The 46565-nt window shown below is 74.0% G+C and carries 42 protein-coding genes and 1 rRNA gene; 21 read left to right on the top strand and 22 right to left on the bottom strand.

What is annotated here, in order from left to right:
- Positions 1–229: 229 nt before the first annotated feature.
- From GMA12_RS16605 to GMA12_RS16595, 3 genes are all read right to left on the bottom strand, one after another.
- The gene (locus tag GMA12_RS16605; protein ID WP_240898918.1) at positions 230–1396 is read right to left on the bottom strand and encodes a sensor histidine kinase; all 1167 of its coding nucleotides are present in this window, start codon (positions 1394–1396) and stop codon (positions 230–232) included.
- The gene (locus GMA12_RS16600) at positions 1393–2130 is read right to left on the bottom strand and encodes a response regulator (protein ID WP_156270609.1); all 738 of its coding nucleotides are present in this window, start codon (positions 2128–2130) and stop codon (positions 1393–1395) included. The genes GMA12_RS16605 and GMA12_RS16600 overlap by 4 nt, the downstream gene beginning before the upstream one ends.
- 233 nt (positions 2131–2363) lie before the next feature.
- Entirely contained in the window at positions 2364–3554 is a 1191-nt protein-coding gene (locus GMA12_RS16595; RefSeq protein WP_162459984.1) for a M14 family zinc carboxypeptidase, read from the bottom strand.
- A 274-nt stretch (positions 3555–3828) separates the two neighbouring features.
- Between GMA12_RS16595 and GMA12_RS16590 the strand changes: the two genes are divergently transcribed.
- The 5 genes from GMA12_RS16590 to GMA12_RS16570 all read left to right on the top strand — a co-directional run bounded on the left by GMA12_RS16590 (position 3829) and on the right by GMA12_RS16570 (position 12492).
- Positions 3829–4461 (top strand): TetR/AcrR family transcriptional regulator, encoded by a 633-nt coding sequence (locus tag GMA12_RS16590; RefSeq protein WP_156270608.1) that lies wholly within the window; start codon positions 3829–3831, stop codon positions 4459–4461.
- Between the two features lie 86 nt (positions 4462–4547).
- Entirely contained in the window at positions 4548–7112 is a 2565-nt protein-coding gene (locus GMA12_RS16585) for an MMPL family transporter (protein ID WP_156270607.1), read from the top strand.
- Between the two features lie 74 nt (positions 7113–7186).
- Entirely contained in the window at positions 7187–8383 is a 1197-nt protein-coding gene (serA, locus tag GMA12_RS16580) for a phosphoglycerate dehydrogenase (RefSeq protein WP_062737079.1), read from the top strand.
- A gap of 58 nt (positions 8384–8441) precedes the next feature.
- Positions 8442–11453, top strand: a complete 3012-nt coding sequence (locus GMA12_RS16575) for a glycosyl hydrolase family 65 domain-containing protein (RefSeq protein WP_156270606.1) — start codon at positions 8442–8444, stop codon at positions 11451–11453.
- Between the two features lie 151 nt (positions 11454–11604).
- A complete protein-coding gene (locus GMA12_RS16570; protein WP_156270605.1) occupies positions 11605–12492 on the top strand; it encodes an endonuclease/exonuclease/phosphatase family protein in 888 nt (295 codons plus the stop codon).
- A 3-nt stretch (positions 12493–12495) separates the two neighbouring features.
- Here the strand turns inward: GMA12_RS16570 and GMA12_RS16565 are convergent, their stop codons facing one another.
- From GMA12_RS16565 to GMA12_RS16550, 4 genes are all read right to left on the bottom strand, one after another.
- Positions 12496–13734, bottom strand: a complete 1239-nt coding sequence (locus tag GMA12_RS16565; RefSeq protein WP_156270604.1) for a CapA family protein — start codon at positions 13732–13734, stop codon at positions 12496–12498.
- A gap of 52 nt (positions 13735–13786) precedes the next feature.
- Positions 13787–14512, bottom strand: a complete 726-nt coding sequence (locus tag GMA12_RS16560) for a DUF1028 domain-containing protein (protein WP_162459983.1) — start codon at positions 14510–14512, stop codon at positions 13787–13789.
- A 625-nt stretch (positions 14513–15137) separates the two neighbouring features.
- On the bottom strand, positions 15138–15905 hold the full coding sequence (locus GMA12_RS16555; RefSeq protein ID WP_156270603.1) for an endonuclease/exonuclease/phosphatase family protein: 768 nt from the start codon (positions 15903–15905) through the stop codon (positions 15138–15140).
- A gap of 107 nt (positions 15906–16012) precedes the next feature.
- The gene (locus GMA12_RS16550) at positions 16013–16576 is read right to left on the bottom strand and encodes a Dps family protein (RefSeq protein WP_156270602.1); all 564 of its coding nucleotides are present in this window, start codon (positions 16574–16576) and stop codon (positions 16013–16015) included.
- Between the two features lie 209 nt (positions 16577–16785).
- Between GMA12_RS16550 and GMA12_RS16545 the strand changes: the two genes are divergently transcribed.
- The 5 genes from GMA12_RS16545 to GMA12_RS16525 all read left to right on the top strand — a co-directional run bounded on the left by GMA12_RS16545 (position 16786) and on the right by GMA12_RS16525 (position 22074).
- Positions 16786–17001 (top strand): hypothetical protein, encoded by a 216-nt coding sequence (locus tag GMA12_RS16545; RefSeq protein WP_156270601.1) that lies wholly within the window; start codon positions 16786–16788, stop codon positions 16999–17001.
- Positions 17002–17048: 47 nt separating this feature from the next.
- A complete protein-coding gene (locus GMA12_RS16540) occupies positions 17049–17597 on the top strand; it encodes a hypothetical protein (protein ID WP_156270600.1) in 549 nt (182 codons plus the stop codon).
- 78 nt (positions 17598–17675) lie between these two features.
- Positions 17676–19718, top strand: coding sequence for an NADPH-dependent 2,4-dienoyl-CoA reductase (locus tag GMA12_RS16535; protein ID WP_156270599.1), 2043 nt, complete (start codon positions 17676–17678; stop codon positions 19716–19718).
- 135 nt (positions 19719–19853) lie between these two features.
- Positions 19854–21485, top strand: coding sequence for an amidohydrolase (locus GMA12_RS16530; protein WP_156270598.1), 1632 nt, complete (start codon positions 19854–19856; stop codon positions 21483–21485).
- A gap of 19 nt (positions 21486–21504) precedes the next feature.
- Entirely contained in the window at positions 21505–22074 is a 570-nt protein-coding gene (locus GMA12_RS16525; RefSeq protein WP_370831921.1) for a GNAT family N-acetyltransferase, read from the top strand.
- Positions 22075–22079: 5 nt separating this feature from the next.
- On the opposite strand, the gene rraA is transcribed toward GMA12_RS16525, so the two are convergent.
- The 3 genes from rraA to GMA12_RS16510 are packed head-to-tail and all read right to left on the bottom strand — an operon-like array spanning position 22080 to position 24919.
- Positions 22080–22559, bottom strand: a complete 480-nt coding sequence (rraA, locus tag GMA12_RS16520; protein ID WP_156270597.1) for a ribonuclease E activity regulator RraA — start codon at positions 22557–22559, stop codon at positions 22080–22082.
- 40 nt (positions 22560–22599) lie between these two features.
- Entirely contained in the window at positions 22600–24171 is a 1572-nt protein-coding gene (locus GMA12_RS16515; RefSeq protein WP_370831917.1) for an MDR family MFS transporter, read from the bottom strand.
- 4 nt (positions 24172–24175) lie between these two features.
- On the bottom strand, positions 24176–24919 hold the full coding sequence (locus GMA12_RS16510; protein WP_156270596.1) for a PepSY domain-containing protein: 744 nt from the start codon (positions 24917–24919) through the stop codon (positions 24176–24178).
- Positions 24920–25078: 159 nt separating this feature from the next.
- Here GMA12_RS16510 and GMA12_RS16505 point away from each other — a divergent pair, with 159 nt between their 5' ends.
- From GMA12_RS16505 to pknB, 7 genes are read left to right on the top strand one after another with little or no spacing between them, the layout of a single operon-like run.
- On the top strand, positions 25079–25864 hold the full coding sequence (locus tag GMA12_RS16505) for an FHA domain-containing protein (protein WP_156270595.1): 786 nt from the start codon (positions 25079–25081) through the stop codon (positions 25862–25864).
- On the top strand, positions 25865–26380 hold the full coding sequence (locus tag GMA12_RS16500) for an FHA domain-containing protein FhaB/FipA (RefSeq protein WP_156270594.1): 516 nt from the start codon (positions 25865–25867) through the stop codon (positions 26378–26380). It begins immediately after the preceding gene.
- Positions 26381–26383: 3 nt separating this feature from the next.
- Positions 26384–27892: a PP2C family protein-serine/threonine phosphatase gene (locus GMA12_RS16495; protein WP_156270593.1), complete on the top strand. Its 1509-nt coding sequence runs from the start codon at positions 26384–26386 to the stop codon at positions 27890–27892.
- Positions 27889–29598 carry an FtsW/RodA/SpoVE family cell cycle protein gene (locus tag GMA12_RS16490; RefSeq protein WP_156270592.1) on the top strand — a complete coding sequence of 570 codons (1710 nt, stop codon included), beginning with the start codon at positions 27889–27891 and terminating at the stop codon, positions 29596–29598. The genes GMA12_RS16495 and GMA12_RS16490 overlap by 4 nt, the downstream gene beginning before the upstream one ends.
- Positions 29595–31040: a peptidoglycan D,D-transpeptidase FtsI family protein gene (locus tag GMA12_RS16485; protein WP_162459982.1), complete on the top strand. Its 1446-nt coding sequence runs from the start codon at positions 29595–29597 to the stop codon at positions 31038–31040. The genes GMA12_RS16490 and GMA12_RS16485 overlap by 4 nt, the downstream gene beginning before the upstream one ends.
- A complete protein-coding gene (locus GMA12_RS16480; RefSeq protein WP_162459981.1) occupies positions 31037–32824 on the top strand; it encodes a protein kinase domain-containing protein in 1788 nt (595 codons plus the stop codon). The genes GMA12_RS16485 and GMA12_RS16480 overlap by 4 nt, the downstream gene beginning before the upstream one ends.
- Before the next feature lie 3 nt (positions 32825–32827).
- Complete coding sequence (gene pknB, locus GMA12_RS16475) at positions 32828–34888, top strand: Stk1 family PASTA domain-containing Ser/Thr kinase (protein ID WP_162459980.1); 2061 nt, start codon at positions 32828–32830, stop codon at positions 34886–34888.
- 18 nt (positions 34889–34906) lie between these two features.
- Here pknB and GMA12_RS16470 read toward each other — a convergent pair whose 3' ends face one another.
- Positions 34907–35545 carry an anthranilate synthase component II gene (locus GMA12_RS16470; RefSeq protein ID WP_162459979.1) on the bottom strand — a complete coding sequence of 213 codons (639 nt, stop codon included), beginning with the start codon at positions 35543–35545 and terminating at the stop codon, positions 34907–34909.
- A 143-nt stretch (positions 35546–35688) separates the two neighbouring features.
- Between GMA12_RS16470 and GMA12_RS16465 the strand changes: the two genes are divergently transcribed.
- Together GMA12_RS16465 and GMA12_RS16460 are read left to right on the top strand one after the other, a co-directional pair.
- Positions 35689–36090: a cell division protein CrgA gene (locus GMA12_RS16465; RefSeq protein ID WP_186815662.1), complete on the top strand. Its 402-nt coding sequence runs from the start codon at positions 35689–35691 to the stop codon at positions 36088–36090.
- Between the two features lie 88 nt (positions 36091–36178).
- Entirely contained in the window at positions 36179–36376 is a 198-nt protein-coding gene (locus GMA12_RS16460) for a hypothetical protein (protein ID WP_156270591.1), read from the top strand.
- Between the two features lie 91 nt (positions 36377–36467).
- On the opposite strand, the gene GMA12_RS16455 is transcribed toward GMA12_RS16460, so the two are convergent.
- The 4 genes from GMA12_RS16455 to GMA12_RS16440 all read right to left on the bottom strand — a co-directional run bounded on the left by GMA12_RS16455 (position 36468) and on the right by GMA12_RS16440 (position 39350).
- Positions 36468–37064 carry a YceI family protein gene (locus GMA12_RS16455; RefSeq protein ID WP_156270590.1) on the bottom strand — a complete coding sequence of 199 codons (597 nt, stop codon included), beginning with the start codon at positions 37062–37064 and terminating at the stop codon, positions 36468–36470.
- 154 nt (positions 37065–37218) lie between these two features.
- Complete coding sequence (locus GMA12_RS16450; RefSeq protein WP_240898917.1) at positions 37219–37911, bottom strand: flavin reductase family protein; 693 nt, start codon at positions 37909–37911, stop codon at positions 37219–37221.
- Positions 37912–38081: 170 nt separating this feature from the next.
- Entirely contained in the window at positions 38082–38633 is a 552-nt protein-coding gene (locus tag GMA12_RS16445) for a flavin reductase family protein (protein WP_156270589.1), read from the bottom strand.
- 21 nt (positions 38634–38654) lie between these two features.
- Entirely contained in the window at positions 38655–39350 is a 696-nt protein-coding gene (locus GMA12_RS16440; protein WP_156270588.1) for an alpha-ketoglutarate-dependent dioxygenase AlkB family protein, read from the bottom strand.
- 144 nt (positions 39351–39494) lie between these two features.
- Between GMA12_RS16440 and GMA12_RS16435 the strand changes: the two genes are divergently transcribed.
- Together GMA12_RS16435 and GMA12_RS16430 are read left to right on the top strand one after the other, a co-directional pair.
- The gene (locus GMA12_RS16435; RefSeq protein ID WP_162459986.1) at positions 39495–40523 is read left to right on the top strand and encodes an LLM class flavin-dependent oxidoreductase; all 1029 of its coding nucleotides are present in this window, start codon (positions 39495–39497) and stop codon (positions 40521–40523) included.
- Positions 40524–40594: 71 nt separating this feature from the next.
- Positions 40595–41431, top strand: coding sequence for a GDSL-type esterase/lipase family protein (locus tag GMA12_RS16430; protein WP_156270587.1), 837 nt, complete (start codon positions 40595–40597; stop codon positions 41429–41431).
- A gap of 97 nt (positions 41432–41528) precedes the next feature.
- Here GMA12_RS16430 and GMA12_RS16425 read toward each other — a convergent pair whose 3' ends face one another.
- The 7 genes from GMA12_RS16425 to rrf all read right to left on the bottom strand — a co-directional run bounded on the left by GMA12_RS16425 (position 41529) and on the right by rrf (position 46449).
- Positions 41529–42185: a DUF3618 domain-containing protein gene (locus tag GMA12_RS16425; RefSeq protein WP_156270586.1), complete on the bottom strand. Its 657-nt coding sequence runs from the start codon at positions 42183–42185 to the stop codon at positions 41529–41531.
- Complete coding sequence (locus GMA12_RS16420; RefSeq protein ID WP_156270585.1) at positions 42182–42655, bottom strand: phage holin family protein; 474 nt, start codon at positions 42653–42655, stop codon at positions 42182–42184. Before GMA12_RS16420 ends, GMA12_RS16425 begins: the two co-directional genes overlap by 4 nt.
- Positions 42652–43452 carry an ATP synthase subunit B family protein gene (locus GMA12_RS16415; RefSeq protein WP_156270584.1) on the bottom strand — a complete coding sequence of 267 codons (801 nt, stop codon included), beginning with the start codon at positions 43450–43452 and terminating at the stop codon, positions 42652–42654. Before GMA12_RS16415 ends, GMA12_RS16420 begins: the two co-directional genes overlap by 4 nt.
- 137 nt (positions 43453–43589) lie before the next feature.
- A complete protein-coding gene (locus tag GMA12_RS16410; RefSeq protein ID WP_156270583.1) occupies positions 43590–44528 on the bottom strand; it encodes an SDR family oxidoreductase in 939 nt (312 codons plus the stop codon).
- Positions 44529–44662: 134 nt separating this feature from the next.
- The gene (locus GMA12_RS16405; RefSeq protein WP_162459978.1) at positions 44663–45475 is read right to left on the bottom strand and encodes an alpha/beta fold hydrolase; all 813 of its coding nucleotides are present in this window, start codon (positions 45473–45475) and stop codon (positions 44663–44665) included.
- A 97-nt stretch (positions 45476–45572) separates the two neighbouring features.
- Positions 45573–46181: a superoxide dismutase family protein gene (locus tag GMA12_RS16400; protein WP_156270582.1), complete on the bottom strand. Its 609-nt coding sequence runs from the start codon at positions 46179–46181 to the stop codon at positions 45573–45575.
- 151 nt (positions 46182–46332) lie between these two features.
- Positions 46333–46449 (bottom strand): 5S ribosomal RNA (rrf, locus tag GMA12_RS16395).
- Positions 46450–46565 lie beyond the last annotated feature (116 nt).

Here is a 46565-nt window from a genome sequence, read left to right as displayed (position 1 = left end):
CCCTACCAGTGGTTCCTCCTGCACCTGGTGGTGGCCGCACTGTTCGCCCTGGTGTGGCAGACCCTGGTGGGTCAGGGACCGCTGGAGAAGGTCGTGGGCTCGGCGGTGAAGGCCGCCCGCCGGGCGGTGCTGCACGGCGCCCCCGCCCACCGGACCTAGCTCTCCGCCCCGCACGGTGTTCGGGCCCGGCGCGCGCCCGCCGGTCCCGCGGTCCTCGTGCGTGCGCTGCTCAGCTGCCGGAACGGTCGGGCAGGAACAGGCGGAAGCTGGCCCCCTGGCCGGGTCCGGGACTGGCGGCCTCCAGGGTCCCGCCGTGGGCCTCCACGAGGGCCTTGCTGATGGCCAGGCCCAGTCCCGACCCGCTGCGGTCACGGTCGTGCTCGCGCCCCGGGGCAGCGCGGTAGAAGCGCTGGAAGACGTGCGGCAGGTGTTCCGGCGCGATGCCCTCCCCGTCGTCGGCGACGGTGATGCTCAGGGCGTGATCGGTCTGCTCGGTGTGCACGTGGACGTGCCCGCCGGGCCCGGTGTGGCGCAGGGCGTTCTCCAGCAGGTTGGCGAGCACCTGCCCGATCCGCTCCGGATCCAGGAGCACCGGTCCGGGGCCCGGTCCGGTGCTGGAGGTCGTCACGGCCACGTCCTTGGCGGTGGCGGCCGGGTGGATGCCGGCCACTGCCTGGACCACCAGGTGCTGCGGGTCCACCGGGGACGGGTGCAGCCGGGTCATGCCTTCTTCGGCCACGGTGAGTTCCCGGATGTCACGGGCCAGACGCTCCAGGCGGGCGATCTGGGCGGCCAGGATCGCCTGGGTGCGCTCGTCGAGATCCACGACCCCGTCCTCGATGCCCTCCAGATGGCCCTTGAGACTGGCCAGTGGAGTGCGCATCTCATGGGCGAGATCCGCCAGCATCTGCCGGCGGGTGGTGTCGATGGCCGCGAGCCGGGCGGCCATGTCGTTGAAGGAGACGGCCAGGACGTCGAACTCCTTGCCCAGTCCGGTCGTGGGCACCTGCACGTCGTAGTGGCCGTCGGCGACCTGCCGGGCCGCGGAGGTGAAGGCCCGCAGGGAGCGGCCGACGGTGCGGTGGAGGTAGAAGCTGAGCAGCCCGGCGATGTAGAGGGCGGGGATCCCCCCGGTGGCCATCGCGGTGAGCCCGACCTCCCGGAAGGCGTCCTGCAGGTGGACCAGTCCGGTGGCCTCGTCGGCGTGCCCGGCCAGGAGCAGCTCCCGGTAGAACATGGCGGGGCCGATCAGCGCGGCCGTGACGATCACCGTGATCAGCCCGGCGGCCAGCACCGCGGTCTGGGCCAGCATCATCCGCGCGGTCAGGCTGCCCCAGTGCCGCGGCACCCCGGCCGTGACGGGCTGCGCCCCCGTGGTCGGCGCTGCGGTGCTCATCGTCCGCTGCCCATCCGGTAGCCGATCCCGCGCACGGTGTGGATGAAGCGGGGAGCGGTGGCCTCGTCGTGCAGCTTCTTGCGGATCCGCCCGATGTGCACGTCCACCAGGTGCTCGTCCCCGGTCCAGTGGGTGTCCCAGACCAGTTCGACCAGCTGACGGCGGCTGAGCACGGTCTGCGGATTGGCGGCCAGGGCGGCCAGCAGGTCGAACTCGATGCGGGTCAGCGCCACCGGGTGCTCGTCCAGGTGCACCTCGCGCGCCGTCCGGTCGACGACCAGGCTCCCGATCCTGTGCGAGCCCGGCGCGGCCTCCGCCGCTCCGGCGCCGCGCCCGAGGGCGGGGCCGGAGGCGGCCTGGTGGACCCGCCGCATCATCACCTGCACGCGGGCCACCAGCTCGCGGGGACTGAACGGTTTGGTCATGTAGTCGTCAGCTCCCACCGACAGGCCCACGAGCTTGTCCACCTCGTCGTCGCGGGCGGTGAGCATGAGGATGTAGCAGTCCGAGAAGGTGCGCACCTGCCGGCACACCTCGACCCCGTCCATCCCCGGCAGGCCGAGGTCCAGCACCACGACGTGCGGGCCGTGCTCGCGCACGGCCTCCAGCGCCTCGGTGCCGATGTGACGGACCGTGACCTCGAACCCGGCCTTGACCAGGTAGCCCTGGACCAGGTGCGCCAGATCCGTCTCGTCGTCGACGACCAGGACCCGGCCCGCCGGCGTCGTGGACATTGACCTCTCCTTCACAGGAAGTGCATGACCGCTCAGGGCGGCGGCAACGCAGGGCGGGCCCGGACAGGTTCGCCCTCGATGGTCGCCGGTGCTCCCATGACCCTCATCCTCCCGTGGAACGGAACCGTCCACCAGACCCGTCGACGGAGAGCACGGCAGAAGGAGCGGGACACCCGAGAGGCGTCCCGCTCCTTCCCGTTCGCGCCCGAGGGCGCGGGTCCGGCCGGCCGGGCTCAGCCGACCGGGATCACCCCGGCGTAGTCGGTCTGGTAGCCGGTGACCGGGGCGTGCGGGATCTCGTCCCAGCGCTCCGGGTCCTCCTGCTGCACCTCGCCGGTGGCCAGTCCGAGCAGCAGCTCCTGGAGGGCGAGCACGTTCTGCTGCACGCTCTTGCCGCGGGCCTTCTGGCCGAGGCTGCCGTCCGAGGAGTTGCCCGAGGTCTCGAAGAACACCACCGGGTGGGAGTGCCCCTCGGGGTTGAGCCCGCCGTGGTCCAGGCCGAGCATCATCGCCGAGACGACACCGCCCTTGATGTCGATCTCGTAGCTGCCGCCCACCTGGTAGCGGTCGATGTTGATGGAGCCGTACTTCGAGAGCTCGTCGTAGACGTGGACGTTCATCTGCCGGGTGAGCCGGTCGTAGGCCCCGCCCTCGATCCCCGGCAGGGTCGGCCCGCCGGGGGCGAGGGAGATGCCCAGGGACAGCGTGACGTCGTCGCCGGTCCCGTACTGCATCTTGAGGCCCTGGTGGTGGAGGTCCACGCCCCAGGCCGGGTCGACGGTCGTCCAGTACTCGTAGAAGGCGCGGGACTCGTCGGCCGCGAAACCCTCGGCCGTCCAGTCGCGGTTGAGGTCGATGCGCTGCGGCGTCCCGCCCTCCGGCGCGCCGGAGACCTGGTCCCACAGGACGGTGTGCCGGATGTTGGCCTCGGCGCCGTCCGGGTTGTACATGGGGATGATGTGGAAGGTGAACTTCTCGCGCAGCAGCTCGTACTCGGCCGAGCCGTTGCTGCCGAGGTCCTTGAGCAGGGTCAGCAGGGCGTCGGTGCCGTAGGGCTCGTTGCCGTGGATGCGGCCCTGGAGCCACACGTGCTCCTCGCCGGAGCCCACGGTCGCGACCCACAGGTCCCGGCCCTGCTCGGAGGTGCTCACCTCCATCCCGGCCTCCGCCAGGGTGAAGGCGTCCACGCCGTAGCGGCTGGTCCGCTCGAGCTTCTGCAGCTCCCGCACCACGTCGTCGGGGGTCAGGATGCTGGAGATGTTGGTCCGCCCCTCCGTGGAGGGGAAGTTCGCGTCCGCGGCGGCGGGTGCGGCCGCACCGAGGGGCAGGGCGACGGCGAGCGCGAGCGCCGCCGCGGTCCGGCGCCGGCGGCGCGGGCGGTCCGAGGGGCGGGGGGTCGCGAGGTCGTGGTGCTGAGGGATCACGTGCTGGTCCTCCGGGAGTGAGCGGTGCTGCCGGCGCGTCCCTGGGGTGGTCGGCGCCGGCACGGGGTGCTGGTGATGCTAATCACGATCGCACACACCCGTCACCGCCCGGGGCGCAACAGCAGAAGTACTGCTCGGTAGCCCTGTTTCCGCGCGCGGATCGTCCACGGCCGCCGCCCGCGTCCGGGCACCGGGCCCGCCCCCCGACCGTCCGGCCGCCCGGGCGGCGCGCCGACAGTTGCACACCGTGCAACGTTGCACTTAGTGTAAGGACGTGCTGCACTCCGACGACCGCCGGCGCCAGGTCAAGTCCGCCAACCGCCGCGCCATCCTGGACGCCGCCGCCGACCTCGCCGAGGAGCGCGGCCTCGGCCGGTTCACCGTCGAGGACCTCGCCGAGCGTGCCGGCGTCTCGCGGCGGACGATCTTCAACCACTTCGCCTCGGTCGACGACGCCGTCTACGCCCGGTGCAGCGAGCTGCTGGGCGTGATCGTCGACGACTTCGTCGAGCTCGCCGACGCCACCCCGCCGCCCGACGCCCCGAGCACGGGCGCGGTCTTCGAGCAGCTGGCGGACGTCATCGAGCGGACCGACCTGGTCCGGCCCCTCTCGCGCATCGCCCGGCTCGTGGGCACCGGCGAGAACCACCCGGCCACCATCATGTGGGGCCACGAGGTCCTGCAGAACGTCACGGCCCGGTTGACGGACGAGGTGGCCCGGCGCAACCCGCACTCCGACCCCTTCACCGTGGCGCTGCTGGCCAGCTCCCTGATCAACGCCATGGAGGTGGCCTTCACGCAGTGGGCGGCGGAGACCGGCGCGGCCGACACGCCCGGCAGCCGGCTCGTCTGGCAGCGCCTCCTGCGCACCGCGGTGGAGCACCTGCGGCACGGCTTCGCCGGCTGAACCGCCGCAGCGTCCACCCCGCACGCTTTCCCCACCCGTTCCACTCCTCCCCGGCCCCGTCCCGGGACGACCGACAGAGAAGAGCCATGGCCCAATTCCTGTACCGACTCGGGCGCCTCGCCGCCCGCCGCGCCTGGACCGTGATCGCGGCCTGGGCGGCCGTGCTCGTCATCGCCGGCAGCGCCTTCGCCGTGGCCGGCGGCCAGCTGACCACCGCGATCACGATCCCCGGCACCGAGACCCAGCGGCTGTCCGACCGCCTCCAGGACGAGCTGCCCGACGCCGGGCACGGCACCGGGCGCGTCGTCTTCCGCACGGAGTCCGGCAAGCCCTTCACCGCCGAGCAGCGGGAACAGATCGGCACGGCCCTGGTGGCCGCCGGAGACTCCGCCGGGGTCGACGGCGTGCTCGACCCCTTCACCGCCCAGGCGGAGCGCGAGGACCAGCAGCAGCAGCTCGCCGAGGGCCGCGAGCAGCTGGCCGACGGGCAGGACCGGCTCGAGGAGGGACGCGCGCAGCTCGACGACGCCGAGGCCGCCCTCGAGGAGAACCAGGAGAAGCTCGACGCCGCCCGCGAGCAGGCCGAGCGGGCCGACGCCCCGGCCCCGGTGCTCGACGAGCTCGAGAAGCGCCAGGAGGCCCTCGACGACGGGCGCGCGGAGCTGGAGCGCAACCGGGCGGAGCTCGAGGCCGGCGCCGAGGAGCTCGGGGCCCGCGCCCCGGAGGTGGCGCGCGGTGAGCGGCTGCTGGCCCTGGCCGAGGACACCCGCACCGTCTCCGAGGACGGGACCGCGGCGATGGCCGTGGTGACCTTCACCGCCCAGCAGCAGGCGGTGACCGCCGAGGACAAGGAGGCGCTGCAGGCGGCCGTGGACGAGGTGCCGATCGACGGCGTCCAGGTCGAGTACTCGAGCGAGATCGCCCAGGACATCTCCCAGCTCCTCGGTCCCGCCGAGGTGATCGGCGTCCTGATCGCGGCCGTGGTGCTGCTGGTGATGCTCGGCACCCTGGTCGCGGCCGGCCTGCCCATCCTCACGGCCCTGACCGGCGTGGGCATCGGCGCCCTGGCGACCCTGTCCTTCTCCGGGATCGTGCAGATGACCTCGGTGACCCCCATGCTCGGGCTCATGCTGGGGCTGGCCGTGGGCATCGACTACTCGCTGTTCATCCTCAACCGGCACCGCCAGCAGCTGCTGCGGGGCGTGGGGCTGCACGAGTCGATCGGGCTGGCCACCGGCACCTCGGGCAACGCGGTGGTCTTCGCCGGGCTCACCGTGATCATCGCCCTGGCCGCCCTGAACGTCACCGGCATCGGGTTCCTGGGGATGATGGGCACCGCGGCGGCGGTGTGCGTGGCCGTGGCCGTGCTGATCGCCGTCACCCTCACCCCCGCGCTGCTGTCGCTGGCCGGGCACCGGCTGCTCTCGGCCGGGGCCCGGGAGCGGGCCGCCCGCGCCCCCGCGCACCGCGGCGAGCGGCGCGAGGGCGTGGCCACCCGCCGCCCGGTGCTGACGCTGCTGGCCGGGGTCACCGCCCTCGTGCTGGTCGCCCTCCCGGCGGCCTCGATGCGGCTGGGCCTGCCGGACGCCTCCTCGGAGCCGGCCGACTCCACCCAGTACCGGGCCTACCGGATCATCGACGAGAAGTTCGGGGCCGGCGCCAACGGGCCGGTGCTGGTGGTCGCGGACCTGCCCGAGGGCACCGACGCGGCCGAGGCCGCGGACCTGCAGGTGGCCGTCGGCGAGGAGCTCATGGAGCGGGAGCACGTCGTCTCGGTCGTCCCGGCCGGACTCTCCGAGAACCGGCGCACCGCGGTCCTCCAGGTCACCCCCGCCGACGGCCCGGCCGCCGAGTCCACCGAGAACCTCGTCGACGACCTCCGCGCCTTCTCCCCCGCCCTGGAGGAGGAGTACGGCGTCGGCATCGGCGTCACCGGCGTGACCGGCGGCAACATCGACGTCTCGCAGAAGCTCGCCGCCGCGCTGCCGGTCTACCTGGCGGTGGTGCTGGGCCTGTCCCTGCTGCTCATGGTGCTGGTGTTCCGCTCGGTCCTCGTCCCGGTGATCGCCACCGCCGGGTTCATGCTCTCGCTCTTCGCGGCCTTCGGCGCCGTGGTGGCCATCTACCAGTGGGGCTGGCTGGGCGCCGTCTTCGGCGTCCACGACCCGGGTCCGGTGCTCAGCTTCCTGCCCACGCTGCTCGTGGGCGTGCTGTTCGGGCTGGCCATGGACTACCAGCTGTTCCTCGTCTCCGGGATGCGGGAGGCCTACGTCCACGGCCGCTCCGCCCGCGCCGCCGTGCGGGAGGGCCTCGACGCGGGCCGGGCCGTGGTCACGGCCGCGGCGATCATCATGATCTCGGTGTTCACCGGCTTCGTCTTCTCCCACATGGCCATGGTCCGGCCCCTGGGCTTCGGCCTGGCCTTCGGGGTGCTCGTCGACGCCTTCGTGGTGCGGATGACGCTGATCCCCGCGGCCATGCACCTGCTCGGGGACCGGGCGTGGTGGCTCCCCCGCTGGCTGGACCGGGCGCTGCCCGACGTCGACGTCGAGGGCCAGTCCCTGGAGCGCGGCCACGGGACGGCTCCCCAGGAGCCCGCCCCGGCGCGCACGGGTGCCGAGGAGGCCCGGGAGCCCGTCGCCGTGCGGTGACCTGCAGCACACCCGGCGCGGAGGTGACGGCCCACGTCGTCGTCCTCCGCGCCGGAGTCATAGACTGGACCATTGTGAAAGCACTTCTGCTGGAGAACGTCCACCCCGAGGCCGAACGCATCCTCAACGAGAAGGGCATCGAGGTCGAGACCCGCAAGGGCGCCCTCGACACCGAAGAGCTCATCGACGCCCTCGACGGCGTCGAGCTGCTCGGCATCCGGTCGAAGACCCAGGTGACCCGGGAGGTGTTCGACGCCCACCCGGAGCTGCTGTCCGTGGGCGCGTTCTGCATCGGCACCAACCAGATCGACCTCACGGCCGCCACCGAGCACGCCGTGACGTGCTTCAACGCCCCGTACTCCAACACCCGGTCGGTGGTGGAGCTCGCGATCGCCGAGATCATCTCGATGGCCCGGCACCTGACCGACAAGAACCAGGCCATGCACGAGGGCGTGTGGGACAAGTCCGCCACGGGCGCCCACGAGGTCCGCGGCCGCACCCTGGGCATCGTGGGCTACGGCAACATCGGCTCCCAGCTCTCCGTGCTCGCCGAGACGCTCGGCATGCGCGTGTACTACTACGACATCGTGGACCGCCTGCCGCTGGGCAACGCCCAGCGCTGCGACACCCTCGAGGAGCTGCTGGAGCGGGTCGAGACCGTGTCGCTGCACGTGGACGGGCGGGCCGGCAACGACAGCCTGTTCGGCCGCGAGCAGTTCGAGCGGATGCGTCCCCGCTCCCTGTTCCTCAACCTGTGCCGCGGCATGGTGGTGGACTACAACGCCCTGCGGGACGCCCTCGTCAGCGGGCACATCGCCGGCGCCTCCGTGGACGTCTTCCCGAACGAGCCCAAGTCCGCCGGCGACCCGTTCAGCTCGGTGCTGCAGGGCCTGCCCAACGTGATCCTCACCCCGCACATCGGCGGCTCCACGCAGGAGGCGCAGGTGGACATCGGACGGTTCGTGGCGGGCAAGCTCTCGGCCTTCGTGACCTCCGGCTCCACGACCCTGTCGGTGAACATGCCGCAGGTCCAGCTCAACAGCGCCGTCAACGGCACCCGCATGCTCCACCTGCACCGCAACGTGCCGGGCGTGCTCGCGACCGTCAACAGCGTCCTGGGCAGCCACGGGATCAACATCGACCGGCAGCAGCTGTCCACCCGCGGGGACACCGGCTACCTGGTCACGGACGCCGCCAACGGTGTGACCCGTGAGGTGATCGAGCAGATCCTGGCCCTGCCGGAGACCATCCGCCTCAGCACCATCAACTGAAGGCCCGTCAGGCGCACGGCCCCGGTCGCGTGACGGGGGCAGGTGGCACAATGACGGCATGAGCGGTGTCCAGGAGCAGCCCGCCGGCCACGGCAGGAGCACCTACGGGGCGGTCGTGCTCGCCCTCGCTCCCGCGGGGACGGCACCGGGCCCCGCGGACGCCGCCCGCCCGGGCGAGGAGGCCGGCCCGGTCCCGATACGCCCGGGCGCCGGCGCCCTGCACCCCCGTCACCGGGCCGACGCCGCCGCGCTCCTCGCCCGGCTGCGCGCCGAGGGGGTGCTCACCGCCCTGGTCACCGCCCACCCGGAGCTGCCGGCCGACCCGCCGGCGGACATCGTGGTCCCCGCCGGTCCCCCCGCGGACCGGGCCGCGGGGGCGGGCGGCCCGGACCGGCACCCGCCGGCGGCGTCCCTGCTGCTCGCCGCCCGCCGGCTGGCCGTCGAGCCCGAGCACACGGTGGTGGTCAGCGACAGCAGCCGCCTGGTCCGCACCGCGGTGCGCCACGGCTTCGGGCTCGTGGTCGGCCTGGATGGCGCGGCCCGGCGGGGCCCGCTGCTCGCCGCGGGCGCCCACCTCGTGGTGGACAGCCTGGAGGACCTGGACATCCCGGTGCGCACCGGGCCCGGCGACCCCGGCTGGGGCGGCGGCTCGGGCGGGGAGAGCCCGTGGAACCTCACCTACTCGTGCCTGGATCCCCCGCAGGAGGACCTGCGGGAGGCGCTGTGCACCCTCGGCAACGGGTACCAGGCCGTGCGCGGGGCCGCGTGCGAGTTCCGCGCCGACGGCACCCACTACCCCGGCACCTACCTCGCGGGCGTCTACGACCGGCTGCACCAGGAGGTCGAGGGCCGCACGGTGGAGCACGAGGACCTCGTCAACGCCCCCAACTGGCTGCTGCTGCAGTACCGCGTCCAGGACGGGTACTGGTTCGCCCCCACGCCCTCGAACGTGCTGGAGCACCACCAGGACCTGGACCTGCGCACCGGGGTGCTGACCCGCACCCTGCGCTTCCGCGACGAGGCCGGGCGGACCACCCGCGTGACCACCCGCCGGTTCGTCTCCCAGGAGCAGCGCCACCTCGCCGGCCAGGAGAGCGTGTTCGAGGCCGAGGACTGGAGCGGGACGCTGACCGTGCGCAGCCTGGTGGACGGCGACGTCGACAACCACAACGTCGCCGCGGACTCCCCGCTGACCGGACGCCACCTGGAGGAGCCCGCGCTGCTGGACCTGGGCCGCGGCACGGTGCTGGTCGACACCGCCACCGCCCAGTCCGGGATCCGCATCGCCGTGGCCGCCCGCACCCGCGTGCTGCGCCACGGGGCCGAGGACCCGACGCACGCCCGCAGACCCTGCCGCCCGGCCCCCGGCGTGATCGGCCACGAGCTGACCCTGCGGATGAGCCCGGGCGCGCCCCTGCGGGTCGAGAAGGTCGCCGCGCTCGTGACCTCGCGGGACCGCGCCGTCTCCACCCCCGCGCTCGCCGCGGCCACCCTGCTGGAGCGGGCCGGCGGCTTCGACGAGCTGCTGGGCGCCCACGTGGCCGCCTGGCAGGCCCTCTGGTCGGCCTTCGCGGTGGCCACCGACGCCGGCGGACGCCAGGGCCTGGCCGTGAACCTCAACACCTTCCACGTCCTGCAGTCGGTGGCGGCCGCGCACCCGGACCTGGACGCCGGCGTCCCGCCCCGCGGCCTGCACGGCGAGGGCTACCGGGGCCACATCTTCTGGGACGAGATGTTCGTCTACCCCATGCTCACCCTCCGCCGCCCCGAGTGGACCCGGGCGCTGCTGGCCTACCGGTACCGGCGCCTGCCCGAGGCCCGGGCGGCGGCGCGCGCGGCCGGCCACGAGGGCGCCATGTTCCCCTGGCAGAGCGGCAGCGACGGCCGGGAGGAGACGCCACGGGCGCTGTTCAACCCGCGCACGGGCCGGTGGATCCCCGACCACTCCCGGCTCCAGCGCCACGTGGGGCTGGCGATCGCCCACAGCGTGTGGCAGTACTACCAGGCCACCGAGGACACCCGCTTCCTCCTGGAGCAGGGCGCCGAGCTGCTGGTGGAGATCGCCCGGTTCTTCGCGAGCCTGGCCGTGCACGACCCCGAGGACGGCCGGTACGTGATCACCGGGGTGATGGGCCCCGACGAGTTCCACGACGGCCGCCCGGGCGCGCCCGGCGCGGGGCTGCGCAACAACGCCTACACCAACGTCATGACGGCGTGGCTGCTGACCCGGGCCGTGGAGATGGTCGAGCGCCTCGGCCGGGACTACGGCGGGCCCCTGTGGCGGCGACTGGACCTGCACGAGGACGAGCTCGCCCGCTGGGACCGGATCCGCACCCGGCTGCGCGTGCCGTTCCTGGCCGACGGCGTCATCGCGCAGTTCGAGGGCTACGAGGACCTGCCGGAGTTCTCCTGGGCGGACTACCGGGCCCGGTACGGCCGGATCGGGCGGCTGGACCTCATCCTCGACGCCGAGGGGCTGTCCACCAACGACTACCGGCTGGCCAAGCAGGCGGACGTGCTGATGCTCCTGTACCTCTTCTCCGCCGAGGAGCTGCGCGAGCTGCTGGGGCAGCTGGGCTACGACTTCCCCGCGGAGGCGGTCCGGGCCACCGTGGCCTTCTACTGCGACCGCTCCTCGCACGGGTCCACGCTCTCCAACGTGGTGCACGCCTGGGTCGAGGCCCGCCGGGACCGCGGCAGCTCCTGGTCCTTCCTGACCCGCGCCCTGGACAGCGACCTCCTCGACGCCCAGGGGGACACGACCCGGGAGGGCGTCCACCTGGGGGCGATGGCCGGTTCCGTGGACATCCTCACCCGCTGCTACACGGGCCTGGAGATCCGCGACGACATGCTGTGGCTGCACCCGGCCATCCCGCCGGAGCTGCCCCGGGTGTCCTTCTCGATCAGCTACCGGGACCAGCCGATCCAGGTGGAGCTGACCCGCACCCTGCTGCGGCTCTACCTGGCGCCCGGCACCGCGGCGCCCGTGCGGGTCAGCGTGGACGGCCACGTGCACGAGCTGACCGCCGGGCAGATCAGGCAGTTCCCCCTGGAGGTGCACGATGGCTGATCTCGGCACCGCCCGGTGCGGAGCCCCCGCCCCGGACACCGGAATGTCGTTCCCCGGTCACCGCACGTTCCCCCGCGGTCCGGCCGTGAGCGGCCCGCCCAGCCCATTCTGGATCGACGACGCCCCCGACCGCCCCCACCCTGGAGCAGTGATGTCCGCAGAGCCCGTCCTCCTCGACCGCCGCACGACCCCCGGGGCGCTGGACCCCGACGTGCCGCTCATCGGCCCGGCCACGGGCCGGGCGCTGCACGTGATGAGCTACAACATCCGCTTCCACCACGAGCGGACACGGCCCGGGGACCCCGACCACTGGCCCGAGCGCGCCCCCCGGCTGGCGCGGCTGCTGCGGCTGGAGCAGCCGACCCTGCTCGGCGTGCAGGAGGCCCTGTACCACCAGCTGCCGGCGGTGGCGCAGGCCCTGCCCGCCGGCTACGGGATGCTCGGCTACGGCCGCGCCGGCGGGAGCAAGGGCGAGTACTCCGCGATCTTCTACGACGCCCGCCGCCTGGAGGCCCTCGAGTGGGACCAGTTCTGGCTCTCCGACACCCCGGAGCTCATCGGCTCCACCAGCTGGGGCAACGACGTCCCCCGCATCGTGACCTGGGGCCGGTTCCTGGACCGCGGCACCGGCTCCGAGCTCGTGCTCGTCAACACCCACTTCGACCACGATTCGGAGACCGCCCGCGAGCGCAGCGCTGACGCCGTGGTGGAGCTCGTGCACAGCTTCCCCGCGCGCACCCCCATCCTGGTCACCGGGGACTTCAACGCCGACGCCGACGGCTCCGGGCCGTACGCCACGCTCGTGGGCTCGGGGGTGCTGGACGACACCTGGACCACCGCCGAGCAGCGGCTCACCCCGGCGTGGGGCACGTTCCCGGACTACGGGGAGGCCGTGTGCGACGACGAGCGCATCGACTGGGTGCTGGCCACCCCCGGCATCCGGGTGCAGCGCAGCGCGATCAATCCCGCCCGCTTCGCCGGGGGCCACCCCAGCGACCACGCCCCGGTGCAGGTGCTCGTCTCCGTCGGGCCGGACTGAGCGCTACGGCCCGGCGGTGAGGGCCCGCCACGGGCGGGCGCCGTCGGCCGCCGCGCCCATGGACTCCACGGTGGCCGCCGTGCGGGCCAGGGACGCGGCGTCCTCCTCCGGGGAGCGGCACACCTGCTCGGCGGGCAGGGCGCACCACCGGACCGGGTCGAGGGTGAGGATGTGCGGGGTCCACACCGGGTCCCCGGCCACCCACCGCCCGTCCTCGCGGGTGAAGCTCATGCGGACCGTCAGGCCCTCGTTGTTGACCGGCACGCGCGTGGCGTGCTCGGAGAGGCTGTTGCCCAGGCCGTGGGCGATCCAGGTGTCCCCGTGCCGCTCGAGGGGCAGCGCCGAGTGCGTGTGGTGGCCGTAGACGAAGTCGAACTCGCCGCTGTCGGCCAGCGCGTGCGTGACCTCGAGCTGCTGAGGGTCGGGGGCGGAGGAGTACTCCTGCCCGGCGTGCACGGCCGCCAGCACGATCTCGGCGCCCGCCGCCCGGGCCCGGCGGGCCTTCTCGACCATTTCCGGCACGTCCAGCAGGTCCACCCGCCACGGGGCGTCCGGGACGTTGCCGTTGAGACCGTAGGTGCCCGCCACCAGCCCGACGCGCACCCCGCCGGCGTCCAGGACCAGGGGCTCGGCGGCCTCCGCCTCCGTCCGGTACGAGCCGGTCGAGGCGATCCCCGCCCCGTCCAGGACGCCGAGGGTCCGCTCCAGCCCCTCCTCCCCGGCGTCCAGGGCGTGGTTCGTGGCGGTGGTGCACGCGTCGTAGCCGATCCCGGCGAGGGCGGCCACGATCTGCGGCGGCACCTCGAACGCGGGGTAGCCGGAGTACGGCCCCCCGGCCGCGGCCAGCGGGGTCTCCATGTCGCAGATCGCCAGGTCGGCGTCCTGGGTGAACGGGCGCAGGCCCTCCACGAGCGGACCGAAGTCGAGCTCCCCGCCGCCGTCGGCCTCCGCCTGCTCCCACAGCCCCGGGTGCAGCAGGACGTCCCCGGTGACCACGATCTCCACCTGGTCCGGCGCCGCGGCCCCGGAGGGGTCCGCGGCGGAGGGGTTCGCGGCGGAGGACCCGCCCGGGTCGTCCCCCGCCGGGCCGCCCGGTCCGGCGCCCGAGGCGGCGCCCGGGTCGGCACCCGGGTCCTCGGGGGCGGAGCAGCCGGCGAGGCCGGGTCCGGCGCCGAGCAGCGCGGCGAGCAGCGCCGCGGCGGCAGCGCGGCGCCCCGGCCGGTGGAGGAGTCGAGGGGTCATGGACCGAGGGTAGGCCACCGGCGGCCGGGGCACCCGCCGGTGGCCCCGCCGGTCAGGACAGCACCGTGGACCAGAGCTTCTCGTCCTCGGGGCGGTGCGGCACCTCGGTGCTGGGCACCAGCTCGGCGGGCGCCGCGTGGGCCCGGTCCTTGAGCGCCAGCATCTCCACCAGGTCCTCCAGGGGGGTGGCCGAGTTGTCCGCCCGGAGGTCGACGTCGAGCAGCACCGGGTACTGGAACCCCGCGAGGGTGTCGGCCACGACCACGGCGGCGCTCTGCTGGCCGCGGCTGTCCCCGCCGGCGTCCTGGCCCGCGCGCAGGCAGGCCACGAGCGCGTGGGCCAGGTCCATGCTGCTCAGTGCGGGCACGGCGAGGGCCCCGTCCACCGAGGCGCGCATGGCCTCGACGACCTCCGGGCCGGCCAGGAAGTTGCCGACGACCACGAAGTCGGTGCCGGCCACCCCGCCGGCCCAGGGCGTGCACAGGCTCCCGGTCAGGTGCGCGCCGGGGCCCTCGACGGGCAGCGCCGCGACCTGGCGCAGCGCCAGGTCCGGGTCGGCGTCGGCGAGGCCCGCGATCGCCTCCTCGGCCGTGCCGCCGCGGTGCAGGGTGCGCAGCATCTCGTAGCGCAGCCGCCGGTTGGTCCACGCCTGGGAGGCGACCACCCCGGCGGTGGGCACGAGGGCGGGCACGGCGTTGCCCACGGCGAGCGAGCAGCTCGCCGTGGCGGCGCCGAGGAGACGGGAGTCCGCGCTCCTGGCGATCACGGTGTAGGTCACGAGCACCTCCTGGCCGTCGGGACGGCCGTTTCGTCGTTCCGGGTCGTTGTCCCGCCGGCCGGGCGGACCAGGTGCTCCCGGGACGGCGGATGTGGTCGGGGGCCGTCCCGCCTGCACAGGGTGGGAGGACACCGACGACCAGGTGTGCACCGGCAGGGCGGCCGGACCCGGCCTGCCGGAGCCCACGGGGCGGACGGCTCATTCCTACCACCGGGAGGCGGCCCATGGCACGCGGAGCACGGATCGTCGGTCTGGCCGCCGCCGGGTGGCGGAGCTGTTCGAGCTCGTGGGGCCGTCCTGCCGGTTCCTGGACCGGGGCCCCACGAGCTCTCCGGCGGGGAGCGCCGGCGCGTGTCCGCCGCCCGGGCCCTGGCGGACGAGCGGGACCTGATGGTTCTCGAGGAGGTCACCACCTCGCTGGACGTGTCGATACGGGCCCAGACCATGAACCTGCTCAACCGGCTGCAGGCCGAGCTCGGGCTCACCTCCCTGTTCATCGCCCACGACCTCGCCGTGCTGCAGCACATGAGCGACCACGTGCTGGTGATGCACCCGGTGCGGCAGAGGGAGGATGGGGACGTGCAGGACGTCTTCGACGCCGGCACCCCCGGACCTGATCCGGAGTTCAGCCCGCAGTCCCGCCGTCGTGCTCCAGCTCCGCCAGCACCGGGAAGTGGTCCGAGGCCCACACCCCGCCGGGGCGCTCGGCCAGGACCCGGGAGCCCAGGACGCGGACGGGGCCACCGTGCAGGATCCAGTCCAGCCGCGGCGTCCTCGCCCCCGGCCGGCGGTAGCGGTGGAAGGTGCCGGGGGCGTTCGGGGGGAGGGTGTCGCGCAGCCCGCCGGCCACGGCGGCGTCCCACGTCCGGGACCGTCCGGCGGCCGCGTTCCAGTCGCCGAGGAGCAGCAGCGGCCCGTCCCACCCGAGGAGCAGGCCCTGCAGGGCGGCCAGCTGCCGCAGCCGGGCACGCTCCGGCCACGGGTCCAGGTGGGTGGCGACCGCCCGCCAGGCCACCCCGGTGCGCCGGTCCGTGAGGTCCGCGAGGACCGCGGTGCGCGGAAAGACGTCCCCGGCCCCCCGGGAACCGGGGACCTCCGGGGTGCGGGACAGCCACCACTGCCGCCACCGCTCCACCGTGAAGCGGGTGGTGTCCACGGCCAGCAGGCAGCGCTCGCCGCGCCCGCCGGCGTCCCGGCCCGTGCCGAGGAGGACGTGTCCCGGGCCCAGCGCCTCGCGCAGCGGGTGCAGCTGCTCCGGGTGGACCTCCTGGAGGGCGGCCAGGTGCGGCCGGTGGGCGCGCAGCACCGCCTGCACCGCCGGTGCCCGGGTGAACCACGCGTCCGGGGCACCGCGGCGGTACCGCGGCAGGGGGCGGCGGACGTTGAAGGTCATGACCGTGAACGCGCCCCGGCCCCGCGGACCGCGGGGGTCGGCGGGGCCGGGGCGACCGGTGGCTGCCACGGTGGCGGCAGGTTCCGCTGGGCGGACGACGGCGCGGGCTACTGCGCGGCGGACTCGGCCGCGTCCTGCTCCGTGCGGGCACCGCCGTGCTGCAGGACGCCGCCGCTGTTCTCCAGGTGGGCGCGCATGAACCACTGGAAGAGCTCGAGCTCCTTGACCTGGCCGATGAGCATGTCCTCGGTGATGGGATCGAGCTCCCCCACCTTCTGGATGGCGTCCCGGTGGTCCTCGATGATGCCGTTGTAGACGAGGTCCAGGGCCGCGAGGTGCTCCACGGCGGTGGCGCGGTGGACCGAGTAGTCGTCCCACGTGCGGGCCTGCACGAGGTCCCCGGGCAGGCCGCTGGGGCCCACGCCCATCGTCGCCATCCGCTCGGCCAGCTCGTCGACGAAGCCGCGCACGAGCTCGATCTGCGGGTCCAGCATCTCGTGGACGGAGATGAAGTTGGGCCCGACCACGTTCCAGTGGGCGTGCTTGAGGGTCAGCTGGAGGTCGTTGAGCGCGTGCAGGCGCTGCTGCAGGGTGTGGGCGACCTCGTGACCGTTCTCCGTGGACAGGCCGGGCACGGTGTAGGGGGCGGTGCTCTGGTTCGTGGTGGCCATGGGATCGTCTCCTGGTTCCGGCCGCCGCCGGGCGGCGGCCTCGATCGACAACGGTGGGCGTCCCGCCGGAGCGGGCCTTCCCGACCCACTATTCCACGACCCCCGGGGACTGTCAGCACCCTGTTCATTCGCTGAGCGCGATATCCCCCGCCGGCCTCCCGGCTCCGGGGCCCTTGCCAGGGCACCGGAGCCGCTGATGGGATGGGGCCATGACGACCCCCGGCAACCAGCTCCCCGACGACCCGCACCTGGCCGACGACGTCGGCGTGCCCGACACCCCGGCGCGCGACCTCGAGACCGCCCAGGAGCCGCTGGGCCAGACCAACGCCGGCCAGCGCGTCCCGAGCGCGGGCGACGCCGACGACCCCGCCGACCCGGACTTCGGCCCCGGCGCGGACGGCCCCGGGCCCACGGCCGGGGACTGAGCCGCACCGGAGGCGCTCCGCGCGCGGCCGCCGCTACCCTGGAGCCCATGAGCACCCGGGGCACCAGCACGCGCGGCATCACCGAGGCCACGGGCACCCCGTGGGAGACCTGGACGGCCCGGCTCGACGCCCACGGCGCCCGCCGGATGAGCCACGGGCGGATCGCCCAGTACCTGGCGGAGCAGCTCGACGGCGTCGTCGAGAACCCCGGCTGGTGGGCCCAGCAGATCACGGTGGCCTACGAGCAGCACACCGGCGCCCGGCGCCCCGGCCAGGCCGGGGACGGGAGCTGGGCCGTCAGCGCCGGCCGGACCGTGCCCGGCACGCCGGACGAGGTGCTGGCCCGCTGGGACGCCCTCATGGGCGCAGCCCCCGAGGTCGCCGGCGTGGCCCCCGAGGGCCGGCCCGGCACCAGCGCCACCGAGACGTGGCGGTACTGGCGGATGCGCCTGGTCGACGGCTCCCGGGTCGCGGTGCACATCAGGGCCAAGGACGCCGGGCGGTGCACGGTCGGCGTGAGCCACTCCGGGCTGGCCTCCCCCGAGGACGTCGAGCACCGGCGGGCGTTCTGGAAGGAGCGGCTGCACGAGCTCTGAGATCCGCCTCGCGACGACTTGTGGCGTGCATCACTTCTCGCCTACGGTGACCCAGGTACCTGAGACGAGGAGTATCGGATGACTCTGCCCTATCCGCACCTGCTGTCGCCCCTGCAGCTGGGCGGCACGACCCTGCCGAACCGGGTGCTGATGGGCTCGATGCACACCGGCCTCGAGGAGCAGCCGGGCGGGTTCGAGCGTCTCGCGGCGTTCTACGCGGAGCGGGTGCGGGGCGGCGTCGGACTCGTCGTCACGGGCGGCGTCGGCCCCAACCCCGAGGGCGCCACCCGCGCCGGCGGCGCCCTCCTGCGCACCGCCGAGGAGGTGGCGCGGCACCGCCTGGTGACCGAGGCCGTGCACGCCCAGGGCGGGCGGATCGCGCTGCAGATCCTGCACTCCGGCCGCTACGCCAAGGCCCCGGCCGCGGTGGCCCCCAGTCCCCTGCGCGCCCCCATCAGCCCGGTGGTCCCGCACGAGCTCACCGGCGAGGAGATCGATCGGACCATCGAGGACTTCGCCCGCACCGCGTCCCGGGCCCGGGACGCCGGCTACGACGGCGTGGAGATCATGGGCTCCGAGGGCTACCTGATCAACGAGTTCGTCGCCGCCGAGACCAACCACCGCACCGACGAGTGGGGCGGGTGCTGGGCGAACCGGATGCGCCTGCCCGTCGAGATCGTCCGCCGCGTCCGCGAGCGCACGGGCCCGGAGTTCCTCCTGATCTACCGGCTGTCGATGCTGGACCTGGTCCCGGGCGGCTCCACGGTCGAGGAGGTCGTGGAGCTGGCGCGGGCCGTCGAGGCCGCCGGGGCCACGCTGCTCAACACGGGCATCGGCTGGCACGAGGCCCGGATCCCCACCATCGCCACGGTCGTCCCCCGCGGCGGCTTCTCCTGGGTGACCCGCCGGCTGAAGGGCGAGGTCGGGATCCCGCTGGTCGCGGTGAACCGCATCAACACCCCGGAGACGGCGGAGCGGATCCTGGCCGACGGCGACGCCGACATGGTCTCCCTCGCCCGGCCGCTGCTGGCGGACCCGGAGTTCGTGGCCAAGGCCGCGCGGGGCCGCGCCGACGCCATCAACACCTGCATCGCCTGCAACCAGGCCTGCCTGGACCACACCTTCGCCGGGCGCACCGCCTCCTGCCTGGTCAATCCGCGGGCGGGTCACGAGACGCTGCTGCGCCTGGGGCCCACCCGCCGGGCCGAGCGGATCGGCGTGGTGGGGGCGGGCCCGGCCGGGCTCGCCTTCGCGGTCGGCGCCGCGGAGGCCGGCCACGCCGTGACGCTGTTCGAGGCCGAGGAGCACATCGGCGGGCAGTTCTGCATGGCCCTGCGCATCCCCGGCAAGGAGGAGTACGCCGAGACCCTGCGCTACTACGGCGTGCGGCTGGCGGAGCTCGGGGTGGACGTGCGGCTGGGGGCGCCCGCCACGCCCGCGCACCTGGGCGGCTTCGACCGCGTGGTGCTCGCCACCGGCGTGGTGCCGCGCGTGCCCGAGATCGAGGGCGTGGACCACCCCTCGGTCGTGGGCTACCGGGACGTCCTGCAGCACGACGCCCCCGTCGGACGGCGGGTCGCCGTCCTGGGCGCCGGCGGGATCGGCTTCGACGTCGCCGAGTACCTGCTGCACTCCCCCGGCACCGGGACCGACTTCTACCGGGCGTGGGGCGTGGACACCACGCTCACCGCCCGCGGCGGCCTGGTCCCACCCGCACCGCCGCGCCCGGCCCGCGAGGTGACGCTGCTGCAGCGCTCCCCCGGCAAGCCCGGGGCCGGTCTGGGCCGCACCACCGGGTGGATCCACCGGGCCTCGCTCCAGGCCGGGGGCGTGCGCGCCCTCAGCGGCGTGAGCTACCGGCGGATCGACGACGACGGGCTGCACCTCGCCGTCCCCGGCCCCGACGGCGCCGCGCCCGTGGAGCAGGTGCTCGCGGTGGACACCGTGGTGCTGTGCACCGGCCAGGAGCCGCTGCGGCAGCTGCACGACGCGCTGCTGGCCGCCGGCCACGACGCCGGCGCCGTGCCGGTGCACCTCATCGGCGGGGCGGACGTGGCGGCCGAGCTGGACGCCAAGCGGGCGATCCGCCAGGCCACGGAGCTCGTGGCCGCCATCGGCTGAACGGGTCGCCGTCCCGCGGGCGCCGGTGCCGCCGCGATGCCGGGGAGAGTCCGGGGCGGCACCGGGGCTGCGCGCTGCCGTGCGGGACCGGGCCCCGGGTGCCACGATGGGACCAGCCCCGCGGAAAGGACCCCCATGCAGCTCGATCTCCTGCTCGTCAACGCCACGGTCCGCACGATGGACCCCGCCCGGCCGCGGGCGTCGAGCCTGGGGGTGCACGGGGGGCGGATCGTGGTCCTCGACGACCCGGGCGTCCCGGCGGCCGAGACCGTGGACCTGGGCGGGGCCACGGTGCTGCCCGGCTTCGTGGACGCGCACTGCCACACCGCGTGGTTCGGGCTGGGCCTCGCCGAGGTGGACCTGTCCGGGTGCACCTCCCTGGACCGGCTCTACGGGGCCCTGGAGCGGGGCATGGCCGCCAAGCCGCGGGACGAGGAGTGGCTCATGGCCACCGGCTTCTACCCGGCCACCGTGGGCGGGGCGCTGCCCGACATCGACGTCCTGGACCGCATCACCGGCAGCACGCCGCTGTTCGTCCGGCACACGTCCGGCCACGCCGCGGTGGTGAACTCGGAGGCGCTGCGCCGGGCCGGGGTGCTCAGCCCCGGCACCCCGGACCCGGTGGGCGGGCGGGTGGTGCGCGACGACGCCGGGCGGGCCACCGGCCTGGTCGAGGAGACCGCCCAGGCGATGGTCCAGGAGCTGTTCCGCCCGTACCCGCTGGGCAGGATCGTGGCGGCCCTCGATCGCGCCACCGCCCGCTACGCCGCCGAGGGCATCACCACGTTCGCGGAGGCCGGGATCGGCGGCGGCTGGATCGGGCACCACCCGGCCGAGCTGCAGGCCTACCAGCGGGCCCGCGAGGAGGGCGCCCTGCACGCCCGCGCGCAGGTGATGCCCGTGCTGGACGTGCTGCACGAGATCGGTGGGCTCGGGGACGGCTCCGCCCGCGGGCTGGACCTCGGGCTGCGCACCGGGTTCGGCGACGACGAGCTCGTGCTGGGGCCGGTGAAGGTCTTCGTCGACGGCTCGCTGCTCGGGGAGACCGCCGCGGTGACCGAGGCCTTCTGCGGCAGCGGGCACTCCACGGGGTACTTCCAGGAGAACCCCGAGCAGATGGCGGCGGCGATCCGGGAGGCCTACCGGGCGGGCTGGTCGGTGGCCGCCCACGCGATCGGGGACCGGGCCATCGACTTCGCGATCGACGTGATCACCGGGTGTCAGGACGCGCACGGACGCCGTCGCTTCCCGAACCGGATCGAGCACGCGAGCATCACCCGCCCGGACCAGCTCCCGCGGCTCGCCGCCGCCGGGATCTGCGTCACCCCGCAGATCGGCTTCCTGCGCCCCATGGCCGCGCAGTTCCGCCGGCTGCTGGGCCCGCGGCGCACGGACTGGACCTACCGGGGCCGCAGCTTCCTCGACGCGGGCGTGCGGATCGCGGGCAGCTCCGACCGCCCGGTCGCCGACGGCGCCGTGCTGCGCTCCGTGCAGGCCTGGACCGACCGTCTCGACGGGGACGGCCGCCGCTTCGGCCCCGCCGCCGAGCGTCTGGACGTCATGCAGGCGCTGGCCGCCTACACCTCCGAGGCCGCGGCCGCCCTGGGCATGTCCGACCGGATCGGGTCCCTCGCCGTGGGCAAGCAGGCGGACCTGGTGGTGCTCGAGGAGGACCCGGTGGAGGTGCACCGGCGCGGGGAGTCGGTGGAGCACATCGGCGTGCGGGCCACGTGGCGCGGCGGCCGGCCCACCCACCGGGCCGGCTGAGCCGGTAGCCTGCTGCCCCGTGAACGACTCCGTGGACGACCCCGTGAAAGACCCAGTGGCGGGCCCGGTGGCGGGCCCGGGGGCCGACCCCGCGGCCGATGTCCTGACCGGCCCCGTGGCAGCCTCCGCGCCCGGGCGCCCGGGCGTGCCCCCGCCCGTGCGCTGGGCGACGGCGGCCGAGCTGTCCTCCGCCCAGCTGTACGGCCTCCTGCGGCTGCGCACCGACGTGTTCGTCGTGGAACAGGCCTGTCCCTACCCCGAGCTCGACGGCCGGGACCTCGAGCCCGGCTGCCGGCACGGCTGGATCGAGCGGGACGGGCGGGTGCTCTCGACGCTGCGGCTGCTCGTGGAGGACACCCCGGACGGGTCCGCGCTGCTCCGGATCGGCCGCGTGGTCACCGCCGCGGACGCGCGCGGGCGGGGCCTCTCGGCCGCCCTGCTGCGCTCGGCGCTGGCCCGCTGCGGTGCGGCCCCGGTCGTCCTCGACGCCCAGGCGCACCTGGAGGGCTGGTACGGGCGGTTCGGCTTCGTGCGCGCCGGGGAGACGTTCCTCGAGGACGGCATCCCGCACGTGCCCATGCGCCGGTAGGCCGCTCAGCCCTCGACCAGGATCCCGTCCTCGTCCGCCCACACGGTGCGGCCGGGGCGGAAGGTCACGCCCTCGATGACGACCGGCACGTCCTGCTCCCCGACACCGTCCTTGGCGGACTTGCGCGGGTTCGAGCCCAGGGCCTTGACCCCCAGGGGCAGCCCGGCGAGGGCGACCCGGTCGCGGACCGGACCGTTGACGATGACACCGGCCCAGCCGTTGCGCACGGCGGACTCCGCGATCATGTCCCCCATCAGGGCGGTGCCCATCGAGCCGTGCCCGTCCACGACCAGGACCGCCCCGTCCCCCGGGGAGTTGAGCACCGCCTTGACGAGGCCGTTGTCCTGGAAGCAGCGCACCGTGCGCACCGGGCCGGTGAAGGCGCGCACCCCGCCCAGGTCGAGGAACTGGCGCGGGCAGGACATCAGCTGCTCCCCGCGCTCGTCGTAGAGGTCGGCGGTGGTGAACGGGCGCGGATCGGTCATCTGCTGCTCCTCGGCATGCGGTGGCGGTCTCGGGGCCAGCCTAGTCAGCGGCGCCCGGCGGTTCAGCCCCGGCCCGCTCCGCGGAGCGCGCGTCCCGTCCCGCGGCGGTGGGGCCGGTGGCCGTGCCCAGCGGGAGCTCCTCGATCAGCAGGGACAGCACCAGGCACGCCGCGGCCACCGGCAGCCCCCACAGGTACAGCGGGGGCAGGGCCTGGGCGAAGGCCTGGGCCACCGCCTCCTGCGCCGGGGCGGGCAGGGACGCGAGCACCTGCGGGCTCAGCGCGTTGACGTCGAGCCCCGCCCCGGCCGGGGAGAGGACGTCCCCGAGGACGCCGTCGAGCCGGGCGACGAACACCGAGCCGAACACCGCGATCCCGAAGGAGGCGCCGGTCTGCCGGAAGTAGTTCGAGGCGGAGGTCGCGGCCCCCACGTTCGCCGGGGGCACCGCGTTCTGCACGATCAGCACGAGGTTCTGCATGAGGCAGCCGATCCCGAGGCCGATCACGACCATGCCGGTGGCCGTCAGGGCGTAGGGGGTGCTCTCGTCGATCGTGGAGAGCAGCCCGAGGCCCGCGGCCATCACCGCCGAGCCCAGGACCGGCCACAGCCGGTAGCGGCCGGTGCGCGCGATCCGGCGCCCCGTGCCGATGGTGCCGACGAGCATCCCGGCCGTCACGGGGATCATCATCAGCCCGGCCGCCGTGGCCGAGGCGCCCTCCACCATCTGCAGGTAGGTGGGCAGATAGGTGATCGTGGCGAACATGATCACGCCCATTCCGACGGCCGCCGCCGTGGGCACCACGAAGTTGCGCACCCGGAACAGGTGCAGCGGGATGATGGGTTCCGCGGCGCGGCGCTCCACCAGCACGAACAGCCCCGTCAGCACGGCCACCGCCCCGGCCAGCCCCAGGATCGGCGGGCTCGCCCAGGGGTGGACGGTGCCGGCCCAGGTGGTCAGCAGCACGAACGCGACGCTGCCCGCGGCCAGCACCGCGGTCCCGAGCACGTCCAGCCGCACCCGCCCGCGCGGGACGTGCGGCAGGTGCAGGAAGCGCGGGATGAACACGAGCGTGACCAGGCCCAGCGGGAGGTTGATGTAGAACACCCAGCGCCAGCTCACGAGGTCGGTGAGGAACCCGCCCAGCAGCGGCCCGCTCACCGAGGCGAGACCGAAGGCCGCCCCGATCACGCCCATGTACTTCCCGCGCTCGCGCGCCGGGACGAGGTCCGCGATGATCGCCTGCGCCCCGATCAGCAGACCTCCGCCGCCGAGGCCTTGCAGGGCGCGGAACACGACGAGCTGCGTCATGTCCTGGGCGGCGCCGGACAGGACCGAGCCCAGGAGGAAGACCACCACGGCCACGAGGAAGATCCGCTTGCGCCCGTAGAGGTCGCCCAGCTTCCCGTAGACCGGCAGGCCCACCGTGGCCGCCAGCACGTACGCCGTGACCACCCACGAGATCCGGTCCAGCCCGTTGAGGTCCCCGACGATCGCGGGCAGGGCCGTGGCCACGATCGTCTGGTCGAGGGCGGCCAGCAGCACGGCCATCAGCAGGCCGAGGAACGTGAGCCGCAGCTGCCGCTGCTCGGAGCGTCCCGGAGCTCCTGTCACCGGGTCAGCGATCGACCTTGACGACGGAGCCGTTGTCCACGTTGACGTACACGTCCGCCGAGGTCCCGTCGGGGTCGTCGACGTCGACCTCCCACACGGTGGTGCCGTCCTCCGTGTCGAGCTGGGCGCCGTCGAGCGTGCCGTCCACCTCGTCCAGCGCCGTCCGGACGGCGTCCTCCAGCGGCACCTGGACCTGCGCGATCCGCTCGCGGTCCTCCTGGTCCAGCTGGTCGTCGCCCTCCTGCGGGGTGACCTCGGAGCCGTCCGAGGAGACGTCGACCTCCTTCTCCCGGTCGCCGACGGCGAGCTTGACCTCCCAGCCCTCCTCGCCGTCCTTGCGGTCGACCTCGAACACCTGACCTCCCGTCACGGCCTCCTCGGCGGCGACGACCGCGCCCACCACGGCGGCGGCCTCGCCCCCGGCCCCGGCCCCGGGCGAGGAGGTCGAGGTGGCGGTGCCCGACGGGGACGCGCTCTCGTCGCCGGTCGCCGTGCCCGACGGGGTCGCGGAGGCGCTCTCGTCGCCGGTCGCCGTGCCCGACGGGGTCGCGGAGGCGCTCCCGTCGCCGGCCGTTGCGTCCTCGGTGCCCGTGGGCTCCGCGGGGGCGCTGGTCCCGGCTCCGCCCGTGGTCTCCTCCCCGCCACCACCGGCGCCACCACCGGCGCCGCCGTCGCCGCATCCGGCCAGCAGGAGCGCCGAGAGCGCGAGCGCGGTCAGGGACAGGGCCTTTTGATCAGTGTGCTTCATACCAGAATTCTTCCCCCGGCGCAGCGTCCTGGCAAGGGGTCCGCCGCCGCGCCTGCCGCCGTCGACGCGGCTCACAGGCACCACGTCTACTATCCTGAAGAGCGCCTGACCCGAGACCGGGGGCATGCGCACCGCGATCGACGCCAGGAAGGAGGCGGCATGGGATTCCTCGAGAGCCTCGAGAAGAACATCGAGAAGGCCGTCCGCGCCGCCTTCACCACGGGCTCCCGCAAGCGGGTGGAGGCGGTGGAGATCGCCAGCGCCCTGCGCCGCGAGCTCGACCAGGAGGCGTTCACGATCTCCGCCGGGCGGACCATGGCCCCCAACGTGTTCGTCGTGGAGTTCTCCGACGAGGACTTCCCCCGCGCCCAGGACTGGGGCACGCCGCTGGCCGAGGAGCTGTGCGACGTCGTGATCAAGCACGCGCGCAGCCAGGCCTACACGCTGCAGGGAGCGGTGAAGGTCTCCTTCACCCACAATCCCGAGGTCGAGGCCGGCGAGTTCCGGGTGCACTCCTCGGCGCAGCGCACCGCGGAGTCCCCGAACACGCCGGCCACCCCGAGCGGGCACCGGATCGCCCGCGGCCACCGCGACCCGGAGGACGAGCCCACGCAGGCCGCCCCCGTGCAGACCGCGCCCGCGCAGCGCTGGATCCCGGTGCTCGACGTCGAGGGCGAACGGTTCTCCATCAACGCGGACTCGATCGTGCTGGGCCGGTCCGCCGAGGCGGACATCACCGTGGAGGACACCGGGGTGTCCCGCAAGCACCTCGAGATCCGCCGGCAGGGCGAGCACTTCCTGGCGGTGGACCTCGGCTCGACCAACGGTTCCTACGTGGACGGGGAGCGGGTGATCGGCCGCTCCGAGCTGGTCAACGGCTCCGTGATCACCCTGGGACGGACCCGGATCACGTTCCGCCTCCTGACCCCGAAGGGGAACCGCTGAATGTCCGAGCTGACCGTCACCCTCCTCCGCTTCGGGTTCCTGGCCCTGCTCTGGATCTTCATCTTCAGCATCGTGGCCAGCCAGGGCCGTGACCTGGCGGTGGGCGGGAAGCTCCCGGCCGTCCTGGGCCGGTCCCGCGCCGAGCGGCGCGCCGCGGCCGCGGCGCCGGCCCCCGAACCGGCCGTACCGCCCGCCGCCGGCCCCACCACGGGACAGCAGCGCTCCCGCCCGCAGACCCTCGCGGTGCTGGAGGGCCCGCTGCAGGGCCGCAGCTACACCCTGGGCAACGCCCCCGTCCTCCTGGGCCGCTCCCCCGAGGCCACCGTCCCCCTCGGCGACGACTACGCCTCGGGGCGCCACGCCCGGCTCTTCCCCCAGGGCTCCCGCTGGTTCCTCGAGGACCTCGGTTCCACCAACGGCACCTTCGTGGGCCAGCAGCGCCTCTCCCGGGCCGTGCCCCTCGACGCCGGGACCCCGTTCCGGGTGGGCAAGACCGTCCTGGAACTGAGGTCCTGACGCATGGCGATCGCCTTCCGCTACGCCGCGCGCTCCGACGTGGGCAGGGTCCGCTCGAAGAACGACGACTCCGCCTACGCGGGCCGGCACCTCGCGGTGGTCGCCGACGGCATGGGCGGGCACGTGGGCGGGGACGTCGCCTCCGCGTCCGCGGTCATGGACCTCACCTCCCTCGACCGGCCCGACCACCACGGCGACGGCGCCACCGTGCTCGCGGACGAGATCCAGAACGCCAACCAGAACCTGGCCCGCCTGGTCCTGGGCAACCCCCGCCTGGGCGGGATGGGAACCACCGTCACGGCGCTGCTGGCCGACGAGGACGAGATCGTCGTCGCCCACATCGGCGACTCGCGGGCCTACCGGCTGCGGGAGGACGAGTTCCGCCAGGTCACCCGGGACCACACGTTCGTGCAGCGGCTCATCGACGAGGGACGGCTGCGCCCGGAGGAGGCGGAGTCCCACCCGCACAAGAACGTCCTGATGCGCGTGCTCGGGGACGTCGACGCCTCCCCCGAGATCGAGGTGGAGACCGTCCGCCCCGAGATCGGCGAGCGGTGGCTGCTGTGCTCGGACGGGCTCAACGCCGTGGTCCGGCCCGAGACCATCGAGTCCGTGCTGCGCTCCGGGGACGACCTCAACCAGATCGTGGACACCCTCGTGGAGCTGACCCTGGACCGCGGGGCGCCGGACAACGTCACCGTGGTCGTGGTGCAGGTCTTCGCGACCGACGAGGACGCCCCGGTCGCGCCGCAGACCGGCGAGGCGCGCGGGGCGGTCCCGGACCCCGGCTTCGCCCTCACCTCCGACGAGATCACCGGGGACGCGGCTGCCGGACCGGAGGCCGAGGAGTCCTCCGCCGCGGTGCTGCGCCGCGACCTCGCCGCCCGTCCGCACCTGCTGGTGGGCGCCGCCGCCAACGCCACCCAGACCGGGCGCATCCCCACCGTGAGCGACAGCATCCTGCAGCGTCGCGCGACCCTGCTGCAGACCTCCGCGCCGGACACCCTGGCCGATCCCCAGGAGGTCGAGTCTGCGCTGCACCGGGCGGAGGCCGCTGCCCCGTCCGCGCGCCGGCGCCGGGACAGGCGCGCGCTCACCGTCCTCGCCCTGGCCACGGTCGGGCTCCTGCTGGTGGCCGGCGGATGGCTGACCACCACCTGGATCAACTCCCAGTACTACGTGGGCGAGCAGCAGGGCAACGTGGCCATCTACAACGGCGTCTCCCAGTCGCTCGGCCCCGTGAGCCTCAGCGACCTGGAGCGGACCACCGACCTGCGGGTCGAGGACCTGCCCGGCTACACCCAGGAGCGGGTCCGCAACGCCATCCCGGCCGGGAGCCTGGAGGAGGCCGAGCGGATCGTGCAGGAGCTGCGCGAGTCCGCCCCGGACGCCGGCCCCGGCCCGGAGCCGCGCCCCACCGGCACCGTCCGCCGCGCCACCTCCTCGCCCGGCACGGCCCCGGACGCGTCCCCCACGGCGTCGCCCGCCGCGAGCCCTGGAGGTGACCGATGAGCTCCACCGCCGGAACCCGCTCCCCCGAGGAGCTCGCCGAGCCCCGGCAGAAGCCGCGGCGGCTCACCGAGCTGCTGCTGCTGGTCGTGGCCGTGGCCATCGGCGTGGGCGCCAACATCCTCGTGGACCCGGACCAGCTCGGCACCGGGAATCCGCACATCCTGGTCTCCGGACTCGTCCTGGGCATCGGCGGGCTGGTCCTGCACCTGGTGGTCCGTCTGCGGGCCAAGTACGCGGACCCCTACGTGCTGCCCATCGTGGTGGCCCTCAACGGCCTCGGCATCGCCATGATCCACCGTATCGACCTCACCACGGACCAGTCCGCGGCGCAGTCCCAGGTGCTGTGGACCGCGCTGGCGATGACCGCCGCCGGCCTGGTGCTCTGGTTCCTCAAGGACCACCGGGTGCTGCGCCGGATCACCTACATCTCCCTGGTGCTCAGCGGCCTGCTCCTGCTCCTGCCCCTGCTGCCGGGACTCGGTGTGGAGCTCAACGGCGCGCGGATCTGGATCTCCGTGGGCGGGCGCACCTTCCAGCCGGGCGAGGTCGCGAAGATCACCCTGGCCGTCTTCTTCGCCGGGTATCTCTCGACCAACCGCGACCTCATCCTCCTGGCCGGCAAGAAGCTCGGTCCCCTGCGCCTGCCGCGGTTCCGGGACATGGCCCCCATGTTCGCCGCCTGGCTCGTGGCCATCGGCGTGCTGGTGTTCCAGCGCGACCTCGGCTCCGCGATCCTGTTCTTCGGCCTGTTCCTGGCCATGATCTACCTCGCCACGAGCCGGCTGAGCTGGATCGTGATCGGCCTGCTGCTCGTGGCCGTCGGCGGCTTCTTCGCGAGCCGGATCTTCGGCCACGTGGCGGCGCGCCTGGACTCCTGGCTCAACGCCTTCGACCCGGAGGTCTTCAACCGGGCCCCCGGCGGGTCCGCCCAGATCGTCCAGGGCCTGTTCGGGCTCTCCTCGGGCGGCCTGTTCGGGCAGGGCCTGGGCCAGGGCCGGCCGGACCTCGTCTCCTACGCCAACTCGGACATGATCATCACCGCGTTCGGCGAGGAGCTGGGCCTGATCGGGCTCGGCGCGATCCTGATGCTCTTCTTCCTCCTCGTCAGCCGCGGCTTCCGCGCCGCCCTGGGCACCCGGGACGCCTTCGGCAAGCTGCTCGCCGCGGGGCTGTCCGCGGTCATCGTCCTGCAGCTGTTCGTGGTCGTGGGCGGCGTCACCCGGCTCATTCCCCTGACCGGCCTCACCACCCCGTTCATGTCCGCCGGGGGTTCCTCGCTGCTGTCCAACTGGATCATCGCGGCGATCATCCTGGCCATCTCGCACACGGCCCGCCGGCCCGTGGTCACCGGGCCGGCCACCGAGGCCGACCTCGCCGAGATCGCCGCCTACGAGGCCGCCCTGCGGGAGGCCTCGCGGCGGGACGAGCAGGAGCGTGCCGAGCGCCGGCGCGGAGCGGGCCGGGACGCGGACGAGCCCGGCCCCGGGCGGCCGGCCGCACGCCCGGACACGGCGCGCCAGCACGTGGTGCCCGTCGACACCGGGGCGACCGAGCCGATCGCGGCCGCCGGCCCGGGCGGGCGCCGCGGCCCCGAGGACGAGCCGGCCGACGACGGCACCCCCACCGAGGCCATGTCCCGCCTCAACGACCAGGACCGCCGCACCCCCGGCGGTCCCCGGCGCACCGAGAACGGAGGAGCATCGTGAACCGGGCGATCCGACACACCTGGGTGGCCGGCGTGGCGATCTTCACCGTGCTGCTCCTGGCGCTGACCTACGTGCAGTTCTTCGCGGCGCGGACCCTCGAGGCCCACCCGTGGAACAACCGCAGCCTCTACGACCAGTTCGGCGCGGACCGCGGGGCGATCCTCGTGGACGGCGACGCGAAGGCCTCCTCCACGCCCTCGGACGACGACTTCGAGTACCAGCGCGTCTACACGGACCCGCTGCTGTACGGGCACCTGACGGGCTACTTCTCGCTGGTCTACGGCGCCACCGGCCTCGAGGCGGCCCTGGGCGAGGAGCTCTCCGGCGCGTCCGACGAGCAGTTCTACGACCGCGTGGTCTCGATGTTCTCCGGGGACCAGCCCACCGGCGCGTCGGTCGAGCTGACCATCGACCCGGAGCTGCAGCGGACCGCGGCCCAGCTGCTGGAGGGGCGCCAGGGCTCGATCGTCGCCCTGGACCCGGAGACCGGCGCGATCCTCGCCATGGTCTCCAGCCCCGGCTACGACCCCAACGAGCTCGCCTCCCACGACTCCGGCTCCGTGATCGCCGCCGCCGAGCGGCTCAACGCGGACCCGGCCGAGCCGCTCGTCAACCGCGCGATCTCCGGCGACCTCTACGCCCCCGCCTCGACGTTCAAGATCATCGACACCGTGGCGGCCCTGGAGTCGGGCGAGTACACCACGGAGTCCTCGATCCCCAACCCGCAGGAGCTGCCCCTGCCCGGCACCGACGTGACCCTGCCCAACTACGTGGGCGGGGGGTGCACCGCCCGCACCGAGGCGGACCTGGAGTTCGCGCTCGAGCAGTCCTGCAACACCCCCTTCGCCTCGATCGCCCTGGACCTCGGGGACGAGACGATCCGGCAGACCGCCCAGAACTTCGGCTACGGGGAGCCGCTGTCCGTGCCGCTGAAGGTGACGCCGTCGCTCTTCCCGGAGGAGCTCAACGAGTCGCAGCTCGCGCTGTCCGCCATCGGCCAGTACGACGTGCGCACCACGCCCCTGCAGGTCGCGATGATGAGCGCTGCCATCGCGAACGACGGGGTGCAGATGAAGCCCCAGCTCGTGGAGACGGTCCGCTCCTCGGACCTGTCCGTGATCGACGAGTTCGCCCCGGAGCAGCTGCGCCGCTCCACGAGCGCGGACGTCGCCCAGACCGTCTCGGATCTCATGGTCGAGGTGGTCGACGACGGCATCGCCCGCGGGGCGGCCGTGCCCGGCGTCGAGGTCGCCGGGAAGACGGGCACCGCCGAGATCGGCTCGGACGAAGGCCTGAACGACGCCTGGTTCACGGGCTTCGCACCGGCCGACGACCCCCAGGTGGCCCTCGCCGTCGTCTTCGAGGACGTGGACGTGGCGACGGGCTCCTCTCTGACCAGTCCGAGCGCCAAGCAACTCTTCGAGGCGGTGTTGAACAAGTGAGACCTTCGTCGAGCACCGTCCTGGGCGGGCGCTACGCACTGACCGATCGGATCGCGATCGGCGGCATGGGTGAGGTCTGGAAGGCCAAGGACCGGGTCCTGGGCCGCATCGTCGCCGTGAAGATCCTCAAGGAGGAGTACAACGGCGACCCCAACTTCCTGCAGCGCTTCCGCGCCGAGGCGCGGCACACCGCCCTGCTGAACCACCCCGGTGTCGCGAACGTCTTCGACTACGGCGAGGAGGAGGGCTCGGCCTTCCTCGTCATGGAGCTCGTCCCGGGCGAGCCGCTGTCCAACATCATCGAGCGGCGGAAGACCCTGGACCCGGACACGGTGCTCAACTACATCGGGCAGACGGCGCGGGCGCTCGCCGCCGCGCACGCGCAGGGCCTGGTGCACCGCGACGTGAAGCCCGGCAACCTGATCATCACCCCGGACAACCGGGTGAAGGTCACCGACTTCGGGATCGCCCGCCTCGCGGACCAGGTGCCCCTCACGGCCACCGGCCAGGTGATGGGCACCGCCCAGTACCTCGCCCCGGAACAGGCCACGGGCCAGACCGCCACGGGCTCCTCGGACATCTACTCCCTGGGCATCATCGGCTACGAGTGCCTGGCCGGGCGCCGGCCGTTCACCGGGGAGTCGCAGATCGCGATCGCCCTCGCCCAGGTCAACGACCCGCCGCCCTCCCTGCCCGAGGACGTGCCGGAGCCGGTGCAGGCGCTGGTGATGTCCATGCTCGCCAAGGACCCCAAGGACCGCCCGGCCACGGCCGGGGCCCTCGCCACCGCCGTGGACGCGCTCCGCCGCGGGGACGAGGCCTCCGCGGTCTCCGCCGTGCCCGGCATGCGGCCCTTCCTCGACCTGCCCGACGACGAGCCCACCCAGGCCTTCGAGCCCGTCGCCGAGGCGCCGACCCGGCTGCTGGAGCGCGACGGCGCCGCCCGGGCGGCGGGAGCCGCGGCGGCCGGCGCCGGGGTGGCCGCCGCGGCCGGTCCGGCGCGGCCCATCACGGCCGAGCTGGACGTCGTCGAGCCTGCCCGCGGGTCGGGCGGCGGCGGACGCGACGGCGCGGATCCCGGTCCGCCGGAGCCGCCCCGCCGCGAGCGGCGCTCGGTGTGGGCCTGGTTGCTGCCGGTGCTGCTGACGCTGGGCCTGATCGCCGGGCTGCTGTGGTTCTTCCTCCTCCGGGAGCCCGCGCCCGTGACCCCGGAGCCGACCCCCACGGGCACGGTCTCCACCACGGTCGTGCCGGAGCGGACGACCGCCCCGCCCGCCGACGCGGCGGGGACCGTGGAGGTCCTCGCGGCCCGGTACGAGGGCCGCCCGGTCGACGACGTGGTGCAGGAGCTCTCCGACCTCGGTTTCCGGGTCGAGCGGCAGGGCCAGACCTCGGACCAGGAGGAGAACGCGGTCCTGTCCGTGAGCCCCGTCGGCCAGGTGCAGCGGGGGGCCACCGTCACGGTGTCCTTCTCCACCGGCCCCGACACCGTGGAGCTGCCCTCCGGGCTGGTCGGGCAGCAGGCGGACCCCCTGATCGACCAGATCCGGCTGCTCGGGGTGAACATCATCCGGTACGACGAGCCCACCGAGGACGCCGAGCCGGGCACGGTGCTGCGCACCCAGCCGCTGGGCGGCTCCACCGTGCGCCCCGGCGACACCATCGAGATGTGGGTGGCCGTGGCGCCGGACAGCGCCCCGGCCGCCGAGCCGACCCCGGCGCCCTCCGCGACTCCCTCCGCGACTCCCACCGCCACGCCGACCGGACCCGGCCGGGAGGGCTGAGCCGTGCCGGCCCGGAACGCGGTTCCCCCCCTGATCAACGACCGCTACGAGGTGGGCGAGACGATCGGGCGCGGCGGGATGGCCACGGTCCACGTGGGACGGGACCTGCGGCTCGGCCGGCGGGTGGCGATCAAGGTGCTCCGGCCCGAGCTGGCCCAGGACGCGACCTTCCACGAGCGGTTCAAGCGGGAGGCGCAGTCCGTGGCCGCCCTCAACCACCACTCGATCGTCTCCGTGTACGACACCGGCGAGATCCTCGCCCGGACCGACGAGGGCGTGGACCGGCCGTTCATCGTGATGGAGTACGTGCCCGGCCGGACCCTGCGGCAGCTGATCCACGAGGACGCCGTCACGCCGCGGGACGCCGTGGACATCACCCTGGGGATCCTCGACGCCCTCGAGTACAGCCACCGGGCCGGGATCGTCCACCGGGACATCAAGCCGGCCAACGTGATCGTCACCCCGGAGCGCCAGGTGAAGGTCATGGACTTCGGGATCGCCCGGGCGGTGGAGGACACCTCGCCGGCGCTCACGCAGGCCCAGGCCGTCCTGGGGACGGCGCAGTACCTCTCCCCGGAGCAGGCGCGGGGCGAGTCGGTGGACGCCCGCTCCGATCTCTACTCCGCCGCGTGCGTGCTCTTCGAGATGCTCACCGGGCGCGCGCCGTTCGTGGGTGAGTCCTCCGTGGACATCGCCGCCCAGCACGTGCGGGACCACCCGCCCGCCCCGTCCGAGCTCGACCCCCGGATCGGGCACCGCGTGGACGAGTTCATGGCAAAGGCCCTGGACAAGGACCGCGAGGCCCGCTTCCAGGACGCCGGGCAGATGCGCCGCGCCCTGCGCGAGCTGCGCCCGGCCGTACCGGAGGACCTCGAGGCCACGCAGTCCCTGCAGGCGGTGCCGGGGCGGGACGAGGACACGAAGACGCTGCCGCCCGTGCCCGTCCCGGTCGCCGAGACCGCGCTTCCGGCCGTCACCCCGGCCGTCGCCCCGACCACCGTCGCCGCGGGCATCGCCGCGGCGGCGCCGGCCGCGGCCGGCCACGGCTCGGTCCCGGTGCGGCGACGGCGGCCCCTGCGCACGGCGCTGCTCGCCCTGCTCGTCGTCGCGCTGCTCGCCGTCCTCGGGGTCGTGGCCCTGCAGTGGGTCCAGGGACAGCGCGGCGGACCCGCTCTCGTCGCGGTGCCCTACGTCGCCGGGATGGACGCCTCGGTGGCGGAGACGGCGCTGCGCAGCGCCGACCTGGTGCCCGAGCGCGAGGAGGTCTACGACGACGAGGTGCCCGAGGGCGACGTGGTGGGCACCGACCCCGCGGCCGACACCCAGGTCGAGGAGGGCAGCACGGTCGTCCTCGAGGTCTCCCAGGGGCCTGCCGAGGTGGAGGTGCCGGACGACCTCGCCGGCCGCTCCGAGGAGGAGGTCCGGGAGGCCCTGGAGTCGGCGGGGCTCGAGGCCGGGTCCACCCGTACGGCCAACAGCTCCTCGGTGCCCCAGGGCGCGGTGGTCGCCACCGACCCCGCCGGCGGGACCACCGTCCCGAGCGGGTCCGAGGTGGAGCTCGTCGTGTCCACCGGCCGGGTGACCGTGCCGCAGCTCGTGGGCCTGAGCCGTCAGGAGGCCGTCGCCGCCCTCGGCGCCGACGAGGTCCGGCTCTCCGCGGCGATCGTCACCACCCCCCGGGCCGGCGTGCCGGCCGGACAGGTGGTGGACCAGAGCGTGGACGCCGGCCAGTCCGCACCGCAGGGCGCCACCGTGACGCTCACCGTGGCGGTCGCCCCGGCCCCCGCGCCGGCCCCGGAGCCGACCGTCCCGCCCACTCCGACGCCGTCCCCCGAGGAGACGGAGCAGCCCACCGAGGAGCCCACGGAGGAGCCCACAGCGGAGAGCACGGGAGAACCGTCCGAGGAGCAGAGCGAGGACCCCGGGGCGGGCAGCGCCGAGGAGGACCGGTCCGAGGCCGAGGAGCGGGCGGAGGAGCGCGCCCGGGAGGAGGCGGAACGGGCGGAGGAGCGCGCCCGTGCAGCGGCGGAACGCGCGGACGAGCGCGCCCGCGACGACGGGTGACCCCGGTCCGGGCCTCGCTCAGACGGTGATCAGCGGGGACAGCGAGCCCGCCGCCCGCGCCGCACCCTTGAGCCCCACGAGCTCCAGCCAGTTGCCGAGCATGAGATAGCCGCCCTCGGTGAGGACCGACTCGGGGTGGAACTGCAGCCCGTGCAGCGGCGCGCTCCGGTGCCGCAGGCCCATGATGACCCCGTTCGGGGTGCGCGCCGTGACCTCCAGGACCTCGGGGACCGACTGGTCGACCACGGCGAGGGAGTGGTAGCGCGTCGCGGTGAACGGACTGGGCACCCCGCCGAAGACGCTGGACCCGTTGTGCTCCACCCGGGACGTCTTCCCGTGCATAAGCTCCTCCGCGTGGGTCACGGTCCCGCCGTAGGCCTCCGCGAGCGCCTGGTGACCGAGGCAGACGCCCAGCAGCGGCTGCCCGGTCCGCTCGGCGTTGCGGATCAGGGGGGTGCACACCCCCGCGTCGGCGGGGGCGCCGGGGCCCGGGGAGAGCAGGACGCCGTGGTGCTCCTCGGCGAGGGCGCACGCGGCGGCCTCGTCCAGGTCGTCGTTGCGGATCACCGTGGTGCGGGCGCCGAGCTGCTCGAGGTAGCCGACCAGGGTGTAGACGAAGCTGTCGTAGTTGTCCACGACGAGGATCTTGACGGTCACGAGGTCTCCTGGGAGTGGGGTGCCGGATCGGCACGTGCGCCCGTCCAGCTTACGCGCCCGCGGAAGGGTGCGCACCGGACGGCTAGACTGGGCCACCGGACCCCCCGCCGTGAACACGGCCCGCTTGGTGACCAGGAGGATCAGTGCCCGAGTCGAAGAACCGCCGCAAGAAGCCCGCCCGCCGTCCGGGAGGGTCCGGCCGGACGGCACCGGCCGCCGGCCCGCAGGTCGACGAGGAGCTCGCCCGGCTGGCGGCGGAGGGACTGCCCGGAGGGTCCACCGCCTACGACCCGGACGCGACTGCCGCCGCGGTGGCGCAGGAGCTGACCGAGCGCTCCCGGCACGGCTCCCCGGAGAGCCACGCCCCCACCCCCACCTGGTACAAGGCCGTCATGCTGGGGCTGCTCGTCGTCGGGCTGCTGTGGCTGATCGTCTACTACCTCTTCCAGGGTGCCTACCCCGTGCCGGGGATCGGGACCTGGAACATCGCCGTGGGCCTCGGTCTGATGATGGCCGGTCTGATCATGACCACGAAGTGGCGATGACGGCGGTCCGGACCGCCTGACTGGCGGTGCGCGGTCCGCCGCGCCTGCTGAGAGAATGGGAGCGGATCCCGACGACCACGGAGGAAACGTGTCCCATTCCAGCATCGACCCGGACGAGCCGCGCGACGGGCCGCCGCGGCCGCTCGAGGACGAGATCGCCGAGTCCCGGCCCCGGCGCGGCGGGCGGATCAACCCCGCCACGTTCGAGGTGCGGCTGCGCCGGTGGGCGCTGCTGCTGCTGATCACCGTCCCCGCCGTCTGGTTCGTGGTGCAGCGGCTCACCTGACGGGCACCGACGACGGCCGGCGGCCCGCACCTCGAGGGTGCGGGCCGCCGGCCGTCGGTCGTGCGGAGCGAGGGTCCCGCGGCTGCCGGGATCAGGCGTCGGCCGTGATGGCCTCCTGGCCCTCGACGGTGTCCTCGGGGTCCTCCTGCGGGGCGGTGAAGGCCACGTCGAGGGTGATCGCCACCTTGTCGGAGACGAGCACCCCGCCGGCCTCCATGGCGGCGTTCCAGGTGATGCCGAAGTCCTTGCGGGAGATGGTGGTCTCGGCGGAGAAGCCGGCCCGGGTCACGCCGAAGGCGTCGACGACCACGCCGTTGAACTCGGTGGCGAACTCCACGGTGCGGGTGACGTCCTTGACGGTCAGCTCGCCGGTGATGGTGCCCTCCTCGCCGTCGAAGGCCACGGCCGTCGAGCGGAAGGTCATCGTGGGGTACTGCTCGACGTCGAAGAAGTCGGCGCTGCGGACGTGGCCGTCCCGGTCGGCGTTCTTCGTGTCGATGGAGGCCATCTGCACGGTGGCCGTCAGCGTCGAGTCCTCGACCGGGTCGGCGACCCGGAGCTGGGCGTCGACCTCGCCGAAGGTGCCGCGGACCTTCGAGATGCCGGCGTGGCGGACCGTGAAGGCGACCTCGGAGTGGGCGGGGTCGAAGGTCCAGGAGCCGGGGACGAGTGCGGTGAGCTGGGACATGGTGTTCTCCTCGGGGTGCGGATCGAGCAGGTGATTGCTTCGTCAACTACTCTACGAACACCTTGGTGATGTGTCAACAACCTAGGTGGATCTTCTGCCCGGCACAGGGATCCGGCGCCCGGGGCGGGACGCAGGCGGGGCCCTGGGCCCCCGCTCAGTCCCGGGGGTCGAGCGCTGAGCGGTCGCTGAGCTCGTGGAAGCGGCGGCGGTGGTACACGAGCGGGGCACCCGTGCCCTCGTCGCCGAGAACGTCGACCACCGCGGCGTTGAAGACCAGCGCGGGGCCGGCCTTGATCCGGGCCAGGGGGACCGCGCGCAGGACGCGCCCCACGCCGAGCAGCCGGGGCTCCCCGGTCGCCAGGTACTCCCACGGCATGTCCGGCCCGAACCGCGGGGCACCCGAGACGGCGAAGGACCGGGCGAGATCCAGGTTCTCGGCGTCCAGCAGGTGCACCAGGAAGGAGTCCGCCTCGGCCAGCAGGGCGGCCGAGCCCTGCCGGGCCTGCAGCGAGAAGCCGAGGATGGGCGGGACGGCCGACACGGAGGACACCGAGGACGCGGTCAGCCCGACCGGCCCGTCGGGGCCCCGAGCCGTGATGATGGCGACCCCTGCGGGGTGGTCGGCGAACACCGCCTTGAACGCGTCCCCCACGTGGTCCAGGTCCGGCAGGTGGTCGGCGGGCACCTCGAGGTCGGCGACCTCCGCGGCCGCGTGCTCGGCCGGCGCGCCGGAGGGCGGGACCGAGCTCAGCCGGGGCTCCTCCGCGGACGAGCCCGGGCTCGGCCCGATCGGCACGGAGCCGCCGGAGGCCCCGCCGGGTCCGCGTTCGTGGTGCTGGGCCGCCATGAGGATCCTTCCGTGGAGTGCGGTGGGAACGGTGCCGCCGGACACGGCGCCACCCGTCCACGCTAAGACCTCAACCGGGGCGGGCGTCCAACCATTCCGCCGGTGACGGATCGAGGACTTCTGGCGTCACAGACTTGCGCAGGCCCCGATCCTGTGATCCGGATCGCCGCTCATCGGGTCAGGCCCCGGTAGCCGCGGGCGAAGTGCACCAGCGGGTCGTCCGCCTGCGCCTCGCTCACCCCCCGGCCCATCGCCGTCACCTCCCCCACCACGAGCCGGTGCGTCGCCGCGGTGTGCACCGCCACGGTGGCGAGCTCGAACCACGCGAGGGCCCCGTCCAGCACCGCCGCTCCCGAGCCGGGAGCGCGGCGGAAGGGCACCCGGTCCAGCAGCCCCTCCACGGGGTTGCCCGGGCTCGCGAGCCAGTTCGCCGCGCCCTCCTGCTCCCGGCGCAGCACGGAGAGGGTCCACGCCCCGGCAGACTCCACCGCGTCGCAGATCCGGCCCTCCTCGAACAGGCTGACCAGCATGGTGGGCGGGTCGTAGGACACGTCGAGGAAGCCGGTGACGGTCGCGGCGACGTCGCGCCGCCGGTGCCGGGCGGCCACGACCGCGACCCCGGAGGCGATGTCCGCGGCGAGCAGCCGGTAGGCGCCGGCGTCCTCCTCGTCCACGGCCGCCGGGTCGATCAGGTGGGCCGGTGCGGCCTCGGGGAGCTCCATCCCGTCAGTGTGGCACGGCGCTCACCGCGCGGCGGCGGCACGGCCCGTCATCCGCAGGGTGAGGTTCAGCCGCCCGCCCTTCATGCCCAGCTCCGGGGCGGCCGTGCCCGGGAGGATCCGCGGCACCCCGTGGAACGCGTAGCGGGAGGGCCCGCCGAAGACGAACAGATCGCCGCTGCGCAGCTCCACGTCCCGGTACGGGGCCGCGCGGGTCTGCGTGTTGCCGAACCGGAAGACGCAGGCGTCCCCGAGCGAGAGGGACACGATCGGGGCGGCCGAGAACTCGTCCTTGTCCTGGTGCATGCCCATCCGCGCCGTGGCGTCGTAGAAGTTGAGCAGGGCCGTGTCCGGCAGGTAGCCCCGGGCCTCCGCGCTGTCCTCGCCGCAGGCCTCCACCACGGCGCGGCGGCCCAGCTCCGCCAGCCACGGCGGCATGTCCGGGGCCCGTTTGTGCTCGCCGGTGCGCAGGTACCGGTAGGGCGCCCAGTCCCAGCCCAGCGTGGTCGAGCGCACCGACATCCGGCCGCCCCCGGGCAGGACCACGTGGCGCAGGGGCACGGGACCGGTGGCCCACTCCCGGCACCGCAGCACCAGCTCCCGCTGCCGGGCCAGGTCCAGCCAGCCCGGCACGTGCACGGCTCCCGGCGCGATCTCGGCGCGCTCCCGCGGCAGCTCGAAGAGCTCCGGCACCCCGAAGGGGGTCGAGGGATCGGTCATGGTGCCGAGCGTAGCCGGGGCCGCCGACAGCTCCGGCGGCAGCGCCGGGTGCCCGCCCTGCGCCGCCTGTGCTCCCCGCCACGGCGCCGCCCGCCGGACAGGAGTAGCGTGGAGGCCCTCCCCGACTCCCCGGAAAGGTCCGCCGTGCCCCTGCCGCTGTCCGTCATCGACTTCGCCACCGTCCGCCAGGGCGCGTCCGTCGGTGAGAGCTTCGCCGACTCCGTCCGCCTCGCCCAGCACGCCGAGCGGCTGGGCTACCGGCGTGTCTGGTACTCCGAGCACCACAACATGCCCACGATCGCGTCCTCGGCCCCGGCCGTGCTGATCGCCCACGTCGCGGCGCACACGTCCACGATCCACCTCGGCTCGGGCGGGGTGATGCTCCCCAACCACTCCCCCCTGGTCGTCGCCGAGCAGTTCGGCACCCTCGCCGAGCTGCACCCCGGGCGGATCGACCTGGGCCTGGGCCGGGCGCCCGGCACCGACCTGCGCACGGTGCGGGCCATGCGCAGGGACCCCTCCGCGGCCGAGCAGTTCCCGCAGGACGTGCGCGAGCTGCAGGGCTACCTGAGCGGCCGCTCCCTCGTGCCGGGGGTCAGCGCCGTCCCCGGCGCCGGGACGAACGTGCCGCTGACGATCCTCGGCTCCTCGCTGTTCGGCGCGCAGCTCGCCGCGGCGTACGGGCTGCCCTACGCCTTCGCCTCGCACTTCGCCCCGGACGCCCTCGCGGACGCGGTGGCCGCCTACCGGGCACGGTTCCAGCCCTCGGAGCAGCTCGCCGAGCCGTACGTCATCGCGGCCGTCAACGTCATCGCCTCGGACAGCGCGGACGACGCCGCCGCGCAGCTGGAGACCGCTCGGCGCGAGCGGGTGCGGGCCATGGTGGGCCGTGAGCGCGCGCTGAGCGAGGCGGAGCTGGACATGGTGATGGACAGCCCCGCCGGGCAGCAGATCCTGCACATGCTCCACTGGTCCGTCGCCGGCACCGGCCCCGAGGTCAGGAGCTACCTCGAGGGCTTCGTGGAGACGGCGGACGCCGACGAGCTGATGATCGCCCCCGCCTCCCCCGGCCGGGACCAGGTGCTGCGCTCGTTGGAGATCCTCGCGGAGGCCTGGGACGCCGGCGCCCGTCACATTGCGGACGGGCGGACGGGCACGGGCGTGCGACGGTAGGTTGAGGGAGCGGCCCGGTCCCCAGGACCGGGCCCGGCACGGTGCCGCCCCTCCTCGAAAGGTCCCCCCGCATGCGCGCATTCCCCGCTCGACGCACCGCCCGCGCCCTGGCCGCGGCCCTCGTCCTCGCCGGCGTCGGCGTCTCCCCCGCCGCGGCGGCCCCGCGCACCGTCGACCTCGTCAATCTCGGCGACTCCTACTCGGCGGCCTTCGGCACGGGCGGTCTGCAGGAGGTCGAGGGGCTGCCCGGGTGCTACCAGGGCACCGGTGAGGACCACGTCGACAAGCTGGCCGACCGGCCGCGCGTGGACGTGGCCCTGGACGCGGCGTGCGCCGGGTTCACCACCGCGCAGGTGCGGGAGCTCGTCTCGGTGCCGCTCGTGACGGGCGCCCTCGGCGAGGCGGAGCTGGTCACGCTCACCATGGGCGGCAACGACATCCTCTGGGGCGACTTCATCCGGGCCTGCAGCGCCCCCGCCGAGGCGGCCGCCGGGCCGAGCGCGTGCGACGCCATGCTCGCCCGGGCCCCGCGGCTGATCGACACCGCCGCCGCCTCCGCGGCCACCACCGTGGAGGCGATCGACGAGGTGACGGACGGACGCGTGGTCGTGCTCGGCTATCCGCACCTGCTCGACGAGCAGCAGGACAGCGCGCTCGTCTCCGCGGAGCGCGCCGCCCAGCTCAACGCCTGGACGGACGAGCTCAACGCCGCCCTCGCCGCTCAGGTCGAGGCCGAGGGCGCCGTCTTCGTGGACGTCACCGACCGCTTCCGCGGCCACGGGGTCGGGTCGGCCGACCCGTGGATCCTCGTCGACCCCGGCAGCGCCCACCACCTGCACCCGACCGAGCAGGGGTACCTGTCGGGCTACTACCCCGGCCTGATGAGCCAGGTCGCCCGGTCCCGCTGACGGGTCGGCCGAGCACGAGAAGGGCCCCGGATCGCTGATCCGGGGCCCTTCTCGTGGTGCCGGGGCACCGCACCGGCCGCGGGGCGGCCGGTCACGGTCAGGCGTTCTTCGTCTCGTCCCTGACGGACTGCGCCGAGCCCTGGGCGGAGGACTTCAGCTGCTGCGCCTCGTCCTGGCCCTGCGACTTGACCTCCTGCGCGCCGGAGCGGGCGGTCTCCTTGACCGACTGCGCCGCCTCCTTGGCCGGCTCCTTGAGGTCCTGGGCGACCTCCTGCGCAGCGTCCTTGGCCGACTCGACCGCGTGCTGGGCGTGGGGCTGGATCCGGTCCGCCGCACCGGCGACGAGCTCCTGCTCCTTCTGCGTGGAGGGCAGCAGGGAGCCGACGAGCCAGCCCGCGCCGAGGGCGATCAGACCGGCGGCCAGCGGGTTGCCGCGGGTCTTCGCCTTGGCGGTGGCGGGAGCGTGCTGCACTCCCTCCCGCAGGTCACCGGCGCGCTCCTGCACACCGTCCCGGAGGTCGCTCGCACGGCCCTGCACGCCCGCCTTGAGGTGGCGGCCGTGGTCGGAGGCGTCGTCGGACGCTCCCATCACGCGCTCGCGCACGTCCTGCATCTTGCCGCGGACCTTGTCCTTCTGGCGGTCCACGACGCGCTCGGGGGTCACCTTCTCGGCGACGGCGTCGACGTCGGAGCCGAGTCGAGCGCGCGTGGCCTCGATGTCGGCACGGATCTGTTCGGGGTTCTGCTGGCTCATCGGGTCTCCTTCTTGGAAGGCTTCACGGTCTCCGGGATCTCGGTGACGGTCTCGCGGGTCAGGGGCAGGGGATCCTGGGTGGCCTCGACCATCTCCTGCTTGCCCTCGTTGAGGTTCTTCTTGCCCAGGGCTGCGAGGATGCCGGCGACGACGGCCCAGACGACCGCCACGATGACGGCGGACCACGCCAGGCCGACGAGGTTGCCCAGGCCCCACATGAGGGCGATGGACAGGAACAGCAGGACGAAGTGACCGGCCACGCCGGCCCCGGCGAGCATGCCGGCGCCCTTGCCCGTGTCCTTGGCGGACTGCTTGGCCTCCTGCACGGCCTGGGTCGTCTCAGCCTTCGCGAGGGCGATCTCCTGCTGGATGAGGGTGGAGAGGTTGGTGCTCAGCGACTTGAACATCTCGCCCAGCGACTCGTGCTCCGCCCTGCTCTCGGCGTCGGAAGGGGGAATGGGATGGCTCATCGACGGTCGCCCTCCTGGTCGGGGTAGACGGTGCCCGGCACGCGGTCGGTGTAGGTGCGGGCGGCCTCGCCCTGCTCGTCGGAGCGGTAGGCGTAGGGGTCGCCCGGGGTGTAGCCCGAGGTCTCGGTGGCGGTCAGGTTCCGGTCGTAGCCCTGGTCGTAGACGGGTCCGGTCCCGACGGCGGCCGTGGTGCCCTGGGCGGGGCTGCCGCCCTGCTGCCCGCCGACGCCGAAGAACTCCTTGGCGCCCTGGCGGTCGGTGGGGATCTCGTCGCTGTCCTTCACGCCGCGGGTCGTGCGGCCGGCGAGGAGGCCGATGCCGGCGGCCACGGCCAGGAAGGTGCCGGGGCGGCGGGCCGCGAAGCGCCGGACGTCCTCGAGCAGGTCCTTGGCGTCCTTGTTCTCCAGGGAGGAGGCGAAGGAGTCGACCCGGCCGGACACGCTGCCCAGCAGGCCGGTCACGTAGTCGGACTCGGGCTTCTCGCCCCGGGAGAGCGCGGAGATCTCGTTGCTGAGCGAGCGCACGGTGGAGGCGATGCGGTCCTGCTGCGGCTTCACCTGGCCCTTGAGCTCGCTCCGGAGCTGACCGATCAGGTCCTGGGCCTGGTGGGTGGCCTCCTGCTTGACGGCCACGGCCTGGTCCTTGGCCGTCTCCTTGACGCGCTGGCCGGAGCCGACCGCCTCGTTCTTGAGCTGCTGCGCCTCGGCCTTGCTCTGCTCCGCGGCGACGTCCTTCTTGGAGGTGGTGCCGGCGTCGGCCGCGTGGCTCGCCGAACGGTCATAGGGGTTCGTGGTCATGATTCCGCCTTTCTACAGCACTTCATAAGTTCGCTGAGTATGCGAGCTGTGCCCAGAGTATGTCGTGGGCCCGGTCTCGCCAAGCACTTCCCCGGACGGCGCGGCGTCCGCCGCGACCCGTCCCGTGGGAAGGGGCCTCACGGCGACGGACTGCCGCCGTTGACGTTGAGCGTCTCCCCGATCACGTAGCTGGACTCGGCGGAGGCCAGGAACACGTAGGCCGGGGCCAGCTCGGTCGGCTGGCCGGCGCGGCCCAGGGGGGTCGACTGCCCGAACTCCGGGAGGGCTTCCTTCGGCTGTCCGTCGGAGACCTGCAGGGGCGTCCAGAAGGGGCCGGGCGCCACGGCGTTGACCCGGATGCCCTTGGGCGCCAGCTGCTGGCCGAGGCCCTTCGTGAAGTTGTTGATCGCCGCCTTCGTCGAGGCGTAGTCGAGCAGGTCGGGCGAGGGCTGGTAGGCCTGGATCGAGGTCGTGTTGATGATCGAGGACCCGGCGGGCAGATGCCGCAGCGCCGCCTTGGTGATCCGGAACATCGCCAGGATGTTCACCGTGAAGGTGTCGGTGAGCTGGTCGTCGCTCAGGTCCTCGAGGTTCTCGACGGCGACCTGCTTGCCGGCGTTGTTGACGAGGATGTCCAGTCCGCCGAGTCCGTTCACGGCGTTCTCGACGAGGACCTCGCAGAAGGCCTTGTCCGTCAGGTCGCCGGGCAGGAGCACGGCCGTGCGGCCGGCCTTCTCGATGGCAGCCTTCACGACCTGCGCGTCGGGCTCCTCGTCGGGCAGGTAGTTCAGGGCGACGTCGGCGCCCTCCTTCGCGAACGCGATGGCCACCGCCGCTCCGATGCCGGAGTCCGCGCCGGTGATCAGGGCCTTGCGGCCCACGAGCCGACCGGTGCCTCGGTAGGAGAGCTCGCCGCGGTCGGTCTTCGGCTCGAGCTCCACGTCCAGGCCGGGCTCGGGCTGGTCCTGCTCGGGTGGCGAGAGAACGGGGTAGCGGGTCACCGGGTTCTGCAGGGTGAGCTGATCCGTCGACTCGTGGTGGGCGTCCTCGGAACCGCCGTTGCTGGTCTCAGTCATGTCCACTCCTTTCGTCGTGCACTCGTGTTAGATCAGCATACTGACCAATCGCCCGCAGGGACAGCAGTTCACTCTCCGAGAACACGGCGGACCGCCGCGCGAGGCGGAATGCCGAGCGGTTCCCGCCGGCTCGTTCAGTCGCTGAACCGCTGCAGGTAGGCGCGCAGGGCGTCGTCGAACGCGGCCGGCCGCTCGAGGCTGGGCGTGTGGCCGGCCTCGTCGATGACCACGAGCTCCGCGTCCGGAGCCAGGTCCGTCATCCGACGGCCCGCCCCGCCGTCGAAGACGTCGTCCGCGCCCACCACGACGAGCACCGGGATCCGGACGCCGCGCAGCACGTCGCTGAGGTCCCGGCGCTCGGCACGCCCGCGCATCGCCGCAGCCGCCCCCTTGGCGGGCGCGTTGCGGAGCATGGCGAGCACCTCCGCCGCCACCCCGGGGCACGACTCCACCGTGGCGTCGGCGACCATCCGGCCGAGCACGCTGCGCCCGTAGGTCTCCATACCGCCGGCCAGGATGGCGTCCGCCGTGGTGTGCCGGCGCCGCCTGCCGGCACGGTCCTCCGCCTCGGGGACGGTGGCGACGACGACGAGCCCGCGGACCCGCCCCGGATGCCGCCGGACCAGCTCCATGGCGATCTGCCCGGACATCGAGAAGCCGACCACCACTGCGGAGGGCACACCGAGCTGGTCGAGCAGGCCGGCGACGTCGTCGGCGAACTCCTCCGTGTAGACGATCCCCTCGGTGATCCCCGACTCCCCGAAACCACGCAGGTCCGGGGCCACCACCCGCCAGCCGAGCTCGGCGAACACCTCGATCTGGCGCGCCCACATGCTCCGGTCGTAGGCGTGCCCGTGCAGCAGGAGCAGCACGGGGCCCTCGCCCCGGTCGGTGTAGGCCAGGGTGACGTCGTCGATCCGGGCGGTGAACGAACAGGGATCGGACACGGCGGAGAACTCCTTCCACGGACCGGCTGCTACGGCCCTTTCAGCGTAGCGACTTCTCCCCCGACGGCCGGGGGCGAAGACGTCACAGGAGCCGCTCTCACTCGACCACCCCGCAGGCCTGCCTGGACCCGGCGTCGCCCGTGCGGAGCGTGCTCTCGTCCGGTCCCTCGGGCGCGTAGCGATCCGGCACGTTGGCGAAGTTGTCGGGGCCGGAGTGCAGCATCACCGCGCTGCCGTCCTCGTCGGCCGCGAGGTCCGCCACCCGGAAGCGGTCCGTGACGGTCGTGAGGAAGCCCAGGCCGTCCTGGGTGACGTAGACGCTCGTGAGGTCTCCCGTGTGGCCGGGGTGGTCGGCCGAGTCGCCGCCCAGGTGCCCGCCTGCGGACAGGAAGTCCCCGGTGGTCCCGGGGTCCTCCGGGGCGGCGCTGTCCGTCTCGCACAGCCCGATACCGTGGACGTGCAGCCCGTAGAAACCCGGGTCGAGACCCTCCACCTCGGCCACGACCTCCGTGCCGGCGGAGACCTCCGAGAACTGCACGGTGCCCACCTCGGCGCCCTCCGCGTCCCGCAGGACCGCCCGCGAGGCCGCACCGGCCTCCGCGGCGGCCGTGCTCTCCTCGACGACGGCGCCTCCGCCCCCATCGCCGCAGCCCGCCAGGAGCAGGGCTGCCGGCACCGCTGCCGCTGCCAGAGCACTTCGCCGCATCGTTCCCCCTCAAGACGACCGCCGGATCCGCGTTCTCCGACGATAGGACGAAGAGGGCCATGACAAAAGGCCCCGCACCGGTGGGTGGGGGCCTGGGGGTGTGGGGAGCCCCCGCACCTGGTGGTGCGGGGGCTCGACCCTTCTGGGTGTGGTCCGGCGGTGTCCTACTCTCCCACACCCTGGCGGGTGCAGTACCATCGGCGCTGTGGGTCTTAGCTTCCGGGTTCGGGATGGGACCGGGCGTTTCCCCCACGCTATGACCGCCGTAACTCTGCCTCCCCCGGGTCCCCCTGGCGGTGTGGCCGGGGGGGGTGGGGGGAAATCTGGTCACAGGGATGACTGTGGATGCAATTATGTGCTGCGACTGGCGCAACCGTGGCCCGT

It is taken from the genome of Kocuria sediminis, from assembly GCF_009735315.1.
Taxonomy (GTDB): Bacteria; Actinomycetota; Actinomycetes; order Actinomycetales; family Micrococcaceae; genus Kocuria; species Kocuria turfanensis.
This window is presented reverse-complemented; position numbering and strand designations above follow the sequence as displayed.

What these genes read in the sequence shown, in the direction of transcription:
- GMA12_RS16605 (WP_240898918.1), bottom strand. Translation starts at nt 1,396, where the DNA reads ATGAGCACCGCAGCGCCGACCACGGGGGCGCAGCCCGTCACGGCCGGG.
- GMA12_RS16600 (WP_156270609.1), bottom strand. Translation starts at nt 2,130, where the DNA reads ATGTCCACGACGCCGGCGGGCCGGGTCCTGGTCGTCGACGACGAGACG.
- GMA12_RS16585 (WP_156270607.1), top strand. Translation starts at nt 4,548, where the DNA reads ATGGCCCAATTCCTGTACCGACTCGGGCGCCTCGCCGCCCGCCGCGCC.
- GMA12_RS16575 (WP_156270606.1), top strand. Translation starts at nt 8,442, where the DNA reads ATGAGCGGTGTCCAGGAGCAGCCCGCCGGCCACGGCAGGAGCACCTAC.
- GMA12_RS16570 (WP_156270605.1), top strand. Translation starts at nt 11,605, where the DNA reads ATGTCCGCAGAGCCCGTCCTCCTCGACCGCCGCACGACCCCCGGGGCG.
- GMA12_RS16565 (WP_156270604.1), bottom strand. Translation starts at nt 13,734, where the DNA reads ATGACCCCTCGACTCCTCCACCGGCCGGGGCGCCGCGCTGCCGCCGCG.
- GMA12_RS16555 (WP_156270603.1), bottom strand. Translation starts at nt 15,905, where the DNA reads ATGACCTTCAACGTCCGCCGCCCCCTGCCGCGGTACCGCCGCGGTGCC.
- GMA12_RS16550 (WP_156270602.1), bottom strand. Translation starts at nt 16,576, where the DNA reads ATGGCCACCACGAACCAGAGCACCGCCCCCTACACCGTGCCCGGCCTG.
- GMA12_RS16545 (WP_156270601.1), top strand. Translation starts at nt 16,786, where the DNA reads ATGACGACCCCCGGCAACCAGCTCCCCGACGACCCGCACCTGGCCGAC.
- GMA12_RS16540 (WP_156270600.1), top strand. Translation starts at nt 17,049, where the DNA reads ATGAGCACCCGGGGCACCAGCACGCGCGGCATCACCGAGGCCACGGGC.
- GMA12_RS16535 (WP_156270599.1), top strand. Translation starts at nt 17,676, where the DNA reads ATGACTCTGCCCTATCCGCACCTGCTGTCGCCCCTGCAGCTGGGCGGC.
- GMA12_RS16530 (WP_156270598.1), top strand. Translation starts at nt 19,854, where the DNA reads ATGCAGCTCGATCTCCTGCTCGTCAACGCCACGGTCCGCACGATGGAC.
- rraA (WP_156270597.1), bottom strand. Translation starts at nt 22,559, where the DNA reads ATGACCGATCCGCGCCCGTTCACCACCGCCGACCTCTACGACGAGCGC.
- GMA12_RS16510 (WP_156270596.1), bottom strand. Translation starts at nt 24,919, where the DNA reads ATGAAGCACACTGATCAAAAGGCCCTGTCCCTGACCGCGCTCGCGCTC.
- GMA12_RS16505 (WP_156270595.1), top strand. Translation starts at nt 25,079, where the DNA reads ATGGGATTCCTCGAGAGCCTCGAGAAGAACATCGAGAAGGCCGTCCGC.
- GMA12_RS16500 (WP_156270594.1), top strand. Translation starts at nt 25,865, where the DNA reads ATGTCCGAGCTGACCGTCACCCTCCTCCGCTTCGGGTTCCTGGCCCTG.
- GMA12_RS16495 (WP_156270593.1), top strand. Translation starts at nt 26,384, where the DNA reads ATGGCGATCGCCTTCCGCTACGCCGCGCGCTCCGACGTGGGCAGGGTC.
- GMA12_RS16490 (WP_156270592.1), top strand. Translation starts at nt 27,889, where the DNA reads ATGAGCTCCACCGCCGGAACCCGCTCCCCCGAGGAGCTCGCCGAGCCC.
- GMA12_RS16455 (WP_156270590.1), bottom strand. Translation starts at nt 37,064, where the DNA reads ATGTCCCAGCTCACCGCACTCGTCCCCGGCTCCTGGACCTTCGACCCC.
- GMA12_RS16450 (WP_240898917.1), bottom strand. Translation starts at nt 37,911, where the DNA reads ATGGCGGCCCAGCACCACGAACGCGGACCCGGCGGGGCCTCCGGCGGC.
- GMA12_RS16445 (WP_156270589.1), bottom strand. Translation starts at nt 38,633, where the DNA reads ATGGAGCTCCCCGAGGCCGCACCGGCCCACCTGATCGACCCGGCGGCC.
- GMA12_RS16440 (WP_156270588.1), bottom strand. Translation starts at nt 39,350, where the DNA reads ATGACCGATCCCTCGACCCCCTTCGGGGTGCCGGAGCTCTTCGAGCTG.
- GMA12_RS16430 (WP_156270587.1), top strand. Translation starts at nt 40,595, where the DNA reads ATGCGCGCATTCCCCGCTCGACGCACCGCCCGCGCCCTGGCCGCGGCC.
- GMA12_RS16425 (WP_156270586.1), bottom strand. Translation starts at nt 42,185, where the DNA reads ATGAGCCAGCAGAACCCCGAACAGATCCGTGCCGACATCGAGGCCACG.
- GMA12_RS16420 (WP_156270585.1), bottom strand. Translation starts at nt 42,655, where the DNA reads ATGAGCCATCCCATTCCCCCTTCCGACGCCGAGAGCAGGGCGGAGCAC.
- GMA12_RS16415 (WP_156270584.1), bottom strand. Translation starts at nt 43,452, where the DNA reads ATGACCACGAACCCCTATGACCGTTCGGCGAGCCACGCGGCCGACGCC.
- GMA12_RS16410 (WP_156270583.1), bottom strand. Translation starts at nt 44,528, where the DNA reads ATGACTGAGACCAGCAACGGCGGTTCCGAGGACGCCCACCACGAGTCG.
- GMA12_RS16400 (WP_156270582.1), bottom strand. Translation starts at nt 46,181, where the DNA reads ATGCGGCGAAGTGCTCTGGCAGCGGCAGCGGTGCCGGCAGCCCTGCTC.